This window comes from Ruegeria sp. ABV3_008 (assembly GCF_056161185.1).
In genome coordinates, this window is record NZ_JBSWYP010000016.1 from 1 (window position 1) to 57,671 (window position 57,671).

A 57,671-nucleotide genomic window follows, 5' to 3' on the forward strand; every position below is an offset into this window, starting at 1 on the left:
AGCTTCCTCCGACTTGCTGACGCATTCCATGGTACAACTAAATCACTTCATTCCAAAGTTGGACGTCTGCTTTGGGCTCGAAGCAGTCGTTCGCTGCACTCGGTGTGGACGACTGCTAAGCGGACTTTGCAGCCATCCGCATTCTTGCTCGAAAGGACCGCAATCAGCCCAAAGCGGACATCGCACTTCCACGAATGAAAAGAACTCTTGTAGCGGTTCCTTTCCAATTGATGACCTTTCATTTCAGCTATACTTGATCAGGCGAACCTTCGTCCTCGTCCAGGTCCAACACCGCAGGGTCGATCATGCGTTTGCTGGCGCTCATCTTGACAGAGTTCCGCATCGCTTCACTCCTCCGGAGCAATCTCCGGAAACGTGCTTCGTCGAGCACAAGCAATGTCGAGGGTGCCAGCACCCGCACGTTCACGCGACGGGGCCGTTTCATTAACATGGCCAATTGCCCAAACATTTCGCCACGGCCTAACCGCGTGGTATGTCTACCGAACTCCACTTCGACTGCTCCAGAAGCGATGAAAAACACACTCCGGGTCAATTCATCTTTGGAAAGGATCGTGTCGCCCGCGTTTGCATAGCGGGTACGCAGCGCTCTACTGAGTTTTCGCAGTGAAGCTTTGTCGAGATCAGAGAATAGTGGAAACTGCCTGACCAGATCCCGGCCCTTCAGGGCGATGTCCAGTACAGGACGCCCTTCGGACAAAGCACGTCGTGCCGCCACTTCCTGCATCAACACTGAATAGAGCTCTTCGCCTACCAGGCCATCCTCGCGCATGACCGCGTATTCTCGCTCCTCCAGTCGCAATGCCGTCCTTCGGATGAACCGCCGCTCCAGCTTTTCCGCATAACCTGGATATTGGAGCCGTAATCCTTCAAGCGCTGTCTCAACCGCCTCGGATCGGCGCTCCAACAGGTCGTCTAGCAACTCCGCAACCCGGCGACCGTGGATCCGGCGTATGCGACCACGGACAAACCCATCGAGATCTCGAAGGATCAGACGTTGCATGAGCAGTCTTTCGAACCTGTCCGCTGTTATACGAGTGAGCGGAAACGAGATTCGTAGGCGGTTGTGCAGGAACACAGCGATCCGAAAAGACTTGCCATAGACGACAGATCGATTGGACGCGCGCTGATAGCCGATCCGCCCACCGGTCCTTGCGCCTTCAATGAGCCGATCCGCGTCTGACAGAATTTTTTCGCTGAGAACGGATGACATGGTGCGCTCTCGCATTCGGGCCAAAACTGAATCCCGCTCTGCACCGGCCAACGCAATAAGGCCAAGCGTGATACGGTCGCGATCAAGGATTTCCGCGCTGTCCTCGGCGGCCTTTACAGCCTCGTCGAGGCGTTCGCTAAATTGCTTGGCTTCGTTTCTTACAATTTGGTGGGTCAGGTCGTAGTTTTCCGCGGTGCGGGACACATCCTCGCGGACTGACTGCAAGGCGACTGCTACCACCTGGCGCGACAATGCCGTATCAAGCGGAGTGAGTTCGTCGAGCCCTAGCTTTGTGATTACCGTTCGCAAGGTTGTCCCTTGGACAATCAGTGTAAACAGCGTAAAGCCAGTGGCCAAAATACCGACCAGACGCTTGGTTTCGAGCGGCACTTGAGTGCTTTCAGTGACTGCCAGTGCCAATGCCAAAGTCACAGCGCCCCGCAGCCCACCCCAAAGCATTGCGGTGCGATAGGGGCGCTCCACAACTGGCGACAGACCGATTGTCGTGAGCAAGGGCAACAAGCCGAACAGAACCGCCGCCCGCGCCAGTGTTGCAGCAAGAACCACCACTGCCAGCAGGCCAAAGTCAGACGGCTGCACCCCTTCCAAAAGTCGCGGTATCAACAATGCTGCAAGGATAAAGATCAGCGCTCCGGCCCAGTGCGCCAGGAGATCCCATACTTCTTGCAGATTTGTCCATGCGATCGGTGACAAACGACCGGGGCCGGTGAGGTTGAGCGTTAGTCCTGTAACCACCACTGCGATAACACCCGAAGCCCCGACGCTTTGTTCCGCAACGATATAGGCGAGGTACGGTAGCGCGACAGAAATTGAAATTTGCGCCTTCTCCCAACGGTCTACGAAAGCCATCAACCAAACCGCAACCCGCGCCATCAGCCAACCCGTAAGTGCTCCGCCGACGATCAACAGCGGAAACTGCCCCAAGGCGTCACTTAGCGACGGATCAGGTCTCCCGAGCATCACAAAGCTCATGAATAGCCCAAAAAGAGCAATCGCGGCAGCATCGTTCAGGAGGCTTTCACCCTCGATTATTCGCGACAACCTGCGTGGTGCGGAGATTGACCTAAAAATGCTGACAACCGCCGAGGGATCAGTTGTCGATACGATAGCACCAATCAACAGGCAGGCGACCAGCGGTAGCGCACTGACCCAACTGAGCGCATAACCAATAGAGAGGGTAGCCACAATCACCGCCACAACGGCCATCATCAGGATGGGCATCCAGTCATCCAGCATCCTGCGCAGGTTCATGCCAAGTGTCGCCTGGAAGAGCAACGTTGGCAGGAAAACATAGAGGAAGACGTCCGACCGGATCGGCAAATCAATAATCGCCTGCGCTCCCGGGTTCAGTGCATCCGTCAAGTCAGTGTTGAGAAAGAACGTTGCGCCAAGTCCGATCACTATCCCAAGGACCGCTAGGATAACGCTGTAAGGCAGGCGCATACGTGCAGCCAATGGTTCCGCCACGCCGATTACAACAAAAAAAGAAGTGATGATGGTCGTAATGACGACAATGTCCATTACTACGTATTACCTGAGAACTCGAACTAAGGGAATTCGCCTCTCCAACCGGATCGGCTTTGTGGAAGCACTGTGATAGCTCGCAAACACCCAGATTGCGCAGTTGCAAAGAATGTTTGCAATTGCGGACCGCTCTTTGACACTAGCTTTGTGAGTGAACCGCTGAGCTATGTCGACCCTGCGCTTTGCAAAGTCCGGTTTCTGCGCATTGCTGTCATTGAAGCTTCGCGCAGCATCAGTCAATTTGGGCTCGGAACAGTCGTTCGCTGCGCAATGCGCCAGTGACCGCTTTGCGAACTTTCCGGTCATAGGACCGGAGGAGTTGTCAAAACCGTCGGGTTTACCAGTCGGTCCTTCAAAGACTTTGGAAGTGCGAGAAACTGGCCTAGGTGGTCAAAAGAGCATCGCTCAGGAAAGCAAACGCCTTTGAATATAGGCCAGGTGCCTCAGATTCACGTGGTCCGGCAACGTTGAGAACCGAAGGCTTGATCGATGAGACCCATTGCCGAACCCGCTCAGCTTCCAGACGGTTTTTATCTGCAAGCGCGATACGCATAACCGGTTTTCCTACCTCAATTGCGACTTGATGAGTATAGTTTGTACCGGGGCTTTCTGATCCATCAGTTAGAATAAGCGTAGCGTCGCTTGAAATGACGTTGAGTCGGGTTCTGACGTCTGGTTCAGCCGACGGTGCCTCCGTCAACCCTAAGTATCGTTTGGAAATGCGCCCAGCTTCGTTGATTCGACCTTTGGGAACCCAGCCGCCGTAGCTCAAACCGCGTTGGATAGCGAACTCAAGTGCAGCCAAGTCTACGCCAGTTTGCCCACCCGATACGATTTTCACGGTAACCTTCCTGCTGGATCCGACTTCTCACCTTCGCCAGACCGAACAATTTGCGTTTCGTTCGAATTTAAGGGCTCCAGCAGTTCGAATGCGTCATCCGCGTTGCCATCCATCCATTGCTCATAGTCCTCTGGCTTGAGGATGGCGGGCATTCTCTGCGGGTGTATGGGCTTTACCAGTTCATTGGCCGTCGTGGTGATGACGGTGTAGGTTTCAACCTCCTCGGGCCCTTCATTGCCCTGGTACCGCGAGGTTTGCCACATACCCGCAAATGCGAGTGGCGGGCGGTCTTCATCGCCCTTCAGGGCGAACCAGTGGTAGGTGGCAGGGTTTCTTCCTTGGGCCTCACAGAACGAACCAACCGGAACGAGGCAACGCCGCTCCTCAAAGCTCTGTTTCCACAAGCCGTTTGAGCGCACCTTGTCATCACGTGCGTTATTCCAGGCACACGGTTGGATAATAGCACCGGTTTTCTTTGACTTCTTTGTCGTACGAAATCCCCAACTCAGCGAGACCAGCTCACGCTTACCTTCGTCGCCTTTCCCAACCACAGAGGCTAAGTGCTTTGGGTAGATGGCTGGTAATGGTTCCGCATTCCCGAGCCTGTCACGTTCAACGGTCACGTCAAACAGTTGGCGCATCGCCTTGGCGGGGATAGCGTTGGAGTAGAGGTTGCACATGGCTTCAAAAGCTACGCACAAGACCAGAATTGGACAAGGTTGCACGTCTTGGCTTTTCCTAGAACCAGCAAGTGGATCGAAGCAAAATACCAATGTCCGTTTAAGCCGTTTGTCTTTCGAAGTCTGGGGGTGTTAGTGATGTGAGGGTTTGGTCGAGGGGGGTAAGGACCAACCCTTTATCTTCACCCGTGAGTGAGTGGTGGTGTGTGTAGTCTGACTTACTGTGACACCAAAGCTGTTTGGTTAATATTTGGGAAACCCCGTATCGCCCAGTTTTAAGACGAAACGATTTGTTTCTGGGTCCGAAACGGAAAGTTTCACAATGAATCGTGGACATAATTTCGCCACAATGCGATCCTTTGACCGTGGGTGACATGCTTGTAATTTAGAACGTTCTGGTTTTTCCGACTGGATTTGAGGGGGTTAATTGGTTCGGCGTGTCACCCAACGAAGCCCTCAAGTAACCACGATAGCATTGACGTGCCTTCCGTGACGTTAGCAAACTTCCCATGCCTCTTTCACCAAACTGTCACAATTCAAACATTCAGATTCGATAGTGGGTAAGTGCGGCGCGTCTTGAATGGGGTTTGCGATTGTAAATGAGGGGGTACGAGTTCGGCGCGTCGTACCTTCCCCGAAAGATAGGGACCTTCAGCGCACACTGAGTCTATGTTACAAATGCCTTGGCTCAACGAGACCTGAATGCGCGCCCTATGGTTTTTAGAAACCCCGAACTGAACAAGTTAGACCGATCCGGGCAGGCATAAGATGCTACGCCTACTGTATGTCTGGGTGTTTTTGGTCCCTACGGCTCTTGCAGCAAACGCTTTGGCAACGAACGAGCTGAATGAGTACCGCAAAAGCAAAGGTCGTCCAGCACTCAGCTACAGTCTGCAATTGGAACAAGCCGCCAAGTCCCATGCCGAGGACATGGTGAGGAAGGGTTTCTTTTCACATACCGGTTCAAAAGGGTCAGACGTGGGCGAGCGGGTGAACAGGGCGGGCTATCAATGGTGTTTTGTGGCTGAAAACATCGCCAAAGGGCAGAGCAGTCTGGAGGCAGTGAAGTCAGCTTGGGCGCAGTCGCGGGGACATCGAGCCAATATGCTGTCACGCAAGGCTAAGGAGTTCGCGCTCTATAAGGCGGCGGATCGAACATGGGTGATGGTTCTAGCTGCGCAGTGTCGATAGTTTGGGTGGGAAATGTAGTTCTCCATTTTCTATCAGTTGGGCCAATAGCATCGGGTCTTGTTCAGCTATCTCGCGCTCCAGTACCTTCAGGCAACCCTCCCAAGTTTCCATTGTAAGCCTTCGATGAACCCCGTCGGAACAGGATGCAGTGGCTCTGGAAGTCTCCAGATAGACCCGGTTGCGAAAATCTTCGCTTGTTTCACCTTTTTCGCGGACCAGCCGTGCAAATCCAACTTCCGGAAACTCGCTAGCGACTAGCTAACCGGAGACGTCAGTTTCAAATACGGGGCACCAGTCGGCTTCACCGCTGAATGACACCCTTTCAAGCTTTCCCAGTCTAAATTTAATGCTCATTCAATGCGCTCCGCGACCCGCTCCACTCGGTCTTTGAATTCTTCCCGCGTTTCATTCTCGTTTCTTGACAATTGCCCACCGGCCTGGGGGCCTTTCATGATGTAAGCCAGCCGTGGTTCACCGCCTTCCCCGGTTTCTTCGTGCGCCCTCGAGTCCTTCAGGGATCGCCATATCACCCAAGAAAACCACGCGGCTTGTCCGATCAGTTATTCGCCTTGGCGGGGAGGGGTCAGAAGGGCTGGCTGAGGGGGTCGCGCCAGCCCTTCTTAAGAGGGTTACTGAGTGGTAGGTAAATCAGTAACCAATAATTAACAAATGCGTGCGGCGCGCGAAATTGGGGGATTCCCGTAGTTACTGCGCCGCTACGCGGGATCCTGTGGTGTTCAAACGCGATAGATGCGACCTGAGAACAGCCGCTTCATGTGGTTTCAGAATGGGTGCAGCCGTCGGCCCATAAGCGTCGGGATTTACTCGTAGCTCGGGGAAAAGTGACAGTATTTCAAAACGCTGCGGGTAGTCCAGCGCTCCGATCGAGTTCGGGGTTACGAAAAAACTCTCGCTGAGGACGCCTTCAGATCTGACGATCTGATGCTGATCGAACATGATGTGCCAGTAGCTGACATGCCCGCCTTCACGAATCGATACACCCCCCATGCCGCATAGGAACTTGGCCGCCACCAATGCGCGTGGCGCTCCAAACAGAAGCTCGGCCACATTGGTGTCGATCATCATCCGGTGCCGCTGCGAGACGACAAGTTCGCGCGGGTTCCCCAGCGTATTGGGGGCAAAGACCACAGGGGCAAAGCGCCCGGTTGCCGGGACGGATGTGCTCCCGACCCACAGAACGGGCTGCAGGCCGTTGTCCCGTGTCCAGACCTGCTGACCTACGTGAATCTGCTGCACGGGAACCGGGCCGTCGGCTGTTTCGATCAATGTACCGTCAGCAAAGCAAGCCACATAGTCCGAATACAGCGATGATCCTGCATTCGATCCCGCAACCTTGACGTAGGAGGCCCCATCTATCAGCCGCTCCGAGGCCGCAAAGCCCCAGACATCCGAGGTCACGCCGTTTTGCGAAAAGACATACAGCCGGATGACAGGTCCGGTTTCTAGACCGTTTTCGTCAAGCTGCCGAATGTCGATGAAGGATTCGGATTCCACAGGAGTACCATTGGCCACGATGCCGCCACCATCGGTGACGGTGTGGCCAAAGGCCTGATCATCTTCGAACACATCCGGATTGCCCGAGGTGTCATCTACAGTGACCGTGGTTCCGCCGCCCGCCGTATATTGGAAAATAGTACCGTTCGGTGTGTCCGAGTTGTTGCGGATTGGCGTGCCTACAATCCCCGCGCTGGGGCTGGACGTTACCAGCATGTTTTCGCTGTCGACTGAAAAGAAACTACGCAGAACCATCTAGTACCCGTCATGATTGCTGTTGCTTTGAACGGCCTGCACAGACCATTTGCGGCGCACCCTAGGGTGGTTCTCGACCCCGACCAATTCACGTCATCTTGAGCGTCAGGCTTATTGAGGCTTCGCGCATTCAATTGTTGTTGAGGTGCCGACTGCATCGCCCGCAGACCTTGATCGGAGGACCGATGATAAAACTATTGCAACCGGTTGCAAAAAAATCCATTGTTGCGCCACAGAACAGGATTCGAGGGTTTGGATGTTGAAGGTTGGATTGCTGGGCGCCGGTCGGATCGGGCGGGTGCATGCGCGGGCGATATCAGCCCATCCAGGCAGTGTGTTATGCGCGGTCTCGGATGCCATGGCTCAGGCGGCCGAGGATCTGGCCAAAGACCACGGCGCCGAGGTTCGAACCTCGGACCTTATCATAGCTGACCCTGAAATCGACGCAGTGCTGATCGCGACGCCGACAGACACGCATTCAGACCTGATCGAAGCCGCAACAGCGGCAGGCAAAGCAGTTTTGTGTGAAAAACCCGTGGATCTGGATCTTCAGCGGGCCATTTCCTGCCAGCAGTCGGTCGCAGCTCATGGTCAGCCCGTGATGATCGGCTTCAACCGTCGGTTTGATCCCAGCTTCTCGGCATTGAAAGCGGCTGTGGATGCAGGCGAGATCGGCAAGGCTGAACTGTTGTCCATCACCTCGTTTGACCCGGCACCGCCGCCGGTGAGCTATGTCAAGGTTTCGGGTGGCCTGTTCCGGGATATGATGATCCACGATTTCGACATGGCGAATTTCTTGATGGGAGGGGTCCCGAAGACGATTTCCGCTGTCGGCTCGTCGATCGTCGACCCGGAAATCGGCGCGGCCGGAGACGTGGATACCGCCGTTGTCACAATGACTTACGCGGATGGTCGTATCGCGGCCATCAAGAATTCACGCCGTGCGACCTATGGTTACGATCAGCGGGTTGAGCTGCTGGGTTCCGAAGGTCTTCTGCAGGCGCAGAACATGCTGGAAAACACGGTTATCAAATCGACCTCCGCCGGCGTTGTCGGGGCCAAACCGACCTATTTCTTTCTGGAACGCTACATGCCCGCCTATCAGGCGGAATGGGCCGCTTTTGTGGAGGCCGCCGCCTCGGGCGCGCAGGTTTCAGTGTCGCTGGAAGATGGGGTTGCAGCCCTCGCCATGGCCGAGGCGGCAACGATGTCGGCGCAGTCGGGTAGGCCAGTTCATCTGGCTGAAGTTTTGAAACCGGTTGCAAAATGATTGAATTTCTTCAAACTGAAAACAGCTCGGATACAGACCCGGGCAATACAGATTCGGCCCAACCGATTAAATGGGGCTGATAGCCTAGGACGAAAACAGACGGTTTTATGGGAGGAAACCAAATGAACAAGTTTGTGAAACGCGTACTGATGGCCAGTGCTGTCGCGGTGGCGGCGGCAAGCGGTGCCGCGGCTGAAGGCGAAAAGTACATCCTGGTCAGCCATGCCCCTGACAGTGACAGCTGGTGGAACACGATCAAGAACGGTATCGCTTTGGCGGGTGAGCAGATGGGTGTCGAGGTGGAATATCGCAACCCGCCCACTGGTGACCTTGCGGATATGGCGCGCATCATCGATCAGGCTGCGGCCTCCGGTCCGAATGGTATCATCACTACGTTGGCTGACCCGGATATTCTCGAAGGCCCGATCAAAGCTGCTGTAGATTCCGGGATCGACGTGATCATTATGAACACTGGGACACCCGATAAGGCACGCGAAGTTGGCGCCCTGATGTATGTTGGGCAACCCGAATATGACGCTGGCTATGCGGCTGGTCTTCGGGCGAAAGGTGACGGCATTGGCTCTTTCCTTTGTGTCAACCACTATATCGTCCAGCCATCCAGCCAAGAGCGGTGCCAGGGCTTCGCGGACGGACTGGGTATCGAACTTGGTGAACAGATGATCGACGCGGGACAGGATCCGGCTGAGATCAAGAACCGCGTTCTGGCCTACCTGTCTGCTAACCCGGAGACGGACGCTGTTTTGACGCTAGGCCCCACCTCTGCCGACCCAACCATCTTGGCGCTGCAAGAGAACGGCATGGCCGGTGACATTTACTTCGGCACGTTTGATCTGGGTGGCGAGATTGTCAAAGCCATCAAGGACGGTACCATTCAGTGGGGAATCGACCAGCAGCCGTTCCTGCAGGCCTACCTGCCGGTTGTTGTTCTCACTAACTACCACCGTTACGGCGTTCTGCCAGGCAACAACATCAACTCTGGCCCCGGTTTCGTGACTGCTGACGGTCTGGAGAAAATCGAAGAATTCGCGGGTGAATACCGCTGATCTTCCTAGCTGAGCGGGCGTGCTAGGGCGCCCGCTCAAACCTACTTCCATTTTTCCTGGATCACCCGCGAGGGGAGGACCACAATGTCTGAGTCAGCTCAATCCACGACAGTAGAAGATGAACGGATCAAAGAGATCTCGCCGCTGCGCCGTGCTCTGATCCGCCCTGAGCTGGGTGGAATTGTCGGCACCGTCGCCGTATTTACGTTTTTTCTGTTGTTTGCATTCGATAGTGGCATGTTCACCAGTCAGGGTGTGCTGAACTGGTCGATCGTTTCGGCGCAGTTCATGATCATTGCCGTAGGGGCGTGCCTGCTCATGATCGCAGGCGAATTTGACTTATCGGTCGGTTCGATGATCGGCTTTGCCGGGATGATGATCGCGATCTTCTCAGTCACACTCAGCTGGCCCGTGTGGATGGCTATCATTGTGACGTTTGCGCTCTGTGTGTCGATTGGGGCCTTGAACGGTTTTATCGTGGTGCGAACTGGCCTGCCCAGCTTTATCGTGACTTTGGCCTTTCTGTTTATCCTGCGCGGCTTCACCATTTATCTGCCGCAAACCATTGAGCGGAAGACGATCATTGGCGGCATCAAAGACGTCGCGGAAGGTGACTGGCTGGCATCGATCTTCGGTGGCAAAGTCGGACAAGGGTTCTTCAGTTGGCTTGGCGAAAACGGCTTGATCGAAACGTTCGAGCGTGGAACGCGCGCGGGTCAGCCTGTTGTTGACGGTATTCCCATGCTGATTGTCTGGGCCATTGGTATCATTATTTTTGGTCACGTGCTGCTTACCAAAACCAAGTTTGGTAACTGGATTTTCGCAGCGGGTGGCGACGCCGAGGCAGCGCGGAATTCAGGCGTGCCAGTGAACAAAGTCAAAATACTGATGTTCATGTTCACCGCCTTCTGCGCCACGGTCTTCGCAACTTGTCAGGTTATGGAGTTCGGCTCGGCTGGCGCGGACCGTGGTTTGCTTAAGGAGTTTGAAGCGATTATTGCGGTTGTAATTGGCGGCGCGCTGCTGACCGGCGGATATGGCTCGGTTCTGGGGGCTGCTTTGGGCGCTTTGATTTTTGGCGTGGTACAGCAGGGGCTGTTCTTTGCCGGCGTAGAAAGCTCATTGTTTAGGGTTTTCTTGGGGATCATCCTGTTGGGTGCCGTAATCCTGAACACCTATATCCGCCGCATCATCACAGGAGAACACTGAGATGACTGACGATACCAAGTTCCACCACGGGGACGTGCAGGATAGCAAGCCGATCATTCGAATGGTCGACATCCAGAAACACTTCGGCTCGGTGATTGCGCTGGCAGGCGTCAGCTTTGATCTTAAACCGGGGGAATGCCACTGTCTTCTCGGCGACAATGGTGCAGGCAAATCGACGTTCATTAAGACGATGTCGGGCGTTCACAAACCAACTTCGGGCGAGATTTTCTTCGAAGACAAGCCGATGCATTTTGAAGACCCGCGCGATGCTATTTCAGCGGGGATCGCAACAGTGCATCAGCATTTGGCCATGATTCCGCTGATGAGTGTCAGCCGCAATTTCTTCATGGGCAACGAACCAACGCGCAAAGTGGCCGGAATCAGCTTCTTCGACAAGAAGCTGGCTGACGAGATCACTATGGAAGAGATGCGCAAGATGGGCATCAACCTGCGTGGCCCGGATCAGGCTGTGGGCACCCTGTCGGGGGGGGAGCGCCAAACAGTGGCGATTGCGCGCGCAGTACATTTTGGTGCAAAGATCCTGATTTTGGACGAGCCGACCTCGGCCCTTGGGGTGCGGCAAACTTCGAACGTGCTGGCGACCATCGACAAGGTGCGCAGCCAAGGCGTTGGCGTGGTTTTCATCAGCCACAACGTGCGCCACGCGCTGGCCGTCGGCGACCGTTTTACAGTGCTGAACCGGGGCAAAACGCTGGGCACCGCAAGACGCGGTGAGATCACACCTGAAGAATTACAGGACCTGATGGCTGGAGGGCAGGAATTGGCCCAATTGGAAGGGTCACTGGGCGGAACGGTTTAACGCCGTTCCCCCAAAACGGGACCATTCGGTCCGACATCCAACGAAATCGCAGAACTGGCCGGAATGGCCTTGTGTTGAAAGGGATCACAATGGGCAAGACCGTCCGACTGACCGCAGCGCAAGCTTTGGTGCGCTATCTGGGTGCCCAGATGAATGAGGCCGGAGAGCCTTTTATCGCAGGTGTCTGGGCCATTTTCGGCCACGGAAACGTGGCCGGGCTGGGTGAGGCGCTGCATGGTGCCAAAGACACGCTGCCCACCTATCGCGGCCACAATGAACAGACGATGGCGCATTGCGCGATTGCATATGCCAAACAGATGCGGCGCACACGGGCGATGGCGGTGACCTCGTCCATCGGGCCGGGCGCGACCAATATGGTCACCGCTGCTGCGCTGGCCCATGTGAACCGCCTGCCGGTTCTTCTGCTGCCGGGCGACGTCTTCGCCTCGCGCGGGCCGGACCCGGTGTTGCAACAGATCGAGAGTTTTGGCGATGGCACCATCAGCGCAAATGACTGTTTCCGCCCGGTCAGCCGCTACTATGACCGTATTTCGCGCCCCGAGCATCTGCTGACCGCTCTGCCGCGTGCTTTCCGCACGATGACGGATCCGGCGGATTGCGGGCCGGTCACTTTGGCTTTCTGTCAGGACGTGCAGGCCGAGGCCTATGACTATCCCGAAAGCTTCTTTGAACCGCGCGTATGGTTCCAACGCCGTATTCGCCCGGACGAAGGCGAGCTGGCGCGCGCTGTGGCCGCGATTTCAGTGGCCAAACGTCCGGTTATTGTTGCGGGCGGTGGGGTGCACTATTCGGACGCAACGGATGCGCTGCAGAGCTTTGCTGAGACACACAATATCCCAATCACAGAAACGCAGGCCGGAAAATCCGCTTTGGCTTGGGATCATCCCCTGAACCTGGGTCCGATTGGTGTGACGGGCGGCGAGCCCGCCAATGACATCTGCGCCGAGGCCGATCTGGTGCTGGCCGTTGGAACGCGCCTGCAGGATTTCACGACCGGCTCGTGGGGCCTGTTTTCAAACCCCGCGCGCGAGATGATCTGCCTCAACACGGCCGCCTATGATGCTGAGAAACACGGCGCGATGCCGTTGCAATCCGATGCGCGTGTAGGCTTGCAGAAGCTGGGCGCGGCGTTGCAGGGCTACAATGCTGATCCTGTGGCGGACACTCTCAAAGCGGATTGGTTTGGCAAGGTTGACGCGTTGACCGACGCACCGGGGGACGGGAACGCCCTGCCCACCGACATGCAGGTGGTCGGCGCGGTTCAGCGCGCCTCGCGTGACGATACGGTGGTGATGTGCGCCGCTGGCACAATGCCGGGTGAGCTTCACAAGCTGTGGAAAGCGCCGCGGCCCGGGGCTTATCACATGGAATACGGGTTCAGCTGCATGGGCTATGAGATCGCAGGCGCCATGGGCATCAAGATGGCCCAACCGGATCGCGACGTGATCTGCTTTACGGGCGACGGCACCTACATGATGGCGAACTCGGAAATGGCGACGGCAGCGATGATGGGCGTGTCCTTCACCGTTGTGATCACCGACAACCGGGGCTTTGGTTGCATCAACCGGCTGCAAATGGGCACCGGCGGGGCCGAGTTTAACAACCTGCTGGATCACACTGTCCACGAAACCGCCTCGAACATTGATTTCGCGGCACATGCAGCGGCGATGGGGGCGACCTCAGTCAAGGTCAGCTCGATTGCCGAGCTTGAGGACGCGCTGGCCAAACGCGGTGACATCACAGGGCCTTACGTGGTGGTCATCGACACCGATCCTTACCCCTCGACCGAATATGGCGGCACATGGTGGGAAGTCGCGGTGCCCGAAGTCAGCACCCGCCCCGAAGTGAACGAAAAACGCGCGGCCTATGAGGTTGCCATCAAGGAAAGAAACACGAAATGAGCGTGAAAATCGGGATCTCTCCGATCGCGTGGCAGAATGACGATCTGCCGGACCTGACCGCCGCATACACAATGGAACAAGCGCTGCAGGAGTCGCGTCAGATTGGTTACACCGGCGTCGAACGGGGCCAGCGGATGCCCAGCGATACTGAGGGGCTTCGCGCCTACCTTGAGGGCAACGATATCGCGCTCTGTGGTGGCTGGTGTTCCGGTGCCTCGCTGGTCAATGACTTCGCGTCGGAACAAGACGCGGTACGGGAACAGGTTGAACAGTTCGTGGCCCTGAACAGCCCGTGTATCGTTTACGCCGAATGCTCCAACACTGTTCAGGGCCAGATCGGGACGCCGGTCAATGACCGTCCGAAACTGTCAAAGGATGAGGTGCTGTCCTATGCGGCCAAGCTGACCGAACTGGCAAAATGGATGGGTGATCAGGGCATGCCAATGGCCTATCACCACCACATGGGCACGATCATTGAAAGCGAAGATGACGTGAACTGGTTGATGGAGGGCTCAGGCCCCGAGGTGAAGCTGTGTTTTGACACCGGTCACTTGCTGTTTGGCGGAGGTGACGTGATGGCGACCCTGAACCGTTGGGGCGACCGCGTGCATCACGTGCATTTTAAGGATATTCGCCCTGCCATCGTACAGGACGTGCGGGAAAACAACCGCAGTTTCCTGGACGCCGTGATTGCAGGCGCGTTCACGGTGCCCAGTGACGGCTGCATTGATTTCCAAGCGGTCGCAAATGCGCTGAAAGCGATGGATTATGACGGCTGGATCGTCGTTGAGGCAGAACAGGACCCAGCCAAAGCGCCGCCCTATGAGTACTCCAAAAAAGGCTACGACCACATCGTAGACGTCTGCGGCAAGGCAGGATTGGAGATCACCGCTTAGCACACCGCCCCAAGGGGCAACACCGAAGCCATGAGAAAGGAGAAAGTCATGGTAAATCAAGAACTCGGATATGTCGGCTATTTTGACCGGGAATCCTGTGATCTGGATGAATTCAAGGTGTTGACCTCGCAGGCCCTTTCGGCGGACGCGGTGCCATTTGCTGCGTCCGTGGAAAACAATGTGCCCGTCTATGACATGCAGGCTTTGCGACCGGTGCTAGGGCAAGCAGACAAGCGGCAGGCTTTGCTGGCCGAATGGGCTTGGGTACTTGCCAAGTCTGCAGGGGTCATCGCCCTGAAACAGGCATATCCGGATACAAGTGTGATTGACCGGGCCACAGATGTTTTCCGCCAGATCATCGAAGACGAACGTCAGGGCGGCGGGGGTGAGGGCGACCACTTTGCGGCCTCTGGGGCCAATGACCGGATCTGGAACGCGTTACAGAAACAGTGCCTGCGCGATCCCGAGGGCTTTACGCTTTATTTCGGAAACACCTCAATTGCCGCCGCGTGTGAGGCTTGGCTTGGCCCGAACTATCAAGTCACGGCGCAGATCAACCAGGTGCGTCCCGGCGGGCAGGCACAGCAAGCGCATCGTGACTATCATCTTGGGTTTCAGACGGCAGACAGCGCAGCGCGCTATCCCGCGCATGCGCATTTTCTAACGGCAGCTCTGACGTTGCAGGGCGCTGTAGCGCATTGCGATATGCCGGTGGAGTCCGGCCCAACCAAACTGCTTCCGTTCTCGCAGCTTTATGCGCCCGGATATCTCGCCTTCCACGACACGGATCACCGCACGCATTTCGAGGAAAACTATGTGCAGGTGCCGTTGCAAAAGGGTGACGCCGTGTTCTTCAACCCTGCGCTGTTCCATGCGGCAGGCGAAAACCGCAGCGCGGACATTCATCGCATGGCAAACCTGCTGCAAGTGTCCTCGAGTTTTGGTCGGGCGATGGAGGCCGTGGATCGCCGTGCGATGTCCGAGGCGGTGTTTCCGTCGCTCATCGCCTTGAAACAACGTGGCGACCTGACCAGTGCAAAGCTAGAGGCCGCGATCGCCGCAACTGCCGAAGGCTATCCCTTTCCTACCAATCTCGACACGGACCCTCCGGTCGGGGGGAATGCGCCGGACAGTCAGGCGGATATCCTGCGCCGAGCTGTGGCCGAGGGGTGGTCCGAGGCGCAGCTATCGAATGCGCTTTCGGCGCTGACCACACGGCAATCCGCCTGAAATAAGAACCGGGCGGTCGCATAGACCGCCCAATACCGGAGACCAACATGGCAGATTTGCTCAAGAAACCATTCGGCACCCGTGGCAAGGTCCACGACATCACTCCGGCCAGCGCCGGGTGGCGTTATGTCGGGTTCGGCCTCTACCACCTGCGCGCGGGCGACAAGGCGGCCGAGGTCACTGGAGATCGTGAGGTCATTCTGGTCATGGTCGAAGGCAAGGCGAAGATCACCGGCGCCGGGCAGGACTGGGGCGTTCTGGGCGACCGGATGAATGTGTTCGAGAAATCACCGCCTCATTGCCTCTACCTGCCCAACGGCACCGAATGGGAGGCCGTGGCCGAAACTGATTGCGTCATCGCCGTCTGTTCGGCCCCCGGCAAAGGCGGGCATCAGGCCCGTCGGATTGGGCCGGATGGCATTACTCTGACCCAGCGCGGCAAGGGCGTGAATACACGCCATATCAACAATATCGCGATGGAGAATGAAGACTACGCCGATAGCCTGCTGGTGACCGAGGTCTTCACCCCAAACGGCCATTGGTCCTCATACCCCAGTCACCGCCATGATGAGGATGACTTCCCGCGTATCACCTACCTTGAGGAAACCTACTACCACCGTCTCAAACCGGCGAACGGGTTCGGAATTCAGCGCGTCTATACCGATGACGGCCAGCTGGATGAAACGATGGCGGTCTCAGATGGCGATGTTGTGACTGTTCCGCGCGGCCATCACCCTTGCGGAGCACCCTACGGGTTTGAGATGTATTATCTGAACGTCATGGCCGGACCATTGCGGAAATGGCGCTTTGTTGCGGCCCCCGAGGTCGAGTGGATCATGGAGCGTGACGGATGACCCCAGAATTTGCCACCTTTCCCAGCCTGAACGGCAAGACGGTTTTCATAACGGGCGGGGCTGGCGGTATCGGCGCGGAAACTGTGCGCGCCTTTGCGGCACAAGGGGCCAAGGTGGGGTTTCTGGACCTCAACGCGGATGCAGGCCATGAGTTGCTTGCGGAGCTGGAAGGCGAGCATGCCTTTGCCCAATGCGATCTGCGCGATATCGATGCGCTGCGCGATGCGCTGGAGCAACTGACCGAGGAACTGGGCCCCGCTCATGTTCTGGTCAACAATGCGGCACAAGATGACCGACATGACTGGCGCGAGGTTACCTCGGACTATTGGGATGAACGCATGGCGACCAATATCCGCCATATGTTCTTTGCCATTCAGGCGGTTGCCCCCGCAATGATCGAACGGGGCGCAGGCTCCATCGTCAATCTGGGGTCGAATTCCTGGTGGGAGGCCGGCGCAGGATTCCCTGCCTATGCCACCGCCAAATCTGCAGTGCATGGCCTGACCCGGACCATGGCGCGCGAGCTGGGGGATCACCGGATCCGCGTGAACACTGTTGTCCCCGGCTGGATCATGACCCAGCGCCAGAAAGACCTGTGGGTCACGCCCGAGGCGCTGGCAAAACAAGTTGACCGCCAATGTCTGCCGGACCCGATCGACCCGGTCTATGTAGCGCGGATGGTGGTGTTTCTGGCCTCGGACGACGCCGCCATGTGCAGCGCCGGGAATTTCATGGTCGAGGGTGGCTCGATCTAGACTTAGTTTGATCGTCCGGCATGGGCCAAGCAATTGTTTTCCAGTCGCTGGAAATATCAATGAAGCGCCGGCTTGACCTTTTTTTGGCCGATAGTTCGGCATCTGAGCGCAGCTTCGCAGAAGGCTGCCATTCAAAACGAATCCATCGGATGACGAGAGGCGGATAAAACTGCCAATCAAGAACTCCGTTTGAACGGCCGCTTCTTGTTTCCAGCGCAGCTAGGGCCATTGCGGCAACCATCAGGGCAAGCACGCTCTAGTCAGTCACTGGCCACGTGTTTTCGCATCGAGACTGTGTTGCCACTTCGACTAACCTCAGCCCACCCCAAGTGCTGGTAAAGTCGAACATTCTCGGGCATGTCGACGTGGGTATTCAGACGCATTTCACTGAATCTTAGCCGTTTTGCTTCGCGCTCTGAAAGTTCGATCAGTTTACGTCCCAGACCCTTACCGACATGGTCGGGATGAACCGCAAGGTTCGCAAGTTTTATGAAACCATCACCGGCGACAAGAACGAGACCAGCTATGATCTCGTTGCTTTGCACGACGACCCAAACCTGATTGTCGGCAATGTCTTGCGCGCATCCGTCGGAAACAGCAGGCAGATCGGAGAAGCGCTCGGCGTATTTTTCATATGCCGCGTCGATACAGGTCGCCAATGCATTGGCGTCCGCCGCCTGCGCGGGGCGTATGATCGGATTTTGAGTCGCCAGAATTGTTGCCATCGGTCGGGTTTGCTCGAAGTGCTTACGTTCATAGCGCAGAACCAAGAACCATTGAAGCAGACATTGGTGCGCAGCGCAGCATCGATCTCTCTGGGCTCTTTTTTCCTCTTTCGCCGCTCGCTGACCGAAGGACCGCTTTTCCCCAGATACACGAACGTTGCCTGAGAAAGACAATCTATCTAGTCGCAGGGTTAAACTACATAGCCATTTACATCCCGATCTCGCTATCTCTGAGGCGGCGCGCCAAAGGCGCGGATCACGGTGCGGGCGGCGGCCTCGACCGGGTCTTGGGTCTCTTTAAGTATGGTCACGCGGTCGAACCGTTCGGGGTCGCTGTTCACAGCGTCGCGTAGGGCGTTACCAAAGGCCATACGCAGCTCGGTCCCGATGTTGAACTTGCAGATCGAGGTGCCTTGGGCCAAGCGCGTGCGCTGCTCGACCGGCACGCCCGAGCCTCCGTGGATAACCAGCGGAACCTCGGTCAGCGCGTCGATCCGGGCGATGCGGTCTTCGTCCAGACCGCCTTCCTTGTTCCGCTGCAGGTGGACATTCCCAACCGAGATCGCCATCGCATCCACGCCTGTTTCACGAGCGAATTGGGCGGCTTCCTCAGGGTTGGTCCCGTTCGAGCCTTCACCGCCGGAATAGCCGACGAACCCGATCTCACCTTCACAGGAAATCCCGGCCGCGTGGGCCATTTCGGCGATGGCGGCGGTTTCGTCGATATTCTGCTGCAGCGGTTTGCGCGACCCGTCGAACATCAGCGACGTAAAACCGCTGTCCAACGCGGTCTTGCAGTCCTCATACGTGTAACCATGGTCCAGATGCGCCACCACGGGGACCGAGGCTCCCTCGGCCAGATGGCGGAACATTTTACCAAGGATGGGCAGGGGCGTGTGCTCGCGGCAGCTCGGGCCGGCTTGCAAGATGACCGGCGCGTTTTCGGCCTCGGCGGCGGCCACATAGGCGCGCATGTCCTCCCAGCCGAGAGTAACCAGGCCACCGACAGCATAGCCCTGTTCATAGGCCGGTTGCAGGACGTCTTTTAGGGTGGCGAGGGTCATTTGAACTTCGCGATCATGTCTTTGATGCCCGGAATCGTCTCGACCTGATAGGCATGGGTAGGTTGGAAATACTGCACCAATGAGCGCTGCGTCAGCCCGCCGAGGATGGTGAAATAATACATCTCATATCCCGGCAACACGCAGCAGGGGTGGTAGCCTTTGTCGATACAAACGGTCGAACCATCGACGATATGATAGGCATCCCCCGGTTCGTTGTCTTCGCGTTGCAACATCTGCAGGCCCGAGCCCCAGTTGGGTTTGAAGCGGAAGTTATAGGTCTCGTCGTGGCGCGTCTCATCCGGCAGGCGGTTGGTGTCGTGTTTGTGGCTCGGGAAGCCCGACCAGCCACCCTGACCAACGGTGAACAGCTCACTCACCAAAAGGCGGCCGACCTTGTCCTGTTGTTTTTGCCCCAGGATATGTTTGATCTTGCGATGCGTTTTGGTGTCGTCGCTGCCGTATTGCACAAGGTCATGTTCGCGCACATCGAACGGGTCCAGAACCTTGTCATACTTGGCCCCGGCGATGAACACCTCGGCCCCTTCTGACAAGCAGACCAGCTGCGTTTTGGCGCCAACCGGGACATAGACGCCCTCTGGCTCACCATCCCAAACGTCCTCGCCACGGTTGCCCAGTTTGGCGAATTGCACGCCTTCGACGTCCACATCCACCGAGCCGGTGGCGGGGACGATGCAGGTCTCATAGCCCGGTACCTGGTATTCGAACGCCTCGCCGCGCTTGAGCTTGACGATGTTGAAATAGTTCAGCGGGACCAGCGGGTCGTCAACGTCAACGATGGCTTTGTTCTGGTTGTCATGGGGCGCGATATGCATGGGGGCCTCCTATGTGGTCGGGCCGGGGTGGTCGGCCAGAAACGCATCCAGCTCGGGCGTTGTAGGCATGGCGGGGGCGCATCCGGGTTTTGATACCACGATGGAGGCACAGGCCGAGCCGCGCATGACCGCTTCTTCTAGCGAATAGCCAGCGGCGACAGAGGCCAGCAAACCAGCCATAAAGCTGTCCCCTGCTCCGTTGGGTTTGACTGCGTTAACGGGGTAGATGCCCGTGTGAATCTCCTGATCGTCCATCATCGTGACGGCACCTTTTTCACCCATCTTGTATATGACGATGCGGCCCGGCTTTTCGGCCAATTCTTTGGCCTTTGCGAACCCTTTTTCGATACCGCCGGCCATGAAGCCGAATTCCTCGTCATTGCCGACAATCAGGTCGCTGGCCTCTCCGGCCCGGGACAGGACATCGGCCGCCACTTCGGGCGATGGCCAGCTATAAGGGCGATAGTCGATATCGAAAATTATTGGCAACCCTGCGGCGCGGGCATTGTCGAAAGCCCGAAACGTGGCGCTGCGTGACGGTTCCGCTGCAAAGACAGTTCCGGCGGATATCACGGCTGAGAATGCCGCATAGTCGATCCGGTCCATGTCCTCTTCGGTGACTTGGAAATCGACCGCCCCATTGCGGTAGATTACGTTCTGAAAATTCTCGATCCGGCTTTCATAGATCGCCAGGGATATGCGGAACTCACCGCCCACAACGCGGATGTAAGAGGTGTCGACACCGTAGTGCTGCAGGCGGTTCAGACAGAATCGACCAACTGCATCGTCCGAGACCGACGTAACCAATGATGCCTGACTGCCGAGCTTGACCAGACCCGCGCAAATATTGGCAGAGGACCCGCCGAGATCGGCATGGAACGTGTCGGCATCCTCGCTTTTGACGCCGATTGGATCGGCAAACATATCCATTCCGGCACGACCGAAAACCGCAAACCGATTTCCTTTGATGCCCTCGACCAAAGCGCTCACGTGATGTTCCTCCGGCGTAACGTCGTCGGCAAAGTTTGGACCTTGCGTTGAATCGATTCACACGATACTGATTTTGCAACCGGTTGCAAATAGTATGTTCGGAGCCGTGACAGATGCCTGAAATCGGAATTGGAATCGTTGGTGGCGGCTATATGGGCAAGGCGCATTCTGTTGCCATGTCTGCCGTGGGCGCTGTGTTCAACACTGCTCTGCGTCCGCAGCTCGAGGTAATTTGCGCCTCGTCCCCTGAAAGTGCCGAACGATACCGTGCGGCCTATGGGTTCCAGTGCGCGACCGACGATTGGCGCGCTCTGGTTGAGGATCCGAAGGTCGAAGCGATTGTCATCGCGTCGCCTCAGGAAACGCACCGCCAGATCGCCGAGGCGGCCTTTGCCATTGGCAAGCCGGTCCTCTGCGAAAAACCCTTGGGCGCATCACTCGAGGACAGTCAGGCGATGACGCGCGCGGCCGAGGATGCCGGCGTGGTCAACATGGTGGGTTTCAACTATATCCGCACGCCTGCCAGCCAATACGCACGCAAACTGATTGCAGACGGCGAGATCGGCGACATCACCTGGTTTCGCGGTGAACATACCGAGGATTTCTATGCTGACCCCGACGCCCCCGCCACGTGGCGCACGACCGGCATGGCCAACGGCACGATCGGAGATCTGGCCCCGCATATGGTGAACGGCGCGCTTGCGCTGATCGGCCCCATTTCGCAGGTCATGGCTGATGTCGAAACCGTTCACCGCATGCGCCCGGGCGGAGAGGTCACGAATGACGATCACGCCCAGATGATGTGCCGCTTTGAAAACGGTGTGATGGGCAACCTCTATTTCAGCCGCGTCGCGACGGGCCGCAAGATGGGTTATGCCTATGAAATCTCGGGCACCACGGGCGCTATCCGGTTCGATCAGGAAGATCAGAACGCCCTCTGGCTTTATCGCCGCGAAGGGCCGGAAGGGCAGCGTGGCTTCACCAAGATCCTGGCCGGCCCCGCTCATCCGGATTATGAGCCCTTCTGCCAGGGCCCCGGTCACGGTACCGGCTATCAGGACCAGATCATCATCGAGGCCAAGGATTTCCTACAAGCCATTCACACTGGCAATCCGATCTGGCCGACCTTCCGCGACGGGCATGAGGTCAACCGGGTGCTGGCGGCTGCGCTGGCTTCGTCAGACCAACGGCAGTGGAAAGATATCAGCGATTTTTGATCGCTCTAGCTCGGTAAAATTGAAGAGAGACGAAGACCATGGCAAAGCTGAAATGGGGCATGATTGGTGGCGGTGAAGGAAGCCAGATCGGACCTGCCCATCGGTTGGGCGCGCAGGCGGACGGGATGTTCGAGTTCGCGGCCGGCGCTCTGGATCATCGGCCCGAGGTAGGCCGTGAATTTGCTCAGCGGTTGGGCATCAGCGCCGACCGCGCCTACGGCAGCTGGCAGGACATGCTAGCGGGCGAAAAGGACCGCCCCGACCGGATTGATCTGGTCACAATTGCCACGCCAAACTCCACGCACTTCGAAATCGCCAAAGCGTTTCTCGAGGCTGGTTTCAACGTCCTTTGCGAAAAGCCCATGACCATGACGGTCGAAGAAGGCGAAGAGATCGTGCGCGTGGCCGAGGCCTCAGGCAAGATCTGCGCGGTGAACTATTGCTACTCGGCCTATCCGATGATCCGGCAGGCCCGCGCGATGGTGCGGGCAGGGGATATCGGCAAGGTGCGGCTGGTAGTGACCAATTTCAGCCATGGCCATCATGGCGACGCGACGGATGCCGATAACCCTCGGGTCCGCTGGCGCTATGATCCGGGGATGGCGGGTGTCTCGGGACAGTTTGCGGATTGCGGTATCCATGCGCTGCATATGGCCAGTTTCGTCTGTGATGATCAGGTGAAATCCCTATCCGCGGACATGGCCTCGACCATTTCCAGCCGCGAGTTGGAGGATGACGCGATGATCAATTTCCGCACTGAAGGCGGCACAGTTGGGCGCCTGTGGACGTCGTCCGTTGCGATTGGGCGGCAACACGGGTTCGATATTCAGGTGTTTGGTGAAACCGGGGGTCTGCGCTGGGCGTCCGAGCAGCCCAACCAGCTGATCTACACGCCAGTCGGAGGGCGCACCCAGATCATCGAAAAGGGCGAAGGTGGTCTGCATGACGAAGTGCAACGACTTTCGCGCGTGGCCATCGCCCACCCCGAGGGCTTCCCGCTGGCCGTGGCCAATATCTATTGCGATCTGGCCGATGCGATCCGGGGTGAGGCCCGCGACGGTCTGCCCGGCGCCTCAGACGGTGTGCGTTCGATCGCCGCCGTTCATGCCGCCGTCGCGTCAGGCAAAGAGGACGGCGCGTGGAAAGACGCGCGTCCGCCCATGTTCCGGTAGTTAGGTACGGGGGCGCAGCGTGCCCCTCTCGATCACCCGGCAAGGGAAAATACGGGCCTCAGGATATCTCTGAGGCTCTTTCAGCATCTCCTCGACCAGATCCACCGAGGCGTTGATAATCTGTTTGATCGGCTGGTGAATGGTGGTCAGGTCAACACTCTCCCAACGGGACATTTCCATATCGTTCAAGCCGATAATGCCGATGTCGCGTCCCGGCGTCAGCCCATGATCCTTGAGGGCCGATAGCGCGCCAATCGACAGGATGTCATCGCCGCAGAAATACCCCTCGGCAGGGGTGTCGCCCAACAGCCGCAGCATCTCGGCCCTGCCAGCATCGAATGAGTAGTTCTGCGCGAAGGAATAGGATACCTCGAGGTTCGCATATTGCGCGGTTTCCTCGATGAACCCGCGATAACGGTCCATGGCCGACGTCGCATCCTTCGGCCCCCCCAGATACCCGACGCGTGTGTACCCACGGGCCACCAGTTCTCGCGCAGCCATACGCCCGCATTCCACGTTGTCGATCCCGACCACATGCACCTCGGGCGAGGTGGCGGATCGGCCAAAGGTATGCACCACCGGAACCCCGGCATCGTGGAACGCCTTGGCAAAGCTCGGCGGCAAGGTCGATGAGGCGACGATGGCCGCATCGACCGAGTATTGCCGCAACATCCGGACTGAATTGGCGGGCTCGGTTTCGTCGGTCAGGTTCACGATCAAAGGACGCAACCCTCGTTCTTGCAGAGCGCGTGTAAACTGATCGAAAACCTCAAGAAAGATCGGGTTGTGGAAGTTGTTCGAGATCAGCCCGATCAGCTTGGTCCGCCCCGTAGTCAGCGACGAGGCCAGCGCATTGGGGCTATAGCCCAGCTCTTTCGCGGCTTTTTCTACCTTGCTGCGGGTTTTGGCCGAGACCGAAGCCCCTTCGGTAAAGGTGCGCGAAACGGCTGATCGCGACACACCCGCCAGCGCGGCGACATCTTTGAGAGTGACGCTCATGGCAGGTGCCTTGCAGGCAAATGGGCGGGGATGGAGTTGGGCAGTGTCATGGTGACAGTATTATGCACCAAGACCGCATTGCTGCAACCGGTTGCAACAATGCCACAGGGATATCGGGCGAGGAGGCGCATCTTTCTAAAGAGGCATCTTGGGTGATGAGAGACACGAAACCCAACGAACCCATGCGATCGAATGGATTATGTAGAGGCCTTTAGCTGTGTAACCGACTACAAAATAGTTCTAGTGACCAAAGATCAGGCTATGCTTCCATCCCTTCCGCATTCTTGATCAGAGCGCGACATTCAATCTTGACCTTGAGGCTCGGTACGTGGGTGTAACCGAAAGGGCCATCGGATGATTGAGCAGGTCCGTCGGCGTTATTGCAAGTTGCGCGACATCGCCATCAAGCTGGGTCATTGGGCTGATTGGTGCCTGAACGCCAACACGGAAGAAAGGTGTTTCGGTTTGCCCGGGGTAAGCGGGCTTTAGCTATATCCGCAAGAGCATCTAACTCGATCACGAAAGACGGCCGTTCGCAGCAGGGAAGGCAAGACAAAAAGTCTAGCGGGGCATCCAAGAAATACTGCGCAAACGTAGGCTTGCACAGTCGCTAGAAATAGCCCTTTGCCAAATCGATTGGCGATGTCTGACATACATTCGAGCGATATGGGACCTTTTTAGGGGCTGAAACCCGCGCCCTTGTTTTTGAACCTATTCAATCGACCATGTAAACTGTTTCGCCTGTGACTATTGCCTGTTGCGCCGCTTGTCCCATTCTGACCGCCCAGAGGCCGTCGTTCAAACTCACGTCCGGTTGAGCTTTTTCGCCACGAAGCACGGCCAAGAAATCTTTGTGCTGATAGTAGGTCGACCCATTGTGATCCCCAGCCGCCAATAGGTTCGGGTCCACTGGAACGTCCATTGATACAGGGCCTTTGGGATTGCGCGGACTCACGATTACGCGCGGAGGCGGGGGGGCGCCCAAGTGATCCTGCCAAAAGCGCGCCGGTCCTGGGACCAGAGCCTCGATTTTAGCTTCTGGTCCGACGGCTGATATTTCTTCCTGATAACGAGAGCCTTCCGCAAACATGCACAGTTCCAACATCGCGCGCGCACCCGAGGCAAAATCGACAAGAACATAGCCGTGATCCAGAATATCTGGGGTTTGACCATCGTAGCTCTCGTCCAAATGGTTCACTGCCTGTCCACCACTTGCGGTTATACGCACCGGGTCGGATTGCAATATCAGACGCATGAGGTCGAAGAAGTGGCAGCATTTTTCGACAAAAGTGCCTCCAGTATTGCGGTTGAAACGGTTCCAGTGGCCGACCTTGTCCAAAAATGGAAAACGATGCTCGCGGATCGATAGCATTTTTATACCACCTGTCACCTGAGCCTTCTCGATCAGAGCTGCAACAGGAGGCATGTACCGGTATTCCATCGCAACCCAAATCGGGCAGGGGTAGTCGCGCTGCAACTGCTCGAGGCGAGCCCCGTCTTGCGGGTCGGTGAATAGTGGCTTTTCTACCAAAAGCGGAAGCGGACGTGTTTCAGCGATTTCGCAAATCTGGTCCACATGAAGATGGTTTGGGCTAACAATGACGACGCAGTCCAGTTCTTCAACCGCCAGAAGCTCTTGAACGGAACCCACCATGGCCGCATTTGGCGCAATTGCCTTGGCGGCATTTGCCATCTCTGAATCGGGCTCAAAGATCGCTGCTACATTGGTGCCTTCCAGCAATCTGATATTGTGCAGGTGCTCTTGCCCCATCATGCCGCATCCAATTAGCCCGTAATTGATGGTCCGGGTCATGTGCGATTCCTTTTACTTCAAACGTTGTACGTAGTTGGCCCGATCTGGGTCGAACCATGTTTTTGAGAATTCAACGGGTTCGGCATTTTCCGACCAGCTGAACCGCTCGATGTAGCCTACCGATTGGCCTGCTGGTTTGGTGAAGTCGGGAGGTGTCCAGTCCGGTAGCGGCCGGACCGAGACTCTGTCTTCGGCCCTTGCGATCCAAAAGCCCAATTGGCGCTGATAATAGCGATAGAGTGAGTCGGACAGTAGGCTCTGTTCGATCAGGCCCGCTGATTCGTCTAGCCAAATTTCCTCGACTGCGATGATTGTATCATTCAGGTAGCGCATGCGCCGGACGCGCGAACCGGCATCAGAAGCCCCGAATTTCGGCAGATTGGCCGGCTTCTTCAGATGGTCAACTGACAGGATATCCGCACGCGGCAGGCCACCCCCTTCGGGTAGTTCCAGCCTGAACATTGCATAGACGCTATTTTGTGTGCCGGTCTCGCGGATGTAGTTGCCTGAGCCCTGGATACGCACCAACATCCCCTTTTTTTCTAGCTCAGAGAGCGATTTTCGGAGCGTTCCAACCGAGACATTCAACTCCGCCGCCATCTCACGCTCGGGCGGCAAACGCTCACCATCAATAAGACGCCCGGCAGCGATGTCGCGGATCAGAAGTTCCGCGATCTGAATATATACCGGCAGGGCATTGGGGTTTCGGTTGGAGGCAGGCACGGCAGACGCTTCACTCGGTCGCAGGAGAAATTGATACACTATTGATCTACATCAAAGCGATTGCTACGCAAGAGGAAAGTCAAAGATGTACGGAGCGTGAATCAAATGAGCATCGTCCCCATCACATCCCCCGATCTGGATGCGGCCGAAGTTTCGTGGTTTGCCGCGCTGTGTTCCGATGATTACCAGTTCCTTGGCGTACCCGATGGCGACCTGCGGTCGAGTTGGGAGCATTGTTCCGGCATCGTGAAAGAGGCCGAAGCGCAGGGCTTCCGCAACATCCTATGCCCGTCCTCCTATCAGGTCGGTCAGGACACGCTGAGCTTTGTCGCGGGCTGCGCCCCAATCACCGACCGGATCAACCTGCTGGCCGCTGTACGCTGTGGCGAGATGCAACCGATCATGCTGGCCCGCACCATTGCGACGCTGGATCACATGCTGAACGGGCGGTTGACGGTCAACATCATCTCCTCCGACTTTCCCGGTGAGAAAGCCGACAGCGCGTTCCGCTATCAGCGCTCGCGCGAAGTGGTAGAGATTCTGAAGCAAGCCTGGACGCAGGACGAGATCAATCATGCAGGCGAGGTCTATAACTTCTCAGGTCTGACCACTGACCCGGCCAAGCCATACCAGGTTGGAGGGCCGCTGCTCTATTTCGGTGGTTATTCCCCCTCTGCGCTGGACTTGTGCGGCGAGCATTGCGACGTCTACCTGATGTGGCCAGAAACCAAGGACCAACTTGCCGAGCGGATGAAGGCCGTTCATGCGGTCGCCGAGAACTACAACCGCACGCTGGACTACGGTTTGCGTGTGCACATGATCGTGCGCGATACCGAGGCCGAGGCGCAGGAATATGCGGATTTCATCGTCTCGAAGCTGGATGACGAATATGGTCGTGCAATCCGCGAACGGGCGCTGGACTCGACCTCTCTCGGCGTGGCGCATCAGGCCAAGAACCGTGATCTGGCCGATGAATATGGTTATGTCGAACCCGGTCTCTGGACCGGCGTTGGCCGTGCGCGTTCGGGCTGTGGCGCAGCGTTGGTCGGGTCGACCGATCAGGTTATGAGCAAGATTGAAGAATACCAAAAGATGGGCATCCGCGCCTTCATCTTTTCGGGCTATCCGCACATTGACGAAGCCAAACATTTCGGCGCCCGCGTGCTGTCTAACCTGAAAACCTGTTCGCTGCCTGAAGCTTATGGGCGCGTGCCTGCAACTACCCCGGCAACCCCGCTGGGCAACGGAGTTCGTCGCTGATGCAACGTGTTAAACTTTCTGACTCGCTGGAAATGAGCCGCCTTGTCTATGGCATGTGGCGCTTGGGCGACGATGCAGACACATCGGCGGCGCATGTCGAAGCCAAGATTCAGGCCTGTCTGGATCAGGGTATCACCACCTTCGATCAGGCCGATATCTATGGTGACTACGGGGCCGAGGCGGTTCTAGGCAATGCCCTGCGCGCCAATCCCGGTCTGCGCCAGCGGATGGAGATCGTTACTAAATGCGACATCGTCGCGCCGGCTGGCCGTTATGCGGACGCCAAGGTGAAATACTATGACACCTCGCGCGCGCATATCGTGAAATCGGTGGACACGTCCTTGTCCGAATTGGCGATTGACCATATCGATCTGCTTCTGATCCACCGTCCAGATCCCATGATGGACCACCATGAGACAGGAGCCGCGCTAGACGAGGTCGTCGCCAGCGGCAAGGTCGGCGCGGTTGGCGTGTCGAACTTCCGGCCTTGGGATTGGTCCCTTCTGCAATCGGCGATGAAAACCCAACTGGTCACCAACCAGATCGAGGTGTCTCTGGGTGAGATCAGCCCCTTCACCAATGGCGATCTGGCATTTCATCAGCAACACGGCCACCCTCTGATGGCGTGGTCTCCGCTGGGTGGCGGTTTGTTGATGGCCGGAAACCCACCGGTTGGCGTTGTAGCGGACGAAATCGCCGCCGAGTTCGGCGTGGATCGCGCCGCGGTTGCCGTGGCCTTCTTGTTGGCGCATCCAGCCAACATCCTACCAGTTCTGGGCACCAACAATCTGGATCGGATCAAACGCGCGTCGGACGCTGTGAAAGTCAAACTGGATCGTGAAAGCTGGTACCGCCTTTATGAGGCGGCGCTGGGGCATGAGGTACCATGATGAATGCAATCTCAAAGGACATGACCCACACCTTCGTTCCGCATAAGGACGACACTCGGACCCTGCGCGACGCCTTCGGGCGCTTTGCGACCGGCGTCACCATCGTCACATGCGACAGCGCCGATGGCCCGGTCTGCATTACGGCCAACAGCTTTTCGTCGCTGTCATTGGACCCGCCCTTGATCATGTGGGCGGGCGACCGCAACTCGCGCCGCTTCCCGTATTTCCACAAAGCCCGCCATTTCAGCGTGCATGTGCTGTCCTCGGAACAGGCTGAGCTGTGTTTTGGCTGTTCCAAAGACGCCTTTGCGCTGCGCGACATCGAGCATGAGCGTTGTGAGAACGGGACGCCGCTGTTGGCGGACTGCCTGGCGCGGTTCGAATGTGAACAACACGCGTATCACGATGCGGGCGATCACGTTATTGTGGTTGGAAAGGTTCTTAAGGCCAGCATGGCGGATGGAGACGCGCTGACCTTTTACGCCGGGAAACTCGGCCAATTCGCGCAGCACTAAGCGCGATTTGACGACCGCGGGACATACCCGCGGCTGAACAAGGGAGGATCCGCATGAGCGGACTGGCATCGGTGCTCGCACCGATCGCATTCGTTAACGAAACCGTGCTGCGTCTGGGCCGCGCGGTTGGTGTCGTTGCGATTGCACTTATGGTGATTGCGATCCTAATCCAAGTATTCTTCCGGTATGTACTGGGCAATGCTCTGCCATGGCCGGATGAGGCTGCGCGGTTTTGCATGCTCTGGATGACAGGCCTTATGGCCCCCACCGCCTTTCGCCGCGGCGGCTTTGTGGCCATCGACATGCTGGAACGCTTTTTGCCGCGCGTAGTCGGCCAATCGCTCAACCTGTTCCTACTGCTGATTTCTCTCGCCGTCTTGCTAGTCGCGGTCAATATCGGCTGGTCCGAGGTCACTGGCTTTGGCGGCAAATTCGCCACCGCCGCGCTTTACCTTCCTACCTCGCTCGGGTTCGACGAATGGTACCGCATCCCGCGCAGTTGGATGATGGCCTCGTTGCTGGTTGGGATCATTCTGCTGATTTCGGTGAATATCGAGCTGATCCTGCGATCCTTCATCACTCTGCTGGGCGGGGGTCACCTGTTGCCCGAAATTCCTGACGCGGCAGTGGGGGCCGAATAAATGCTGATCTGGTTCCTGCCCACCTTCCTGGTTTTCCTGCTGATTGGCCTGCCGGTCTTTTTCGCCCTTTTGGCCGCGCCCGGTATCCTGCTGTGGTTGAACGGACAGACTAACGACATCACGCTGCTCTATCGAAATGTCTATAACGGCATGGACAGCTTCCCGCTGATGGCGATCCCCTTCTTCATGCTGGCCGGAGAGCTGATGAACCGCGGTGGGATCACCATCCGCCTGGTCGAGTTCAGCCAGGCTCTGATGGGCCACCTGCGCGGCGGTCTTGCGCATGTGAACGTCCTCAGCTCGATCCTTTTCGCGGGCCTCTCGGGGTCCGCCGTGGCGGATACCTCGGCGCTTGGGTCGATGCTGATCCCGGCGATGGAGAAACAGGGCTACACCCGCAAATTCGCCGCCGCGATCACGGCGGCCAGTTCGGTGATCGGACCGATTATCCCACCTTCGGGCATCATGATCATCTACGCCTATGTCATGGGCGAAAGCGTCGCCGCGCTGTTCCTTGCGGGCATCGTGCCGGGCGTGATGGTCGGCGTTGGCCTGATGCTGATGATCAAACTCATGGCAGACCGTTATGACTTCCCGGTGGCCAGCCGAAAATACACATGGCCCGAACGGCGTCAGGCCAGCCTGAAAGCCTTCTTCCCGCTCATGACACCCGTGATCATTCTGGGCGGTATTCTGGGCGGTATCTTCACACCAACCGAGGCTGCCGCCGTCGCCGTGGGCTACGCCTTCATCATCGGCTTCTTCGTCCTGCGCACGCTGACATGGAAAGAAGTGCCCGAGGTGCTCAGCAACGCAGGCATGACTTCCGCCGTCGTCCTTCTGCTGGTCGGCGCGGCGATGGCGTTCAAGACGGTTGTCAGCCTCAGCCATGCGCCGGAACAACTGGCCTCGCTGATCCTCAGCCTGTCGGAAAACCCGCTGATCCTGCTGTTCCTGATCAACCTGCTACTGTTCATCGTCGGCATGTTTCTGGATGCAGGCCCCGCGATCATTATCCTTGGTCCGATCCTTGGCCCGATCTTCACCAGCCTCGGCGTCGACCCGATCCACTTCGCCATCATCATGAGCGTCAACCTGACCGTCGGCCTCGCCACACCGCCAATGGGCTTGGTCCTGTTCGTGGCCGCCGCCGTATCGCGCGAGCGGGTCGAAACCATCGCCAAGGCGATCCTGCCGTTCCTGGCCGTTGAAATCATAGTGATCTTCCTGATCACCTATATCCCCGCACTATCCATGACGATCCCGAGGATAACGGGGTTTGCCAACTAACTGAGTTCCATAGGGAGGAAACGCATGCTCAGAGATTTCATCAAAACCGCAGCGGTGGCCACATCGCTCGTGGCCGCGTCCGCTATGGCCGCCACAGCCGCCGACTACACGCTGCGCGCCACTGCCAACTCGAACGAAAATGACGAAGACTATGATGGTCTGATTGTCTTCAAGAACTATGTCGAGGCCGCCTCGAACGGCGCGATTGAGGTCGAGCTGTTCATCGGCACCCAACTTTGTTCGAACGGCGCGGAATGCCTGCAAGGCGTGGCCGATGGCACGATCGACATCTATATCTCCACCTCGGGCGGGGCCTCGGGCATCTTTCCTTACGTGCAGGTTCTGGACCTGCCTTACCTGATGGCTGATGACCGCATTGCCGAGCATGTTCTGTCGGGTGATTTCACCCGCACCATGCGCAACATGGCGCTGGAGGACTCGGGCGGCGCAATCCGCTTGATGACCATTGGCAACACCGGCGGCTGGCGCAACTTCGCCAACACCCAGCGTCGCATCGCCGAGCCTGCCGATATGGAAGGTCTGAAAATCCGCACTGTGGTCGCCGACCTGCCGCAGGAGCTGGTCAAAGCCCTGGGCGCGTCGCCGACTCCGATCCCGTGGCCGGAACTGTTCACAAGCTTTCAGACCGGCGTGGTCGAAGGCTCCAAGAACGGCATCACCGACATCATGGGCATGAAATTCCCCGACGCGGGTCTGCAATATGTCACGCTGGACGGCCACGCCTATATGGGCGCACTGTGGTGGATGAACAACGCCAAGTTCCAGGAGATGCCTGAGGATATGCGCCGCGTCGTGGTCGACGGTTTCTATGCGCTGCAACAGGCCACCTTTGCCTCGCCCAAGCGCAAGTCGATTCAGGCCTATGAGGATTTTGTCGCCGGTGGCGGAGACCTCTACGTGCTGACGCCAGATCAGAAGGCTGCGTTCAAAGAGGCCGCAACCCCGGTGTATGATTGGTTCCAGTCCAACGTTGCCCGTGGGGACGAAATCTTTGGCGCGCTGACCGAAGCGGTTGCTGCCGCTGAGGCCGATGTAAACGCCTCGCGCGATGCGGACTTGAACTAAGTACAATGGCCGGGCTTTGTGGCCCGGCCCTCACCGAAACGGGTACATCCACCCTTTGTAGTCGTTGACCAGCACATGCGCTCTTTCGATCTGCTCCGGCGACATTTTCTTGACCACTTCCTCAAGGCTGATCGCCGCATCGGGGTCGCCGCCAATCGCGCTCAGCGTGTACCACATATAGGCACGCACCAGATCGGGCGCGGGCATACCCAGACCCAATTCATAGTACCAGCCAACGCCCGACTGAGCCCCCGGATGCCCCTTCATCGAGGCGCGCAAATACCATTCAAAGGCGCGCTCGTAATCCTGCTCGACCCCGAGACCCAGCCCATACATCACGCCGATCAGCTCCTCAGCCTCGGCGTTGCCCGAGCGAGCGGCTGGAAGAAGCTCCTCACGCGCGGCTTCGAACTGTCCGGCTTCCATCATGTCGCGCGCTTGCTCCAGTTCCGCCAGAGCCGGAGACGCAAATATGCAAAGGGCGAAAACAAGCTGACGCATGGGTTGGTTGCTCTCTTCTGGGTTGGGGCCGCTACGGCACAGGAGATGCCGCGACCGCTAACCGATGATGACTTTATCCCATTTGATATGGAACAGGCCGCCGTTGGTCATCAACTGTTTTACGACCCGATCCTGTCGGGCAACCAGAACATCAGCTGCGCCCATTGCCACCACCCGGATTTCGGCACCTCTGACGGGTTGTCACTGGGCATAGGAGAAGGCGGGCAGGGGTTGGGACTGGACCGCACACCCGGCACCGGAGCAGACAGAATACGCAAACGCATCCCTCGCAACTCTCCGGGCCTGTGGAATCTTGGGGCGAGGGAGATTCACACAGTCTTTCACGACGGCAGGCTGAGTATTTCAGACGTCTACGGCAACGGCTTCAATTCCCCAGCGCAGGAGTGGCTGCCCGAGGGCCTGAATTCCCTGCTGGCGGCGCAGGCTCTGTTTCCCCTGACCTCACAATTCGAGATGGCGGGCAATGTGGCCGAGAATGAAGTCACTGGCGCGGTGCATGATCGGATCGACAAAGGCTGGCCTATTCTGGCGAAACGCGTCCGCACCGATCCACGCTATGGCCCGGCCATCGTCGCTGCCTTTGATGAGGTCGAGTCGACCGAAGACATCACGATTACGCAAGTCGCCAACGCTCTGGCCGCTTTCATGGCGATCGAGTGGCGGAGCACCGACAGCCCGTTTGATCACTACCGCGCGGGTGACACGAATGCCCTCTCGCCGGCCCAATTGGATGGGATGAAGCTTTTCTACGGCAAAGCCCGCTGCTCCAGCTGCCACGCCGGACCGCTGATGTCAGATCAGAAGTTCTATGCCTTGGGTTTGCCGCCCTTTGGACCGGGCCGCACCCGGCAGTGGGATCCCTTCGTCCGAGATGTCGGCCGCATGGGTGAAAGCAACCGTCTAGAGGATGCCTATAGGTTCCGCACCCCTATGTTGCGCAACGTTGCCCTGACCGCGCCCTACGGTCACAATGGAGCTTTCCCCGATCTTGAAAGCATCATTCGCCATCACTTGAACCCACAGGCAAGCCTAGACAGTTGGAGGCCTGAAATGGCTGCTTTGCCCGAGGTGCCATGGTTGCAAAAAACCGATTTCATAGTGTGGGAGGACGACTATGAAATGGAGCGTCAACGCAATAAAAGCGACATTGTTCCAATCCAACTCACGGAGGTGGAAATTCAAAACCTGATTGCTTTTCTGCATTCATTGACAGGTACCAGCGTAGATTCATTGAAGTTCGGAGTGCCGAAAGGATTTATTCCTTAGCCATCCCTCACATCGGCAAGGCTATGTCGGAGAAGTCGTACCCTGCCGTCCTTGTTGGATTTCTCATTTGGGAAGATCTTGGGATGAAATGATTTGCAGAGAAGAAGACTCTGTCGAGCGTCGCGATACAAAAAAACATGTATCCAAAACGGTATCAAACCAATTTGATCTGACAAGATAGGTCTAGATATCTGACGCACTGTTCTTGTGAGTGGCGTGTTTCCAGTATGGGGCAATTTCCCCACTGCGATCCTTGAATAGGGCTCCAAGAATCCGTCGCAAATTCTTGTCGACCCGCACTTTATGTGAGGGTGCAAGCGGTCCCAAAGTTGCAACGAAATTACGCACCAAGGCGGAATTTGGTCGGTGTCATTCCGGTTTGACCTCGGAAAAAGCGAGTGAAATGGGACTTGTCGGAGTAGCCAAGGAATAGACCGATCTCCGCAATTGTCATCTTGTCATCTCTGAGGTGCTCTTTGGCGACATCGACACGCAGCCGTTTGATTTCGCGGGGGAGTGTTGTGCCTTGTTGTTGAAGCGCTTTCAGAAACCGTTCCGGCTGTATTCCCAGTAGTCCGGCCACAACCTCTGGTCCCAGATCGGTTTCGTCCAGTTTGTCGCGTAAGACGGATCGCAAAGCGGCCACCACCGTTACTTCTTCGTTTTGTCCAGCTGAGGCTATGTGTTTAGCAGAACCCTCAGAGGCATGATGCAGAAACAACCATTCCACAGGAAAACTGATTTGCATTCCGGGATCAGGTCCCAAGCCAACCTCGATCCCTTTGTAGTTGACCGGTAGACCCGTAATATACCGGCTTTCCCACCGCACACGCGAGGAATCCCAGGACTCTCCGACCACAGTCTCCAGAAGCCGTACATAGATTGCGGCTCCAAAACCGGTCACTTGAATGGGTGGGACAGCGGGTTCCTGTTGCCTCTCGATGCGATAAGTTGCTTTGTCCGCTTCGATGACAAGGCTGTGCCGCACGGAATTTGATTCCTGCGGGACAAGCCCAACAAAGCGGGTAAAGAACTCGAACAGCGAGTTTGTTGATTGCAGGGCCTGAGCGAACGGAGGCCATTCCTGCAGGTCAAAAGTCTCTCCTACATTCAGGCCAAGGTATCGGTCGCCTGACACATCTGAGAAGGCGTTTAGCAGCCCGTAGACCAGCTCTGAGTGGACATAGACAGAAGGGTCAGACAACAGTTCGGACTTCAAGCCGACCTGATCCAAAGCGGGTTGCGGATCGATCTCGCGGTCAGTGAGATACTGCAGAAACGGAGCTGCCAACGCGAGGCGAATGAACCCTTCGCTATGCTCTTGAGAGGTAGAGTTGAACGGCAATTTCGTCACCCTTTCAGGATCAAATGCTGTGATCAGTGGCCATTTTTGCAGTCACATTCGAACATCCTAGTGCGAAACTGGCAACCGAGGCAAAATTTTCCGGGCTACAGTTGGCAAAACACGAATATGAAGGGAGTACTTATGTCCGGTCTGCGAATGTCTCTTTGCTCGGCGGCAATTGTCGCCGCAGGTCTCTCTGTTTCAGCGCCCGCACAAGCTCAGGATCAGGAAGAACCCCAAACGCTGTTTACCAACGTGCATGTCTTCGACGGTGTGAATGAACAGCGTATCGAAAATGCCAGCGTTTTGGTCGAGGGCAACCTGATCAAGGCCGTCTCAACCGATGCGATTGATGCCCCCAATGCCACGGTCATTGACGGAGAGGGGCGGACACTGACCCCCGGGTTTATCGAACTGCACGCACACCTGATGCTGATGGGGCCGTCGCTTCCGGCGATGGAGGCCAACACCACGTGGGAAGACTTCGGCATTCACGGCGCCCGTATGGCCGAGATGTATTTGATGCAAGGCTTCACCACAGTCCGGGATGCCGGGGGGGCAAACGGAGGGCTGCGCAGGGCAATCGAAGCAGGACAGATAGTCGGGCCTCGCTTCTATCCGTCGGGGGCCTTTATCGGAACGCGCGGTGGCCATTCGGACTTCGCCAATTTCACATCTCCTCCGGGCGCGGAATCCAACATGAGCCGCCTGAACATTTCGCAGGAAGTGAGCGGTGTGGACGACGTCTACCTTTTCGCGCGAAACAACTTCCGGATGGGGGCAACCCAGCTGAAGTTCCTGCAATCCGGCGGCGTGGTGTCGGCCTTCGACCCCTGGCAACTCCTGGCGGGCTCGAAGGAAGAGATTGAAGCCGCGGTGCAGGTTGCCAATGAGTATGGCAGCTACGTCATGGCTCATTCCTACCGGAAGGAGGCGATCCTGAATGCGCTGGATGCCGGTGTGATGTCGATCGAGCACGGCTTTGCCTTCGACTGCGAGATTGCCGAGGTCATGAACGAAAAGGGTGCCTTCATCACGACAAACCTGACCGCATTCGACCCTGGCCTTCTGGAGATTCCGTCTATCGCCAACGTGCCGGCGAGCCTCGCGAAGGCAAAATCCGCCTCGGCAACCTTTGCTGGCTATCTCGACAACATGCGCGAATGCCCGGTCAAGCGTGGGTTCCAGACCGATTGCGTCGGGTCCGTTGAGGCGTGCAACATCCAGATCGCCTATGAGAAACACCTCAACAACGAATTCTTTGGGCCATACACGTCGTTAGTGACGCTGACATCCACGGGCGGGGAAGTGGTGGCGCTGTCCGGCGACTTCACGAACCCGTTCACGGAAGGACAGCTCGGCGTTATTGAGGAAGGCGCCTATGCCGACATCCTGTTGATCGACGGTAACCCGCTCGAAGATTTCTCGGTGGTTGGTACGGGTGATCAATGGTTCGGTGCCGACCCGAGGCCTGAAAGCCCCGAGACGATCCGATTGATCATGAAGGACGGCGTTATCTACAAAAACACACTGAATTGACCCGCCCAGATTGCCGGAGAGTATTTATGCACCATTGGTTTCGCTCTGTCGTATTCGCAGGATTGGTTTGGTGTGGCCATCCTGCGCTGGCGACGCCTGAAACGGCATTGGATTGGTCAGACCTACCGGACCCATCTGCGCAGGTTTTTGAAGACCCCTATCGTGATCTCAGCCCTGAACAATTCGATGATGTTCTTTACGTCGTTCGATTGCGCGGCAGGCTGCAGCAGGATGGTGGCAGCGAAGAAGAACGGCAAAAGTGGCACGTGCTTTTGACCGAGACTGAGGATGCCTTGGCTGCTGATGGAATTGATGTCGACTGGCTGCTCGATCAGCGCGAAGTTGTGATGGAACGTCGGAGAAAGGCGGGGACAAACGGAAATCCACAATTCGACGGACAAACAATCACACTGGCAGGCTTTGCCATTCCTGCTCCGAATGATCCGGACGGTCGGGCTGTGGCTTATTTGGTGCCGGAACGCGGGATGTGCAGTCACATGCCTCCACCTCCGCCCAACCAGATGATCCGTGTGCGATTGAACGGGGACTGGGCGCCCAGCTATTTCCATGAACCCGTTCGGCTGACGGGCATGCTGACCATCGATCCGTCTGTTCAGAACATGATGGTTGTGGATGGCCAGATGCCGATGAACGCGACTTTCCAGTTGGAAACGGAAAGCGTCGAAACTCTGGAAACCAAGGCAGACAGGCTGGAATGGAAGCAGCGTGCCGCTGATCGCATCCGTGCGGCGGGCAATCGCAAGACCGGTGGTGCAAGGGCGTCTGAATGATAAGACTTCTGGCTGCTACACTAAGTATTGCTGTCGCTGGCGCCGCCTCGGCGCAAGGACTGTCCGGGCCCTCTTCGGTCGAAGCTGATCTTACCCCCGGAGATGGGCTCACCGACCCACAATATCGTTCAGATTTTCCACGCAACATCGCACCGGGTTGGTTTGAGTGGAAAGACCGGCTGGCTGAGGGTGGGTTTCGGTTCAATATTGACTACCTGGCGCTGGGCCAAACCACGAATGCTGATCTGGGAACTGGCGAAGCGGCCAGCGGAATTGCGCGTTTCTACGGGAGTTGGCAGGCGACTGAACGGGGTTCCCTGACATTCAAGATCGAAGACCGGCATAGCTATACCGATGTGGCCCCGCAGTTTCTTGGGCTGGATGGCGGAGCGCTTTCGATCACCGGGACAGCCTTCAACGATAGCGGTTTGCTGTTGACCAATCTATTCTGGACCCAAAGGGCCGAAAACGGTTCGTGGACGCTGCAATTCGGGCAGATTGATGTAACGGACTTTTTGGACGTTTATGGTTTGGTAAGCCCCTACAGTGGTTTCCAAAACCTGTCTTTTAGTACCAACCCGACACTAAACGCGCCCAACCCGGGCCTTGGTATTGCGGGTGGGATCAAGCTGCGTGAAAACTTCTACGCCGTCGCGAGCGTTGCAGACGCAAACGCCGATCCGTCTGATCCAAACTTTGATGTGTTCAGCGACGGCAATCTTTTCAAGTCACTCGAACTTGGGTACACGTCCGGCTTTGATCGCATCTATTTCGACAATGTCCATTTGACACTCTGGCATGCGGATGCGGCCGAAGATGGCAGCCGGGCGGAAGACTACGGTGCTGCGTTTTCTGCCGCTTGGTTTGTTGACAATAAGTGGATGCCGTTCTTTCGGGCAGGGGCCTCAAAAGGGACCGCCGCGCTGTATGACCGGTCGGTTTCTGCCGGTCTGGGTTACTATGGTCGCAATACCGATCTGGCCGGTCTGGGCCTGAACTGGGCCGAGGCACGAGGCATAGATGGCGACCAGTTTACGCTCGAAGCGTTCTACCGGTTTTCAATCTCACCCGGACTGCAGATCACACCGTCCCTCCAGTACATTTCGAACCCGCTGCTGAACCCCACTCAGGATAGCATTACGCTGATCGGTCTGCGAACCCGGATCGTTTTCTAGTGTGGGTCGAAAGCAGACGTCAAAAGCGTTGAAATATGCAATTCTGCTGATCAAAGGGAGGATCTATCCATGCGTACCCTGTTTCTGGCTGGCACGTTGTCCGTGTTTTCCACTTTCTGCGTCGCGCAAACTTACGACGTGGTGATCCTCAACGGTCGGGTAATGGATCCGGAAACCGGGTTCGATCAGATCGCCAACGTGGGAATAAGTAATGGCTGGATCACTGCGATTACTGACGATGAAATTAACGGTAGCGAGGCAATTGACGCGACGGGGCACGTTGTGGCGCCCGGGTTCATCGATCTCGAACAGCATGGGCTGGACCCTTGGGGCATCAAGGTAAACCTTCGCGATGGCGTTACAACGCAAATGGATTTTGAGGTCGGGGCCGCGAATATCGACGACTGGTACAGTGCGCGAGAAGGTGCGACACAGGCAAACTATGGTACGGTCGTTGGACAAGAATTCGCACGGATGCGGGTGCATGACGGCCTTGTGCTGGAAGGTGGGGATATAGACTTCCGGAACTTTTTCGCACTGCGGGCACAATCCGTGGAAGACGGTGTCGAGGGCTGGTCCTCGGTACCAAGCAACCGCGAACAGATGAACGAAATCACTGCCCAACTGGATGAGGGGCTTCGTCTTGGAGCCCTCGGCGTGGGATCGACCATCGGCTACGCTCGCGAAGGCATCACAACCTATGAGATGTTCGAAGCTCAGCGGGCCGCTGCGCGTTATGGTCGTCTAACTTCGGTGCATCACCGGTTTCATCCCAGTGCTTCGACGCCCACCGAGACACAGACCGGCGTTAACGAAATCCTTGTCAATGCGATGGTGTTGGACGCGCCGCTGCACATACACCACGATAATGACTATGGGTGGTGGGAAAATCAGGAAAAGCTCCAAATGGCCCGCGACCAAGGCTATAACGTCTGGTCCAGCTACTATCCCTGGACTGCTGGATCGGGAAACTACGGCGCTTCAATCATCGCCCCCGAAAACTGGGAAGGGTCGATGGGGTACAAATACGAAGATACGATCTTTGACCCCCAGCTTGATCGCTTTGTGACCAAAGACGAATTCTTGAGCTTCGCTGAGAATGAACCGGGACGGACGGCCATTGTCTTTAGCCCGCCAAGAGAGCAATGGTTGAATGATTGGATCACCATCGCGGGCTATGGCATCTCGGGCGATGGTATGGCCGGGTTGGATATTGAGGGCAATCTGATGAGTTGGGATGCCCCTTACGAAGACTATGCCGGGCACCCTCGGTCCGCAGGCAGCCACGCGCTTGTCTTGAGGCTGGCTCGCGAAGCGGATGTGCCGCTGATGCTCACGCTCACGCAGCTGAGTTACATACATGCGAAGCGATTGGGTGACACTGGCTTGCGTGCAATGCAGGTGCGTGGGCGTATGCAGGAAGGCATGGTCGCAGATATCACGATTTTTGATCCGGAAACTGTGACCGAAAAGGCGAACTATACCCTTGGTCAGCAAGGTCTGCCGTCAGAAGGCATTCCTTATGTGCTGGTTAGTGGAACGATTGTTGTCCGGAACAGCGAAGTGCAGCGGGATGTTTATGCAGGGCAGCCGATCCGGTTTCCAATCGAGGAAAGCGGGCGTTTTGTTCCGGCTGGTCGCGAGCAGATCATGGGTATCCTCACACCGGATACTGGCACGGCACGTCCGACACTGCTTGACGATATCACAGACAATGAAGCCAATATTGTACCCGCCGCGCCATCAACCAACCAGTTTGCATCGGTAAAGCCAACCGACCCGTTTGATTGGTTTACGCCTCGCAACGGTCTAGATGACGGTGCCCTTTTCTTTTGCGTCGTGCATGCTCGCTTCGAGGACCCTGCGCAGGCAAAACGCGACTATGCGAAGGCTATGATGTCAAAAATGGGAGGGTCTAGGCCTAATCAGTCGGAACAACGCAGAGCAAACTGATTTGTAGAGTCTTGGAGCAGCAAAAAACGAAAGTCTGCTTAGGGCTGAGGTATATCTTCAGCATCCGGTCAGATTACGGCAGCTTTTTCCGAATGGCAGCTGTTCGTTAGATCGGATCGAATGACCACTCCGAGCCCAACGAGCCATATGCTGCGCAGAGGTTGCATGACCGCTTTGCTTGTCTTCAGGAATCACACTTCTTGGCGCGCAACTCAGTCTCTTGCGGCCACTTCGTATTGACCGGAGCATCGTTGACCTGACCTTTTAGCAGCAGATTCCGTATTCTCTGAGATGGCATGTAGAGCGTTGTCCTGCGCCTATCTCCTGTGTTGGAGACATCTTTTCTGTCTAAGTGCAGCGCAGGCACAGCGGACATAGTTTCATGCGCAACGTACCAAGAGGCGCTAGTCGTGTAAGACCTTGATACACTGCGGGGGAAGGATGGTGGGTGATGAGAGACTCGAACTCCCGACAAATATATAAAAACCAAAGACTTACGTGTATTTGTGTAACTGTGTAACCGGCCCGAAAATGGGCCGGTGACGTCGGGTCATGTGTGGTGCAGTTGCTCTCTGTTTAGTTTTCGATACCAAGTTTTTTGAAGAAGACTGCGTTTCGCGCATGAGCATCCAAGATGAGTTTTTGGTATGGAATGACTTCAATGTAGGCGTCGGGGTTTCGTGTGTATCCGAACATTCCCATTTGATCTGGTGTGTGCTCAAGTTGGCCACGAAGTCTTCGTTTAAGACCGTCAGTTAAATCAGCGACAATGTAACAGTGAAACGCAGTGTTTCTGCCCACATTCGAGATTGTCTTCCCATCTTTGTCTCTGATTGATTTGCCTGATTGGAAGAGCTCAACATAGTCCAATACCTGCATGAAAGGATCAGTCTTATCGGTGTAAGACGGCTTGTTTGGCCGTTTGAACTCGACCAGTATGACTGTATCGCTTGAATTCTCTTTCTCACGCCAAGCTAGGCAACTGTCATACAATAGAGCGATATCAGGCTCCCGAGTGGACGTAGCTTCCGTGTATGAGGTAAGCGCCTTGTCAGATGCGAAGAAGTTAGAGAACGCAAGACGATCATCCAAAATCCAGAGGTTGTGATCTTCGATGTCAATCATTTGAGATGTGACACGCATAGGGCAGATCAGGTTATGAACGGCTTCTTCTAGATGGTCGCTACCGGTCTCTTCGTCGATACCTACGAGCTTGTCCAAGAGATCCAGAATGGATTTCCTTTTGGCGACGTATTCGGCAAGGCTGCCCTTGTTATCGTCTACGATAAACTGCTTATAGTCTTCGACTTTTTGCTGAATCTGTTGGTCATAGACGGTAGCCGTCGCGATATCTTGTTCCACACGAGCAAATTTTCTCTGCCGCCTAGACCGAGAAAGTGCCATTGCCATGAAAATTTGCTCTTCGCTTTGACAGCTAGGTTCCAACCCGCGAACAAACTCTTCAATTTCAGACGAAAGGTATAGAAACTGCGGGTTCTTTTTTATAACTTTTTGAGCAATTTCCTTTTTCTTTTTGATTTCCAGCTCAAGATATTCTGCGAGGAATTTTTTTGAACTCGCGACTGCTTGTTGCCTAATGCTTTTGCCGTCATCGGATTCAAAAATGAACCCGGTCCTCTGCGGATTTACGTGCGTGTCCAGATAGTCACCAGTAACAGCCCCAATGTATATTTGATCTCCATCCAACATGCCCAAGCCAATCATGTCATCAATGGCGAATTCATTCACCCCGCGATCGTTTGCGCAGAAGCACATCCAATTCTTCTTTGTGCCACGTGGCCTAATGTCCTTACTGCATTGCATGTGTCTCAGGAGGATAGGTTGAACTTCGCCTTCGATTTCAACATCCATCAACTCTTCTTTCGACTTAACGGTGTAGCTTTCGAACTTTTCTCTCAGGTCTGTAGTTTCTCCATCAGTTATAGTGATTTTCGGAGAGTTCTCAGCTGCGAACACAGGAAGAAAGTGCGCTATCGTTCTCTGAATTATCGTTTCTGCCTTGACCGGGCAGTAACTTGAAAAAGCACCAATGAAATCTCGCAGCGAAACAAACGTCCCAGTAAGGTCATCGAAGTCTCGAAGGCATTCTTTGTCACTGACTTGATTGTTTTTTCGTAGAACGAAATCGAAAGCTCGCTTCGCAATTTTACCTTCGGGGTCTTTGTATGCTGAATCGATGGAGATTTTTTCAAATACTTTCAACCACCCCAGGCGACCCACACCTTTTCCACCGCGATCAAGTTTATGTCGGGAAAACGGGGTGCAAAATGAATTGTAGTTCTGCTGGTTCAACCCAATACCGTTGTCAAGAATGTCGAAGCCTATGACTGGGGCGTTATCTTCAAGCTCATTTCGATGAACAGTAATTTCTATCCTACCGTTCTCAACCATACCCTTGTCGTCGAAGCGTTCATACAGTGCAAAAAGCGAGTTACTGACGGCTTCAAACATTGGAAGTAGAGAGGTTGCCTCACTGGGCTTCAGCGGTAATCTGGCGACTTGACCCTCAATGTCGCTCTTCAAATCTGTCATAGTTTAGTCAGCCTATAATTGTTTTGGTTGGAAGCGTGTGCAATCAGGGGCATCAAGATCAAAAATCCGGAAGGAACGCAACTTACATAGATGCAGGACAACAAAAAAACCGCCGGCTTGCATCGGCGGGTCTCTCAAATCTGAGTGTATGTATCGTTAGGCTGCGACTGCGATCTGAGCATCGTCCAGCACCGACACTGGCCAAGTGTTTCCGATCTCACCGAGAGCCGTGATGATCTCGGTCTCGGGGTCAGTGCCGCATTCTTCGAACGGTTCTGACACCAGCTTTTCCAGCTTTGCTTTCAGTGCGTGGTAGATGTGATCCGGTAGATAGGTTTCTTGAGTATTGGCAGTGGCCTGCACGAAACTATTCCTCTTTAATGTGATTTGGTGGTCGCAGACTCGCACAATTGGAATCTGGATCGCAAGAGAAAAATTGACTTAAATCATTGTTTTTATTATATTTAAGTGCTTGCTTGTCGCTGAAAACATGAACCCTGCGCCGATTGGCTTACATCGCATTGATGATCCAGTGCCGGGTTCGGAGAGAAGGTAGTTGGAAGCCCATCCTTATCCGTTAAATTACAAGAAATTTTATGTCAGATGTTGAATAAATTCGTTTTGGTCCCGGTGTTTTTCAGCGAGCGCGTGCAGCTCTGGCAGAAATGTTTTCAGGTCTATTTGTTTATCGCCGCCCCGGACTAGCATAGGCCGCGAGCTTGTAAGTGCTTCAGGTAGAGATCATCTCTGCCGCGAGTCCTGCGCGCTGGCTAACGCTCGCTTTCGGGCGCTTCGCGCCCACCGGTTCTGTTTCTTCTGCCGGAAGAAGCATGAAATGCACGGAATGAATGACTATCAAAAATCCCTGCAGAAATAGGACTTTCCCCCCAGGACAACGCAAACCTTTTCTGTGATGTCTTGGGGGAATAATCTGCATATAACAGGTGGTGAAGAGCTTCTAACACTAGGTGGCTTCCATTGACCTAGCAGCGCTCCGATCCCGGCTTTGCGGCCAAGCGGTTACAGTCTTTCGACTGAGCAACACGTCCGGCTTTCCTCCAACCTAGACGTGATCGGTTGATGTGACCCGGGTCTAAGCCCGACGCACATTGCAACCGTCTTTCTGTGCCATTTCGTCATACGACTGGCGGCAACCACTTGGGGCGTCCGATGCTTTCCACCGGGGAGCGATCCAAAGTGATCTTTCCTGCACCTTCCAGATAGGTGACTCGCTGCCCGGTCATTTTCCCGGCGCCGGCGTTTCTTGTTGGTCTGGTATGAGGTGTCAAAGAACATAGGCATAGAAGCGCGTTGTTCTTGGCTGACTGCTTGTTGCTTTGTGCTGCCGTAACGGCTTCTTAAAAATACCAAAACTCAGCTTCGCCCACAAGGCGATTTCCAGGGCGAAATGCACTTTTGTCTTTAGCGCGAGAGTTTTGCGTTTGGCACACGGGGCCAGTAGGTATGTATAGAACACGCGCGCAATGCTGTAGTCTTCTATGCACATCGCCAGGTCGGCTGGGACGTTCACTGGCTGCGTCCAACGCAGTTTTCGACGCAAGACAGCACTGAATTTATAACGCACGCCCTGAGCGCAGTCAGCACTTAGCGAGTTCGGCCACAATGTGACCTTTGCTACAGGAGGTTTGGACCGTCCGGATGCTGCGGCGCCAGAACGCATCCCCTTTATCATACGCGGGGAAACCTAGGACTTGTATATTTTAGGGATCTGGCGAACGGATCTGAGCGAGGCGCTGAGCCATTCCTCGCCCACTTGCGTGATAGAGCCCATTGTTTGCGACTCAAACCCATCAAACAGATCCAGCCGTTACCGCTCTCCATTTTTTCAAACCCGAATTGTCCCTGCGACTCACGCTTTGGCCAACCACAACAGAGCCAATAACTACGACTGCTCCTATGGACTGGGTGAGGCTAAGCGTTTGTCCCAAGTATACCCAGCCGAGCACGACAGCTGTAACAGGACTCATCATTCCGAGCATCGAAACTGCACTGGGTTCCAGGCGCGCTATGCCACGAAACCAAAGAGCATAGGTTGCTGCAGCACCGATCAACCCAAGCCAAATAAGCCCGGCGACATTTGTCGCGCTGAGCGCAGGTAAAGGCGGCTCAAGGAACATCGCGACTGGCAGCAGTATCAAACCACCGGCTGTTAATTGCCACGCTGTGAAACTCAGCGCCGAGACCGGAGGTTGCCATTTCCGGCTGAGAACAGTGCCAGCAGCCATTGACGCGGCTCCTCCCAAACCCGCTGCTATACCGATCCAATCAAGTTGTGCTTCTGGCCCGATCAGCAGCAGAGACACACCCATTACGCCAGTCGCGCCGGCGCCGAGTGCACCAAGTCGTATTGGGGTTCCCAACCATCCCCACGCCATCAAAATCACGATCATTGCTTGCAAAGATCCTAGGGTGGCGGCCACACCACCGGGTAACCTATACGCAGCAACGAAGAGGAGCACCCAGAACAGAGCAAAATTGAGGCTGCCTAAGACGAAAGCTCGACCGAGCCATTCGCGTGGTGGGACGCAGCGCGTCACTGCAAGCAACAACAAGCCGGCTGGCAGAGCTCGTAACGCCGCCAGGGTAATCGGGTAGCCAGCCGGGAGCGCTTCGGTAGTTACCAGATAAGTGCTTCCCCATACCGCTGGGGCGAGTGAGGTGAGAAGAATATCGGTTGAGCGGGACATTGTATGTCTCCCGGCTGAGGCGTTTGAGAATTTGAGTGAGACTTCAGAGGCGCGCGGATTACGCTGCTTCCGCTTGCAGATTTGCTCCAGCGAGGCATGCTGCAATCCTTGCAACATGAGCGCCCTGGAACCGCGCTCCGGCTAGGTCAGTTTCGGTTGGCATGCGAGAACCATCAGCACCGGCGATCGTTCCGGCACCATATGGTGCGCCGCCAATGATTTCTTCTGATGTAGTCTGGCCAGCAAATGTGTAGGGCATTCCGGCAATCAGCATCCCAAAGTGTTGAAGCGGGACTTGCGTTGTCAGAAGGGTGGCCTCATGCCCACCGTGTTGCGAACCTGTTGATGCAAAGACCGCCCCGACTTTACCAACCAGTGCGTTCCTGGCCCAAAGCCCGCCAGCCTGGTCAAGGAAGGACTTCATTTGGCCAGCCATCATGCCAAATCGGGTCGGTGTTCCTAAAATTATTGCATCATAGTTTTCCAGGTCTGTCGGCAAGGCAATAGGTGTATCATCGACGACATAGCCGGCCTTTTGGCGGACTTCTTCAGGGACAGTTTCGGGCACACGCCGAACGTCAACTTCGGTGCCGGAAACACTTCTTGCGCCTTCAGCTTCTGCATCGGCCAATGTGCGGACGTGGCCATAGCTTGAATAGTAGAGAACGAGAATACGTGACATAGGATACCTCTCAGGGCTGCGACTTGTTCCCTGAGAGAATGGAACTTGTTGCGCCGCCAATTAAGGCGCGCTCTTTGACATCACTCTTTACCTGTATTGAATAATGTCACGACCTGAGAGCCAGGCGCAGATGATCAAGAAAGGCTTTGACCTTTGCGTCCATTCCCAAGCGAGATGCTGTAACGGCGAATACTTCCGGCGCGGGCAATTCGTGGTTTGGAAGAACTCTCACCAAGGCCCCGCTAGCTTCAGGAGCATCAGAAACGAACTCGGGCAGAGTTCCGATGCCTTGCCCGGCTATCAGCAAATCACGCAAAACGAGGCTGTTACCAACCCTCACACGCGGATCAAGTTCCAATGATGTGACGCCGTTAGCGGCCGAGAGCTTCCAGCTCGTCAAATGATCAGCAAGCAAAAAGCCAATGATCGCGTGGTTTTTTAGATCCGCCGGCTGGGTCGGTGTCCCGCATCGCTCCAAATAGTCAGGAGACGCAAAAATCCGCTGTCGCATCACGCCGATCCGTCGGGCAACAAGTGCTGAATCCGGCATGGCAGCGCGGATACGTATCGATAGATCGAACCCGCCCTCGACCATATCGATCACCTTGTCGTCCATCGAAAGCGTAAATCGCAAATCGGGATAGGCTTCCAAAAACTCGGGCAGCATCGGCGCAATAACGGTTTGACCGAAAGAGCTTGATGCATTTACCCGAAGGTGCCCGCGCACTGCTTTTGAACCATCCCTGATGGTCTGCTCCGTTTTTTCGACCGCGTCGAGAATTCCAATTGCATCTTGGTAATAAAGACTGCCGGTGTCAGTCAGTGACATGGATCGGGTCGTTCGGGTGAGGAGAACGGTTCCCAGACTTTCTTCCAGAAGCTTGATTTCTCTGCTGAGAAGCGCACGAGAAACACCAAGGTCTTCCGCCGCGCGGGCAAAGCTACCGCGTTCAACAATTCGGCAAAAAGCTTGCATGACGGACAGTTTGTCCAACTCCAGGCCCCCGATCAGTTTTCTTGAGCCGCCCAGTTGGGCGCAACGATCCGCAAGTTACACGACCGCGTCGCTGGTGCGAAGAGGCGACGCGCCTCTGTTGCTCGCGTGGATTTCCGGGCGATTGCCAGAAAACAATCATCGCTCTATTTTCATTGAAGCTAGGAGTAAGGCGCAATGGCAAAATCTACGAGTCCGCTTACACCGAAAAACGTTCCAAGCCGGTCGAACAATGAAAAGTCGGATCGCCCTGTCAATAGCAATGCTAAACCAGTGAGCGACGCTGCTAGTGAGCCAACTCGGCAAGAAAGACTTAGGGCGATTGCAGAGGATGCGGAAAGACGTCTCAAAGGTTCAATGAAGCTTCTCTCTTGAAGTCGCAATACGAACTTCCAAAGAATTTTCAGCACATACAATCAAAGTGCAGCCTTCTTTACGCTCCACGGCGAGTTACCGGTTTCCCAACGAGCACTTAGAAGCAACGGAGCAAACAAAAGTTCTGGTAAACATAAGCGCAAATCGGGTGCCGCCCCTGAGCACTCCTCCCTACGATCACCTTCTCTCTCTAGCACCCAGTTACCTTGGCACCCCTTACACTTGGTTTTCGCTCTCTAGGGCGCTGTTGCATGTTGGTGCTATCAACCGTGATTGCGATCCAGGTGCATCTATTCCCTGTCTATGAGCAATCGTCGGTTTCTTCTCTCCGGAGTAGCTCAATACACTGCCTGGCATAGACCTGTGCTTACGCTCTCAATGTGGTTCTCTCTCCGGAGCGTTGTGAGCAGGCCTGAGTTACGTCCGTTCTCTTATTTGTGACTGGGTCCTGGGTCGTCTGGAGTGTGTTTCGTCGCTGTGCACGCTTTTCTGGCCTATCTTCGGATATGTGTTTTCTGAGAACCTTTGTTTAATGGGTTTGTCTGGTTCAATGGTTTACATTTTGGTCTGAAAAACCTGATTTTGGGTGAAATCTGTCAACTTAATGTAAACTTAGTGTAAACCTTTGGCCTGATTTTGGGGTGTTTTTGAGGTCTAAAGGTTTACATCCGTCGATCCCGCGAGGGGCAGATGTAAACCTTTGTCAACCTTGTGCAACCATTGAGGAGTGCGAGGAATCCACATTGCGAAGAGCAATTTGAAACGCACCTTCTCTTTTGTCTGAAATCCGGTAGCTATCAAGGAGACACTAAAAGAGAAAATCCGGCGAGCAATGATAACGAACGGTCAGGTGGACATTTCGCGCTTTCTTGAGCGCTGTGTATCGATTGACCTGGAAGTGGATCCTAAATCCGCTCGGATATTCGCATTCGCTGCCACAACGAACGATGACTCCCGACCGGCTCTAGTTGAAAAAAGCAGCTCCGCCTCAGCACTGTCGCAGCTCGACACATATTGTAAAGGTTTCGACAGTGTCATCGGCCACAACATCTTGCACCACGACCTGCCCCACCTGGCCGCTGCAGCGCCCCGCTTTGCCGCCTTGTCAGAGGCACCAATCGACACACTCTGGCTCAATCCTTTGGCCTTCCCGCGCAACCCCTATCACCATTTAGTCAAACACTATCACGACGGACGGTTGCAATCGGGTCATGTCAACGATCCCGAAAAGGATGCACGTCTGGTTTTCGAGGTTCTGCAAAACCAGATCGAGGCGTTCGCCAAGCTAAACACCACGACCCCAGATGCGCTGACGGCCTATCATTTCTTTGCCACACGCCCCCCACGCAGCGGAGGGTTTGACGCACTTTTTACTGCTGTGCGTGGCACTAGCAGACCCAATAAACAAGAAGCTTTTGACGCCGTTCGCCGTGTTTTGGCTGGACAAGTCTGCTTGCATCGGCTCGAACAGGCTCTTAGCCGGATGGAAAACCCGAGCCTTGCCTGGCCTTTGGCCTATGCCTTGTCGTGGATTTCTGTTGCTGGCGGCGACAGCGTCATGCCTCCCTGGGTTCGCATGCAATTCCGCGAAGCTTCTCTGATTGTGCGTCACATGCGAGAGGCAACTTGTAATGAGGACTCTTGCCAATGGTGTGTCGAACACAACGATCCTAAAAGGGCGCTAGATCGCTGGTTCGGCTTTCCGTCCTTCAGACCCGAACCCGTGGACGAATTCGGTCAACCCTTGCAAGAACGCATTGTGGCTGAGGCGATGGCAGGCAAAAGCGTTCTGGGCATCCTTCCGACCGGAACTGGTAAGTCAGTCTGCTATCAGATTCCAGCCCTTTCACGATTTGACAAGACCGGTGCGCTGACCGTCGTTATCTCACCGCTAGTCGCACTCATGGCAGATCAGGTGCAGGGCCTGGCGAGAGCCGGGATATCCTCCGCCGTCACGATCAACGGCCTTCTGTCGCTGCCTGAACGTCACGACGCTCTGGACAAAGTGCGTATGGGTGATGCTGCGATCTTGATGATTTCACCCGAACAGCTTCGCAACAAGTCAGTTCGCAGCGCTCTGACACAACGCGAAATTGGCCTTTGGGTGCTCGACGAAGCACATTGCATCTCAAAATGGGGCCATGATTTTAGGCCCGACTACCGCTACGTCAGCCGTTTCATCAAAGAAAGCTCCGGCGATGCCCCCGCTCCGATACTTTGCCTTACCGCCACTGCCAAACCCGAGGTAGTGCGCGATATTAAAGAGCATTTCAAAACACGACTGGATCAGGATCTGATCCTGCTGGACGGTGGTGCGTCGCGGACGAACCTTTCTTTTTCGGTGCGTGAAACCCAGCGCGCCACGAAACTCGCAGATATTCTGAACGCGATCGAAAAGGGCTTGCCCGCCTCTGGCGTCTCCGGAGCCGTGGTCTATTGCGCGACCCGAGGTGCGACAGAACGCGTGGCCGAATTCCTGAAACAACAGGGTGTCAGCGCCGAACGTTTTCACGCTGGCTTACCTCCCGAAGAAAAGCACGAGATCCAAGAACAATTCCGGACCGGCGAATTGCGCGTGATTGCTGCGACCAACGCCTTTGGCATGGGCATCGACAAACCTGACATCCGCCTCGTAGTCCACGGCGATGTGCCTGGCTCGTTGGAGAACTACTTGCAAGAGGCAGGACGTGCAGGACGTGACCGTGACCCCGCTAGCTGTGTGCTATTGTTCAACACTGAGGATGTAGAACGCCAATTCAGCCTTTCGGCCCGTTCCCGCCTTGCGCGGCATGAAATAGGTGCCATCCTTAAAGCGCTACGTCGATTGGATGTGCGCACTCGAGACGAAGGTAAGATCGTCGCCACTCCGGGCGAGATCGTGAGAGAAGAAAAAGACTTTGAATTCCAGCGTGACAACAACACTGAAGACACGCGCGTAAAGACTGCCGTTGCTTGGCTGGAGGAAGCGAGTCTGTTGCGGCGCGAAGAAAACAGCGTGCAGGTCTTCCCCGCCTCCCTACTCGTGCGCGATGTGGATACCGCCGCCACCTTGTTGGATAAGGCAGACATCACGGGCGCTCGGCGCAAACAACTGCTGGCAATCGTGCGTCATATCGTAAACACCCCTGTGGGAGAAGGTGTGTCCACCGACGAATTAGCTGGAGCTAGCGGACTTTCCTCTGCTGCGTTGCGCAAGGCGCTGACCGATCTAGAGGCGATGGGAATTGCCAGTGATGACACCAACATAACCATCTTCGTGCACTCTGGCGTGGCTGACGCGTCGCAAGCACGGCTGGATCAAGCCGCCCGGCTTGAAGAGGACCTAATCGCCGTAATGCAAGAGATGGCCCCCGATGCCGATCAGAATGAACCGATTCCATTCAATCTCTCCATTGCATGTCAGGACTTGAGACAGCGTGGCCATGGCGAGGTGCGTCCGGATCTGGTCGAAACCCTGCTGCGCGGTATGGCACAGGATGGGCGTGACATGGAGGGTGGGCGCGGTAATCTATCCTTACGGAAAACGGCTCGCGGTAGCATACTTGTGCGACTTCAACGGTCGTGGCGCTTTATCGCTCAAACCGCTGAGTTGCGCCGTCAGGGTGCACAACGCCTGCTGGCGCATCTTCTATCACTTGTGCCGAAAGGCACACACGGCAAAGACGTTCAAGTCGAGACCACTCTGGGAACGATGCTATCCACAATTACCGGCGACACCCTTTTGCGCACCAGCATCAAAGACCCAAACCGGCTGATGGACCGGGCACTTTTATGGCTGCATGAACAGCAGGTGGTCACGCTAGGCCGCGGGCTGTCAATTTTTCGCCCAGCCATGACAGTGCATCTTAGCAATAAAAGCGGTGGTTTCACTGTCCAGCATTTCGCGCCACTCGAAGAACACTACGACGAACAGACCATCCAGACGCATGTAATGGCCACCTATGCAGAGAAAGGTCTTGAAAACATCGAGACAGCGCAACGCCTGTCGGACGACTATTTCGTGCTAGAGCAAGACGCCTTCATGCGCCGATGGATGCCGGGGCGCGGGACCGAATTCCGGCGTCAGGCCACTGGTGCCACCTACAAGGCAATTGTCGACGACTTGAGCAATCCGGTGCAGCAAAAAATTGTGCGTGACAACCGGGAACAAACCAACGTCCTTGTGCTGGCAGGACCGGGCTCGGGCAAAACACGAGTCCTGGTTCATCGCATCGCTTATCTGCTACGCATCAAGCGCGAGGATCCCCGCGGCGTCCTCGTGCTGGCCTACAACCGTCACGCGGCCGCTGAAATACGTGAACGCTTGCGCCGTTTAGTAGGAGATGACTCAACCTTAGTAACCGTCTCAACGGTGCATTCACTGGCTATGCGCCTGGTCGGAGCTAGTTTTGCCGGCATTCAAACAGCCGACATCCCAGATTTCAAAGGTCTATTGCAAAAGGCTGCGGCACTGCTTCGGGGCGACGGCCTAAGCAAGCAAGAGGCCGAGGCGCTGCGTGAAACACTGATACAGGGGTATCGCTGGATTTTAGTGGATGAATATCAGGATATAGGTCCTGATGAATACGCGCTGATCGCTTCTGTGGCAGGAAGAACTCTGGATGATCCCGATCTGCGGCTCAGTCTCTTTGCCGTGGGTGATGACGACCAGAATATTTATGCCTTCTCCGGCGCATCGATCCGCTACATCCGCCAGTTTGAGCAAGACTACGCCGCAAAACCGGTTTTCTTAACCGAGAACTACCGCTCTACCCGCCATATCGTCGCCACCGCCAACGCCGTGATCGCAGGGGCCGCCGTGCGTATGAAACTTGGCCATGATATTACCGTAGATCAGGCCCGGACGAAGGCTGACGCTGGTGGATCTCTGGCCAGATTGGATCCAGTAGCTCAGGGCCGTGTGCAGATCCTTGAGTGCCCCGCTGGTAATGAACAGCAGGCTATGGCCGCACTAGACGAGTTGATCCGCCTCTCTCGTCTCGACCCCGATTGGACATGGTCACGCGCCGCGATTATCTCGCGCGATTGGCGAAAGCTGATACCGGTGCGCGATTTTGCCGAAAACCTCGGGATACCGGTTGAAATGGCTAACGAAAACATGCCCAGCCTATGGCGGATGCGCGAGATGCAGACTTTTGTCAAAGCCCTACGCGAGACACCCTCAGAGCTTTACTCGATCAATCAGTTGACCGAAGTGCTGAACACACTTTCGCATTCGCGCTGGACCGATCGTATTGGTGAAGGACTGGGCCTACTGGCACGCGAGGTTGGCGCGCGCAGCCTGCCCGTCCCAGACATTATCGAATGGTTCGCGGAATGGTCCCGTGATAGCTGGAATGAACAAAGAGGGTTAAAGCTGCTGACGGCCCACCGCGCAAAAGGTCTGGAATTTGACGATGTAGTTATACTCGATGGCGGGTGGGAGCGGCCCTCGCGGTCCGAAGATCAGGACGCACCCCGTCGACTGTTCTATGTGGCTATGACACGTGCCCGCCGCAGCCTTGTAGTAATGAGCAACGACAACCATGAATACCTACCAACAGGAGCCCCTTCAGTTCTCACCCGTAGCGTGACGCCTGACATGAACGCGTTGCCTGGTCCCCGTCGTTTTTTTCAGGCGGCTGAAGCGCGGATGGTTGATCTTTCCTATGCTGGACGCTTGCATCCAGGCCACTCTTCTCTGAGTGCTGTTAATGCGGCACGCGTCGGCGATGCAGTGTTATTGGTAAAGGACGGCGACCGCTGGTTGCTACACAACGAAAAAGGGCAAGTGCTGAGCCGCATGTCCAAATCCTTCGCACCACCGCCAAATACCCGGTTTGATCGGGGTGAAGTCGCCGCTATCCTTACATGGCGAAAGGAAGACTCAGGTGAAGCCTTCCAGCACACTCTCCGCCGCGATGCATGGGAAGTGGTTTTGCCGGAGCTCATTTTCGTGTCCGTCAGCTAGGACATCACTTACAATTTTTTGTTTCCAGATGGATCCGGCGAAGCCCAGCACTTCAGCCATTCCCCAACACAGTAATGCTTCGCATTGTCATCAAGCTCTCCGAGGCTCGCACAAACGCCGCAACAGCTGCACTCGCCGTAGTGTCGGTTCAGGATCGCTTCCGTTGCTCACGTCACGGAGGAACCGCATCCAGGCGCGCTCATTCAATGTCAGGAGATCTTTCTGGTCATACATGGCACCTACCTCCCAAAGATGGTCTTGATCGCCGTCTCTGACCGGCTGGTCAGCCTAGGATCAGTGTTGTTGGAAGCCCTGCGAATTGCTTTAAGCCAACCAAGCTCGTTCGAAGTGACAGGTTCTCCGAACACCTCGACAACTGCCTCAGCTGCAGTCAGGCCGATCGACTGCTCAATTGCGAGGCGCATAAGGTAGGCAGCGTCGCATTCCAAAGCTTTCGCCAAAGCCGGGACGCGATCCAATGCCACCTTGGAACTTCCCTGCTTGATCATCGTGATCATGTTCGGGTTGACGTATCCCACCTGGGCCGCGATCTCGGCTTGGCTCTTGGTAGGTTTCAGTTCGAGCACCCTCCGTTCGACATACGTCGCCATCCGAGTGTCTCCATACGGTTTATTTGTCATCGCTACCTCTCAAAAGTGACGCAGCACGTGCTGCATGTCTTCTCTATAGCGATGCTGACAATGGGAAATCGCGGCGGGAAAAACTTAAACAGAAAAGATGTTTAGCCTGTTTAGAGCAGCTCTTTCTGACTCGATCTTTCTATCCGGGCGGAAAAATTGCGGTCTTTTTTACCGTTCCATAGACAAAGCTGGTATCGATCGAAGCTATCCCACCGATAGGATGAATTCGGTGACGAATAAATTCCTCGTAGGCTTCGAGATCCGATACCAAAACCCGCAATTGGTAGTCCATTGCACCGGTCAGCACGTGGCATTCAAGAACTTCATCGATCATCCGAACGCGTTTCTCGAAGTTCTGAACGTCCGTTTCGTTGTGTCGCTCCAATCTGATACGCACGAAGACGGTAATGGCCATCCCATACGCGGCAGCGTCAACGTCGGCGCTGTATCCCTTTATCACTCCGTTTGCTTCTAGGTTTTTGACCCGGCGCAAACACGGTGAGGGAGACAGGTTCACCTCGTCGGCAAGATCCTGGTTCGTCATGCGCCCGTCCCGCTGTAGTGCTCGAATGATCTGCCTATCCTTAGCGTCCATTTATCCCTCTTGCTTAGCAGAATATGCCAATATCACCACTCATGTTGGTATATTTCGCAACCATTAGCCCAAAGTAAAGGCGCAAACTGGCTTCAACATGAATCAGGAGCTTGCAATGACTCGTTCAACCGGATTTGCCACCCGCGCCATTCACCATGCTTATAACCCGCTGGAAAATGACGGCGCTCTGACACCACCGCTACATTTGACGTCTACGTTTACCTTTGAAACCGCAGAGGCTGGTGGAGAGATGTTCGCGGGCGAGCGTGAGGGTCATATCTACAGCCGTATTTCAAACCCCACATGCGACCTTCTTGAACAACGCATTGCCGCGCTTGAGGGGGCCGAGGCCGGGCTAGCTCTCTCAAGCGGCATGGGGGCGATCACGGCAGTGCTTTGGACCCTGCTGTCGCCAGGTGACGAAGTCATCGTGGACAAAACGCTCTATGGCTGCACCTTCGCCTTCATGCGTCACGGTTTGGCGAAATGGGGGGTCGCGATCACACACGTCGACATGACAGACCCTGAGAACTTGAAAGCGGCCGTTTCTGACAAAACCCGCGTTGTCTATTTCGAAACTCCGGCCAATCCGAACATGCGCTTGGTGGACATCGCCGCCAGCGCCGAAATTGCGCACTCGGTCGGTGCAACGGTCGTCGTCGATAACACTTATGCCAGCCCCTATCTGACCCGCCCGATCGAGCATGGCGCAGATATCGTCCTACACTCCGCTACCAAATATCTCGGCGGGCATGGAGACGTGGTTGCCGGTCTGGTAGTAGGAGCCGCCGAACAGATTGCGGAGATCCGCCTTGTCGGGATGAAGGATATGACCGGCGCAGTAATGGCGCCTTTCAACGCGATGCTAATCCTGCGTGGTCTAAAAACACTGAACCTGCGTCTGGATCGTCATTGTGACTCTGCCAAAGTCGTCGCGGACTTCCTCGAAGCGCACCCCGCCGTCGGTGAAGTTTATTTCCCCGGTCTTGAGAGCTTCGCACAGCACGATGTGGCGCAGCGACAGATGTCCCAACCGGGCGCTATGATAGCGTTCGAGATCAAATCCGGTCTGTCCGGAGGAATTGAATTCATGAACCGCCTGAATATGATCCAGCGTGCGGTGTCGTTGGGCGACGCGGAAACACTGATCCAACACCCAGCCTCAATGACTCATTCGACGTATACCCCGGAAGAGCGGGCTGAGCATGGGATAAGCGATGGTCTGATCCGTCTGTCTGTCGGGCTAGAGGATGTCGAAGATATCCTTGCAGACCTAGAGCAGGCTTTGCCCTACCCTGCTCGCAGCGCCGCCTAAACCCGGAGACAACCATGCACATTGATCCCACCCAACTAAAGATCGTCGAACAGCGCCTGCTGTGGTTGTCTCATTGGATGATCCACCATGCCAACCATGTCCGACCAAAGGTGGATGGGATCAAAATCGGTGGCCATCAGGCTTCGTCTGCGTCGATGGTATCGATCATGACCGCGCTCTACTTCTCAGCCTTACGCCCTGACGACCGGGTTGCAGTAAAACCGCATGCGTCGCCGGTGTTTCATGCGATGCAGTATCTCTTGGGTAATCAGACACGCGAGAAGATGGAGAATTTCCGCGGATTTGGCGGTGTGCAAAGTTATCCCAGCCGGACCAAGGACATTGACGACGTTGATTTCTCGACCGGGTCTGTAGGTTTAGGTGTCGCGATTACCTCGTTTGCCTCGATCATTCAGGACTACATCAAGGCCAAAAGCTGGGGTTCAGACGCCCCGATGGGGCGTATGGTGGCACTTGTTGGCGATGCCGAACTGGACGAAGGCAACGTCTATGAGGCGTTGCAGGAAGGCTGGAAAAACGACCTACGAAACACGTGGTGGATCATCGATTACAACCGACAGTCGCTGGACGGTATCGTCCGGGAAGGACTGTTCGAACGGATCGAGAAAATTTTCGATGCGTTCAGCTGGGATGTCGTTCGTGTGAAATATGGTGTTTTGCAACGCGCGGCCTTTGAAGAGCCCGGCGGCGACCGCCTGCGTGATTGGATCGACGCTTGCCCCAACCAAGACTACTCCGCTTTGACTTTCA

Annotated in this window: 47 protein-coding genes (1 of these 47 running past the window's edge); 26 read left to right on the plus strand and 21 right to left on the minus strand. The window is 55.9% G+C overall.

The features are described 5' to 3' along the window. Positions 1–247: 247 nt before the first annotated feature. The 3 genes from ACXAH8_RS20745 to ACXAH8_RS20755 form a co-directional block, all read right to left on the minus strand. On the minus strand, positions 248–2,773 hold the full coding sequence (locus ACXAH8_RS20745; protein WP_475220456.1) for a cation:proton antiporter: 2,526 nt from the start codon (positions 2,771–2,773) through the stop codon (positions 248–250). Positions 2,774–3,158: 385 nt separating this feature from the next. Beyond that, complete coding sequence (locus ACXAH8_RS20750) at positions 3,159–3,617, minus strand: putative molybdenum carrier protein (RefSeq protein WP_475220457.1); 459 nt, start codon at positions 3,615–3,617, stop codon at positions 3,159–3,161. Next, positions 3,614–4,297: an SOS response-associated peptidase gene (locus tag ACXAH8_RS20755; RefSeq protein ID WP_475220458.1), complete on the minus strand. Its 684-nt coding sequence runs from the start codon at positions 4,295–4,297 to the stop codon at positions 3,614–3,616. The genes ACXAH8_RS20750 and ACXAH8_RS20755 overlap by 4 nt, the downstream gene beginning before the upstream one ends. Before the next feature lie 768 nt (positions 4,298–5,065). Here ACXAH8_RS20755 and ACXAH8_RS20760 point away from each other — a divergent pair. Further along, on the plus strand, positions 5,066–5,488 hold the full coding sequence (locus tag ACXAH8_RS20760; RefSeq protein WP_475220459.1) for a CAP domain-containing protein: 423 nt from the start codon (positions 5,066–5,068) through the stop codon (positions 5,486–5,488). A gap of 705 nt (positions 5,489–6,193) precedes the next feature. Here the strand turns inward: ACXAH8_RS20760 and ACXAH8_RS20765 are convergent. After that, on the minus strand, positions 6,194–7,258 hold the full coding sequence (locus tag ACXAH8_RS20765; RefSeq protein ID WP_475220460.1) for a Hint domain-containing protein: 1,065 nt from the start codon (positions 7,256–7,258) through the stop codon (positions 6,194–6,196). Positions 7,259–7,514: 256 nt separating this feature from the next. Between ACXAH8_RS20765 and iolG the strand changes: the two genes are divergently transcribed. The 9 genes from iolG (at position 7,515) to ACXAH8_RS20810 (ending at position 17,278) form a co-directional block, all read left to right on the plus strand. Further along, the gene (iolG, locus tag ACXAH8_RS20770; protein WP_475220461.1) at positions 7,515–8,528 is read left to right on the plus strand and encodes an inositol 2-dehydrogenase; all 1,014 of its coding nucleotides are present in this window, start codon (positions 7,515–7,517) and stop codon (positions 8,526–8,528) included. Positions 8,529–8,650: 122 nt separating this feature from the next. Next, the gene (locus ACXAH8_RS20775) at positions 8,651–9,592 is read left to right on the plus strand and encodes a sugar ABC transporter substrate-binding protein (RefSeq protein WP_170378787.1); all 942 of its coding nucleotides are present in this window, start codon (positions 8,651–8,653) and stop codon (positions 9,590–9,592) included. Between the two features lie 84 nt (positions 9,593–9,676). Continuing rightward, complete coding sequence (locus ACXAH8_RS20780; protein WP_475220462.1) at positions 9,677–10,801, plus strand: ABC transporter permease; 1,125 nt, start codon at positions 9,677–9,679, stop codon at positions 10,799–10,801. Position 10,802: 1 nt separating this feature from the next. After that, a complete protein-coding gene (locus tag ACXAH8_RS20785; protein WP_170678894.1) occupies positions 10,803–11,621 on the plus strand; it encodes an ATP-binding cassette domain-containing protein in 819 nt (272 codons plus the stop codon). 89 nt (positions 11,622–11,710) lie between these two features. Beyond that, a complete protein-coding gene (gene iolD, locus ACXAH8_RS20790) occupies positions 11,711–13,543 on the plus strand; it encodes a 3D-(3,5/4)-trihydroxycyclohexane-1,2-dione acylhydrolase (decyclizing) (RefSeq protein WP_475220463.1) in 1,833 nt (610 codons plus the stop codon). Continuing rightward, entirely contained in the window at positions 13,540–14,439 is a 900-nt protein-coding gene (gene iolE, locus ACXAH8_RS20795) for a myo-inosose-2 dehydratase (protein WP_475220464.1), read from the plus strand. The genes iolD and iolE overlap by 4 nt, the downstream gene beginning before the upstream one ends. 48 nt (positions 14,440–14,487) lie before the next feature. After that, complete coding sequence (locus ACXAH8_RS20800; protein WP_475220465.1) at positions 14,488–15,669, plus strand: phytanoyl-CoA dioxygenase family protein; 1,182 nt, start codon at positions 14,488–14,490, stop codon at positions 15,667–15,669. Positions 15,670–15,716: 47 nt separating this feature from the next. Beyond that, positions 15,717–16,523 (plus strand): 5-deoxy-glucuronate isomerase, encoded by an 807-nt coding sequence (gene iolB / locus ACXAH8_RS20805; protein WP_475220466.1) that lies wholly within the window; start codon positions 15,717–15,719, stop codon positions 16,521–16,523. After that, the gene (locus ACXAH8_RS20810) at positions 16,520–17,278 is read left to right on the plus strand and encodes an SDR family oxidoreductase (protein WP_170468708.1); all 759 of its coding nucleotides are present in this window, start codon (positions 16,520–16,522) and stop codon (positions 17,276–17,278) included. Before iolB ends, ACXAH8_RS20810 begins: the two co-directional genes overlap by 4 nt. 260 nt (positions 17,279–17,538) lie before the next feature. Here the strand turns inward: ACXAH8_RS20810 and ACXAH8_RS20815 are convergent, their stop codons facing one another. The 4 genes from ACXAH8_RS20815 to iolC form a co-directional block, all read right to left on the minus strand. Next, positions 17,539–18,003, minus strand: a complete 465-nt coding sequence (locus tag ACXAH8_RS20815; protein WP_475220467.1) for a GNAT family N-acetyltransferase — start codon at positions 18,001–18,003, stop codon at positions 17,539–17,541. 224 nt (positions 18,004–18,227) lie between these two features. Further along, positions 18,228–19,067: a class II fructose-bisphosphate aldolase gene (locus ACXAH8_RS20820; RefSeq protein ID WP_475220468.1), complete on the minus strand. Its 840-nt coding sequence runs from the start codon at positions 19,065–19,067 to the stop codon at positions 18,228–18,230. Next, positions 19,064–19,900: a 5-deoxy-glucuronate isomerase gene (locus ACXAH8_RS20825; protein ID WP_475220469.1), complete on the minus strand. Its 837-nt coding sequence runs from the start codon at positions 19,898–19,900 to the stop codon at positions 19,064–19,066. The genes ACXAH8_RS20820 and ACXAH8_RS20825 overlap by 4 nt, the downstream gene beginning before the upstream one ends. Positions 19,901–19,909: 9 nt before the next feature. Next, positions 19,910–20,890: a 5-dehydro-2-deoxygluconokinase gene (iolC, locus tag ACXAH8_RS20830; RefSeq protein ID WP_475220470.1), complete on the minus strand. Its 981-nt coding sequence runs from the start codon at positions 20,888–20,890 to the stop codon at positions 19,910–19,912. A gap of 113 nt (positions 20,891–21,003) precedes the next feature. On the opposite strand from iolC, the gene ACXAH8_RS20835 reads away from it, so the two are divergent. Together ACXAH8_RS20835 and ACXAH8_RS20840 are read left to right on the plus strand one after the other, a co-directional pair. Beyond that, on the plus strand, positions 21,004–22,107 hold the full coding sequence (locus ACXAH8_RS20835; protein WP_475220471.1) for a Gfo/Idh/MocA family protein: 1,104 nt from the start codon (positions 21,004–21,006) through the stop codon (positions 22,105–22,107). 38 nt (positions 22,108–22,145) lie between these two features. Then, positions 22,146–23,279, plus strand: a complete 1,134-nt coding sequence (locus ACXAH8_RS20840; protein ID WP_475220472.1) for a Gfo/Idh/MocA family protein — start codon at positions 22,146–22,148, stop codon at positions 23,277–23,279. On the opposite strand, the gene ACXAH8_RS20845 is transcribed toward ACXAH8_RS20840, so the two are convergent. The 3 genes from ACXAH8_RS20845 to ACXAH8_RS20855 form a co-directional block, all read right to left on the minus strand. Then, positions 23,280–24,278 carry a LacI family DNA-binding transcriptional regulator gene (locus ACXAH8_RS20845; protein ID WP_475220473.1) on the minus strand — a complete coding sequence of 333 codons (999 nt, stop codon included), beginning with the start codon at positions 24,276–24,278 and terminating at the stop codon, positions 23,280–23,282. A 715-nt stretch (positions 24,279–24,993) separates the two neighbouring features. After that, positions 24,994–26,091 (minus strand): Gfo/Idh/MocA family protein, encoded by a 1,098-nt coding sequence (locus ACXAH8_RS20850; protein WP_475220474.1) that lies wholly within the window; start codon positions 26,089–26,091, stop codon positions 24,994–24,996. Between the two features lie 12 nt (positions 26,092–26,103). Further along, positions 26,104–26,814, minus strand: coding sequence for a GntR family transcriptional regulator (locus ACXAH8_RS20855; protein ID WP_475220475.1), 711 nt, complete (start codon positions 26,812–26,814; stop codon positions 26,104–26,106). 105 nt (positions 26,815–26,919) lie between these two features. Here ACXAH8_RS20855 and ACXAH8_RS20860 point away from each other — a divergent pair, with 105 nt between their 5' ends. From ACXAH8_RS20860 to ACXAH8_RS20885, 6 genes are read left to right on the plus strand one after another with little or no spacing between them, the layout of a single operon-like run. Further along, the gene (locus ACXAH8_RS20860; RefSeq protein WP_475220476.1) at positions 26,920–28,074 is read left to right on the plus strand and encodes an LLM class flavin-dependent oxidoreductase; all 1,155 of its coding nucleotides are present in this window, start codon (positions 26,920–26,922) and stop codon (positions 28,072–28,074) included. Continuing rightward, positions 28,074–28,964 (plus strand): aldo/keto reductase, encoded by an 891-nt coding sequence (locus ACXAH8_RS20865; protein WP_475220477.1) that lies wholly within the window; start codon positions 28,074–28,076, stop codon positions 28,962–28,964. The genes ACXAH8_RS20860 and ACXAH8_RS20865 overlap by 1 nt, the downstream gene beginning before the upstream one ends. After that, a complete protein-coding gene (locus ACXAH8_RS20870; RefSeq protein WP_419740565.1) occupies positions 28,964–29,479 on the plus strand; it encodes a flavin reductase family protein in 516 nt (171 codons plus the stop codon). The genes ACXAH8_RS20865 and ACXAH8_RS20870 overlap by 1 nt, the downstream gene beginning before the upstream one ends. 53 nt (positions 29,480–29,532) lie before the next feature. Then, a complete protein-coding gene (locus ACXAH8_RS20875) occupies positions 29,533–30,120 on the plus strand; it encodes a TRAP transporter small permease subunit (protein WP_170666898.1) in 588 nt (195 codons plus the stop codon). Then, positions 30,121–31,410 carry a TRAP transporter large permease gene (locus tag ACXAH8_RS20880; RefSeq protein ID WP_170526402.1) on the plus strand — a complete coding sequence of 430 codons (1,290 nt, stop codon included), beginning with the start codon at positions 30,121–30,123 and terminating at the stop codon, positions 31,408–31,410. It begins immediately after the preceding gene. A gap of 24 nt (positions 31,411–31,434) precedes the next feature. Then, positions 31,435–32,496, plus strand: coding sequence for a TRAP transporter substrate-binding protein (locus ACXAH8_RS20885; RefSeq protein WP_170378744.1), 1,062 nt, complete (start codon positions 31,435–31,437; stop codon positions 32,494–32,496). A 30-nt stretch (positions 32,497–32,526) separates the two neighbouring features. Here ACXAH8_RS20885 and ACXAH8_RS20890 read toward each other — a convergent pair whose 3' ends face one another. Further along, entirely contained in the window at positions 32,527–32,997 is a 471-nt protein-coding gene (locus ACXAH8_RS20890) for a tetratricopeptide repeat protein (protein ID WP_170478075.1), read from the minus strand. 45 nt (positions 32,998–33,042) lie between these two features. Between ACXAH8_RS20890 and ACXAH8_RS20895 the strand changes: the two genes are divergently transcribed. Then, positions 33,043–34,284: a cytochrome-c peroxidase gene (locus tag ACXAH8_RS20895; RefSeq protein ID WP_475220478.1), complete on the plus strand. Its 1,242-nt coding sequence runs from the start codon at positions 33,043–33,045 to the stop codon at positions 34,282–34,284. Positions 34,285–34,624: 340 nt separating this feature from the next. Here the strand turns inward: ACXAH8_RS20895 and ACXAH8_RS20900 are convergent, their stop codons facing one another. Next, positions 34,625–35,638, minus strand: a complete 1,014-nt coding sequence (locus tag ACXAH8_RS20900; protein WP_475220479.1) for an AraC family transcriptional regulator — start codon at positions 35,636–35,638, stop codon at positions 34,625–34,627. 117 nt (positions 35,639–35,755) lie between these two features. Between ACXAH8_RS20900 and ACXAH8_RS20905 the strand changes: the two genes are divergently transcribed. From ACXAH8_RS20905 to ACXAH8_RS20920, 4 genes are all read left to right on the plus strand, one after another. After that, positions 35,756–37,168, plus strand: coding sequence for an amidohydrolase family protein (locus ACXAH8_RS20905; protein ID WP_475220480.1), 1,413 nt, complete (start codon positions 35,756–35,758; stop codon positions 37,166–37,168). A 26-nt stretch (positions 37,169–37,194) separates the two neighbouring features. Continuing rightward, positions 37,195–37,959 (plus strand): DUF3299 domain-containing protein, encoded by a 765-nt coding sequence (locus tag ACXAH8_RS20910; protein ID WP_475220481.1) that lies wholly within the window; start codon positions 37,195–37,197, stop codon positions 37,957–37,959. Further along, complete coding sequence (locus ACXAH8_RS20915) at positions 37,956–39,134, plus strand: carbohydrate porin (RefSeq protein WP_475220482.1); 1,179 nt, start codon at positions 37,956–37,958, stop codon at positions 39,132–39,134. The genes ACXAH8_RS20910 and ACXAH8_RS20915 overlap by 4 nt, the downstream gene beginning before the upstream one ends. Positions 39,135–39,203: 69 nt before the next feature. Beyond that, positions 39,204–41,087, plus strand: coding sequence for an amidohydrolase family protein (locus tag ACXAH8_RS20920; protein WP_475220483.1), 1,884 nt, complete (start codon positions 39,204–39,206; stop codon positions 41,085–41,087). A gap of 576 nt (positions 41,088–41,663) precedes the next feature. Here the strand turns inward: ACXAH8_RS20920 and ACXAH8_RS20925 are convergent. From ACXAH8_RS20925 to ACXAH8_RS20950, 6 genes are all read right to left on the minus strand, one after another. Continuing rightward, the gene (locus tag ACXAH8_RS20925) at positions 41,664–43,640 is read right to left on the minus strand and encodes a hypothetical protein (protein ID WP_475220484.1); all 1,977 of its coding nucleotides are present in this window, start codon (positions 43,638–43,640) and stop codon (positions 41,664–41,666) included. Positions 43,641–43,796: 156 nt separating this feature from the next. Further along, entirely contained in the window at positions 43,797–44,003 is a 207-nt protein-coding gene (locus ACXAH8_RS20930; protein ID WP_475220485.1) for a hypothetical protein, read from the minus strand. A 922-nt stretch (positions 44,004–44,925) separates the two neighbouring features. Beyond that, positions 44,926–45,321 (minus strand): hypothetical protein, encoded by a 396-nt coding sequence (locus ACXAH8_RS20935; RefSeq protein WP_475220486.1) that lies wholly within the window; start codon positions 45,319–45,321, stop codon positions 44,926–44,928. A gap of 130 nt (positions 45,322–45,451) precedes the next feature. Further along, on the minus strand, positions 45,452–46,348 hold the full coding sequence (locus tag ACXAH8_RS20940; protein ID WP_475220487.1) for an EamA family transporter: 897 nt from the start codon (positions 46,346–46,348) through the stop codon (positions 45,452–45,454). A 58-nt stretch (positions 46,349–46,406) separates the two neighbouring features. Continuing rightward, positions 46,407–47,030: an NAD(P)H:quinone oxidoreductase gene (gene wrbA, locus ACXAH8_RS20945; protein ID WP_475220488.1), complete on the minus strand. Its 624-nt coding sequence runs from the start codon at positions 47,028–47,030 to the stop codon at positions 46,407–46,409. Positions 47,031–47,136: 106 nt separating this feature from the next. After that, on the minus strand, positions 47,137–48,024 hold the full coding sequence (locus ACXAH8_RS20950) for a LysR family transcriptional regulator (protein WP_475220489.1): 888 nt from the start codon (positions 48,022–48,024) through the stop codon (positions 47,137–47,139). A gap of 1,207 nt (positions 48,025–49,231) precedes the next feature. On the opposite strand from ACXAH8_RS20950, the gene ACXAH8_RS20955 reads away from it, so the two are divergent. Further along, a complete protein-coding gene (locus ACXAH8_RS20955) occupies positions 49,232–54,349 on the plus strand; it encodes a RecQ family ATP-dependent DNA helicase (RefSeq protein WP_475220490.1) in 5,118 nt (1,705 codons plus the stop codon). A gap of 239 nt (positions 54,350–54,588) precedes the next feature. Here the strand turns inward: ACXAH8_RS20955 and ACXAH8_RS20960 are convergent, their stop codons facing one another. Both ACXAH8_RS20960 and ACXAH8_RS20965 read right to left on the minus strand, forming a co-directional pair. Beyond that, a complete protein-coding gene (locus tag ACXAH8_RS20960; protein ID WP_475220491.1) occupies positions 54,589–54,990 on the minus strand; it encodes a helix-turn-helix domain-containing protein in 402 nt (133 codons plus the stop codon). A 139-nt stretch (positions 54,991–55,129) separates the two neighbouring features. Next, entirely contained in the window at positions 55,130–55,585 is a 456-nt protein-coding gene (locus ACXAH8_RS20965; protein WP_170423874.1) for an Lrp/AsnC family transcriptional regulator, read from the minus strand. Positions 55,586–55,700: 115 nt separating this feature from the next. Between ACXAH8_RS20965 and ACXAH8_RS20970 the strand changes: the two genes are divergently transcribed. Continuing rightward, positions 55,701–56,900 (plus strand): methionine gamma-lyase, encoded by a 1,200-nt coding sequence (locus tag ACXAH8_RS20970; RefSeq protein ID WP_475220492.1) that lies wholly within the window; start codon positions 55,701–55,703, stop codon positions 56,898–56,900. Between the two features lie 14 nt (positions 56,901–56,914). Continuing rightward, positions 56,915–57,671: the start of a 1-deoxy-D-xylulose-5-phosphate synthase N-terminal domain-containing protein gene (locus tag ACXAH8_RS20975; RefSeq protein WP_475220493.1), read on the plus strand. 1,616 nt of this gene lie beyond the right edge of the window; the window shows 757 of its 2,373 coding nt (coding positions 1–757); it begins with the start codon at positions 56,915–56,917; its stop codon lies off the right edge, out of view.

Bases quoted from the DNA above. Each gene is read 5' to 3' on its own strand.
- ACXAH8_RS20745 (WP_475220456.1), bottom strand. From the start codon at position 2,773: ATGGACATTGTCGTCATTACGACCATCATCACTTCTTTTTTTGTTGTA.
- ACXAH8_RS20755 (WP_475220458.1), bottom strand. From the start codon at position 4,297: ATGTGCAACCTCTACTCCAACGCTATCCCCGCCAAGGCGATGCGCCAA.
- ACXAH8_RS20760 (WP_475220459.1), top strand. From the start codon at position 5,066: ATGCTACGCCTACTGTATGTCTGGGTGTTTTTGGTCCCTACGGCTCTT.
- ACXAH8_RS20765 (WP_475220460.1), bottom strand. From the start codon at position 7,258: ATGGTTCTGCGTAGTTTCTTTTCAGTCGACAGCGAAAACATGCTGGTA.
- iolG (WP_475220461.1), top strand. From the start codon at position 7,515: ATGTTGAAGGTTGGATTGCTGGGCGCCGGTCGGATCGGGCGGGTGCAT.
- ACXAH8_RS20775 (WP_170378787.1), top strand. From the start codon at position 8,651: ATGAACAAGTTTGTGAAACGCGTACTGATGGCCAGTGCTGTCGCGGTG.
- ACXAH8_RS20780 (WP_475220462.1), top strand. From the start codon at position 9,677: ATGTCTGAGTCAGCTCAATCCACGACAGTAGAAGATGAACGGATCAAA.
- ACXAH8_RS20785 (WP_170678894.1), top strand. From the start codon at position 10,803: ATGACTGACGATACCAAGTTCCACCACGGGGACGTGCAGGATAGCAAG.
- iolD (WP_475220463.1), top strand. From the start codon at position 11,711: ATGGGCAAGACCGTCCGACTGACCGCAGCGCAAGCTTTGGTGCGCTAT.
- iolE (WP_475220464.1), top strand. From the start codon at position 13,540: ATGAGCGTGAAAATCGGGATCTCTCCGATCGCGTGGCAGAATGACGAT.
- ACXAH8_RS20800 (WP_475220465.1), top strand. From the start codon at position 14,488: ATGGTAAATCAAGAACTCGGATATGTCGGCTATTTTGACCGGGAATCC.
- iolB (WP_475220466.1), top strand. From the start codon at position 15,717: ATGGCAGATTTGCTCAAGAAACCATTCGGCACCCGTGGCAAGGTCCAC.
- ACXAH8_RS20810 (WP_170468708.1), top strand. From the start codon at position 16,520: ATGACCCCAGAATTTGCCACCTTTCCCAGCCTGAACGGCAAGACGGTT.
- ACXAH8_RS20815 (WP_475220467.1), bottom strand. From the start codon at position 18,003: ATGGCAACAATTCTGGCGACTCAAAATCCGATCATACGCCCCGCGCAG.
- ACXAH8_RS20820 (WP_475220468.1), bottom strand. From the start codon at position 19,067: ATGACCCTCGCCACCCTAAAAGACGTCCTGCAACCGGCCTATGAACAG.
- ACXAH8_RS20825 (WP_475220469.1), bottom strand. From the start codon at position 19,900: ATGCATATCGCGCCCCATGACAACCAGAACAAAGCCATCGTTGACGTT.
- ACXAH8_RS20835 (WP_475220471.1), top strand. From the start codon at position 21,004: ATGCCTGAAATCGGAATTGGAATCGTTGGTGGCGGCTATATGGGCAAG.
- ACXAH8_RS20840 (WP_475220472.1), top strand. From the start codon at position 22,146: ATGGCAAAGCTGAAATGGGGCATGATTGGTGGCGGTGAAGGAAGCCAG.
- ACXAH8_RS20845 (WP_475220473.1), bottom strand. From the start codon at position 24,278: ATGAGCGTCACTCTCAAAGATGTCGCCGCGCTGGCGGGTGTGTCGCGA.
- ACXAH8_RS20850 (WP_475220474.1), bottom strand. From the start codon at position 26,091: ATGACCCGGACCATCAATTACGGGCTAATTGGATGCGGCATGATGGGG.
- ACXAH8_RS20860 (WP_475220476.1), top strand. From the start codon at position 26,920: ATGAGCATCGTCCCCATCACATCCCCCGATCTGGATGCGGCCGAAGTT.
- ACXAH8_RS20865 (WP_475220477.1), top strand. From the start codon at position 28,074: ATGCAACGTGTTAAACTTTCTGACTCGCTGGAAATGAGCCGCCTTGTC.
- ACXAH8_RS20870 (WP_419740565.1), top strand. From the start codon at position 28,964: ATGAATGCAATCTCAAAGGACATGACCCACACCTTCGTTCCGCATAAG.
- ACXAH8_RS20875 (WP_170666898.1), top strand. From the start codon at position 29,533: ATGAGCGGACTGGCATCGGTGCTCGCACCGATCGCATTCGTTAACGAA.
- ACXAH8_RS20880 (WP_170526402.1), top strand. From the start codon at position 30,121: ATGCTGATCTGGTTCCTGCCCACCTTCCTGGTTTTCCTGCTGATTGGC.
- ACXAH8_RS20885 (WP_170378744.1), top strand. From the start codon at position 31,435: ATGCTCAGAGATTTCATCAAAACCGCAGCGGTGGCCACATCGCTCGTG.
- ACXAH8_RS20890 (WP_170478075.1), bottom strand. From the start codon at position 32,997: ATGCGTCAGCTTGTTTTCGCCCTTTGCATATTTGCGTCTCCGGCTCTG.
- ACXAH8_RS20895 (WP_475220478.1), top strand. From the start codon at position 33,043: ATGCCGCGACCGCTAACCGATGATGACTTTATCCCATTTGATATGGAA.
- ACXAH8_RS20905 (WP_475220480.1), top strand. From the start codon at position 35,756: ATGAAGGGAGTACTTATGTCCGGTCTGCGAATGTCTCTTTGCTCGGCG.
- ACXAH8_RS20910 (WP_475220481.1), top strand. From the start codon at position 37,195: ATGCACCATTGGTTTCGCTCTGTCGTATTCGCAGGATTGGTTTGGTGT.
- ACXAH8_RS20915 (WP_475220482.1), top strand. From the start codon at position 37,956: ATGATAAGACTTCTGGCTGCTACACTAAGTATTGCTGTCGCTGGCGCC.
- ACXAH8_RS20920 (WP_475220483.1), top strand. From the start codon at position 39,204: ATGCGTACCCTGTTTCTGGCTGGCACGTTGTCCGTGTTTTCCACTTTC.
- ACXAH8_RS20925 (WP_475220484.1), bottom strand. From the start codon at position 43,640: ATGACAGATTTGAAGAGCGACATTGAGGGTCAAGTCGCCAGATTACCG.
- ACXAH8_RS20935 (WP_475220486.1), bottom strand. From the start codon at position 45,321: ATGCGTTCTGGCGCCGCAGCATCCGGACGGTCCAAACCTCCTGTAGCA.
- ACXAH8_RS20940 (WP_475220487.1), bottom strand. From the start codon at position 46,348: ATGTCCCGCTCAACCGATATTCTTCTCACCTCACTCGCCCCAGCGGTA.
- wrbA (WP_475220488.1), bottom strand. From the start codon at position 47,030: ATGTCACGTATTCTCGTTCTCTACTATTCAAGCTATGGCCACGTCCGC.
- ACXAH8_RS20955 (WP_475220490.1), top strand. From the start codon at position 49,232: ATGATAACGAACGGTCAGGTGGACATTTCGCGCTTTCTTGAGCGCTGT.
- ACXAH8_RS20960 (WP_475220491.1), bottom strand. From the start codon at position 54,990: ATGACAAATAAACCGTATGGAGACACTCGGATGGCGACGTATGTCGAA.
- ACXAH8_RS20965 (WP_170423874.1), bottom strand. From the start codon at position 55,585: ATGGACGCTAAGGATAGGCAGATCATTCGAGCACTACAGCGGGACGGG.
- ACXAH8_RS20970 (WP_475220492.1), top strand. From the start codon at position 55,701: ATGACTCGTTCAACCGGATTTGCCACCCGCGCCATTCACCATGCTTAT.